Source organism: Nocardioides ginkgobilobae (assembly GCF_054781275.1).
In genome coordinates this window covers 109769-166621 of record NZ_BAAGUS010000005.1, presented here as the reverse complement: position 1 = coordinate 166621, position 56853 = coordinate 109769, and the positions used below count along the sequence as shown (strand labels likewise).

Genomic DNA, 56853 nt, shown 5'->3' with positions numbered 1-56853 from the left:
TGGCGTCGACGAGGTCGGCGGGGATCCAGTTCATGTAGTGGCGCAGGTGACGGTGGACCTGGGCCCGCGCCGACCCATCGCCGTCGTCGAGGGCGAACCAGAACGACGTGGCCAGGTGCGGTGCGGGCCTGCCTGCCTCGGCCCAGGCGGTGCGGGCGGTGTCGAAGAGGGCCGCGACCCCGGTCGGGTCGAGGTCGAGCGTGACCCCGGCCAGGCCCTGCGCCCAGGCGGCGGCGTGCCGGACGGTGCGCGGCCCCATGGTGCCGACGTGCACCGGCGGACCACCCGCCTGCAGCGGGGGCGGACCGACCGGCAGCGTCGCGCCCGTGACGTCCTCCCCCGCCCAGACCCGACGCATCACCGCGACCCGGTCGGCCATCTGCTGCATGGTCTGGGTGGCCGGGTCGGCGCCGGCCGCGCGGTAGTCCTCCTCGCGCCCACCGACCCCGACGCCGATGGTCAGCCGACCGCCGCTGAGCCGGTCGGCGGTCGCGAGCGCCTTGGCGAGGGTGACCGGGTCGTGCAGCTGCGGCACCAGGACCGTGGTGACGATCGGCACCCGCGAGGTCCACGCCGCGACGGCGCCGAGCAGCGTGAGCGAGTGCGGGTTGGCGAAGGCCATCCGCTCCCCGAAGCAGAGGCTGGAGAACGGCCCCTCGTCGATCGCCCGCGCCCAGCGCTCGAGGGTGTCGGGTGCGTCCCACAGGTCCGGCTCCATCACGGGGAGCGTCATGCCCAGCTGCATGGCCGGATGCTGCCACAGTCGACCGGGGTGGACCGGTGGTCGGCCGAGCGGGCAGGACTTTTGGGACGTCCTGCCCGCTCGGCGTTCCCGGGTCAGTCGACGGGGGCGGGGTCCGCCTCGAGGACGGGGCGGCGCAGGAGCGGGGCGAGGACGAGCAGGGCGAGCAGCGGGAGGGCGGCGAGGACGACCAGGGCCGTACCCATCCCCACGGTGTCGCCGAGACCGCCGACCACGGCGGAGCCGACCGAGCCGCCGGTGAGGAACACCAGCGTCGCGACGCCGAGCGCCACCCCGCGGACCTCCGCGGGGACGGCCTGGCCGACGGCAGCCGACAGGGCCGGCTGGCCGAGCAGGAAGGCGAAGGTGACCACGACGACAGCGGCGGCGATGACCGCGACCTGGGAGGTGCCGACGCCGATCGCGGAGACGGCGAGCGCGAACGAGGCGCTGCCGGCACTGATCGCCAGCGAGCGCGAGGGGCCGATCCGGCTCAGGAGCGGGCCGGTGACCCGCGGCACCACCAGCGCGACCAGCGCGCTGGGCACCAGCAGCATCCCGACCTGCCACGGCTCCCAGCCGTCGGCCACCAGCACCGCCGGGACGGCGATGAGCAGGCCGAACCACGCGGCCGGGACCGCCGCGGCCGCGGTCGCGCTACGCACGACCGCGGGGTCGGAGACGACCACGAGCGGGAGGAACCCCTCGGGTCGACGGCGCACCCGCCGGGCCGTGACGGGGGCACCCAGCACGAGCAGCACCGCGCCCACCAGGGCGACGACGACACCGGTCGAGGGCGACTGCACGAGGAGCACCAGCCCCGCGGCGGTGAGCCCGACCAGCACGGCGCCCGGGACGTCGAGGTCGGCGCCGCTGCCGGTGGCGCCCAGCGCGTGCCAGAGCAGTGGCAGCACCAGCAGACCGAGCGCCGGCAGCGCGAGGACGGCCCGCCAGCCGAAGGCGGCCTCGATCGCCCCGCCCATTAGCGGACCCAGGCTGGCGACCACCGCCGACCAGCCCGCGAGCCGACCCAGCGCGAGGTCGCGGACGGCGCCGTCGTACCGCGCGCTGAGGGCGGCGACGCCGAGCACGGGCACCGCGGCTGCACCGGCTCCTTGGAGCAGGCGGGCGAGCAGGAGGAGGGGGTACGTCGGCGCGAGGGCCGCCGCGACGGCGCCGCCGGCCATCATCGCGACGCCGACCAGCAGCGGGGTGCGCACCCCGACCAGGTCGGAGATCCGTCCGTGCACGGCGGTGGTGACGGCCAGCAGCAGCGCGTAGAGGCTGATCACCCACGCGGCCTGGCCGACCGAGACGTCGAACTCAGCCGCCACGTCGGACAGCACGATCGCCGCGGAGGCCGAGCCGGAGGCGGACAGGCCGAAGAGGAGACCGAGGACGGTGCTCACCCGGCGGGAGTCGTCGGATGACGCGTGCGGGCTCGCAGGAGGATTCGCGGCCGAGGTCACGACGGGGTGCAACAGCTCAGGACGGCGGAGCATTCCAACAGCGGCTGCTTCATCGGCCGGCCGCTGGAACGCACGCCGGGCCGATGAAGCTGCAGCGTCCCGCCGTCAGGTTCATCGGCCGGCCGATGAAATGGCCGCTCGGCCGGCCCGCTCAGCCGCGGAAGGCGGGCTTCTCCTTGGCCAGGAACGCGCGGACACCCTCGGCGAAGTCGGGTCCGGTGTAGACCTCGCGGAGCATCTCGGCGTCGCCCTCGGGCGAGGCCTCCAGCCGGCGGGCGCGGTCGAGCAGCTGGCCCTTGGTCGCGCGGATGGTGACCGGGCTGGCGGCGGCCAGGCCCTCGAGCAGCCGGGCGAGCTCGGCGTCGAGCTCCTCGGCGTCCGGGGCCACCGCCATCACCGCACCGACGGCGTGGGCGCGCGGGGCGTCGACCAGCCGGGAGGCGAGCAGCATCTCCCGGGTCAGCGACTCCCCGAAGACGCTCGCACAGCGGTAGACGATCGAGCCGGCCAGCGCGTTGCCGAGGGTGCGGGCGATCGGGTAGCCGAACCGGGAGCCGGCCGTGGCCAGGCGCAGGTCGCAGTGGGTGGCCACGGCCAGTCCCCCGCCGACGCAGACCCCGTCGACCACCGCGACGGTCACCTGCGGCAGGGCGAAGAGCGCCTCGAGCAGCTCGCGGATCCAGTCCTCGTAGGCCACCGGCTCCTGCTCCAGGAAGTCGGAGATCTCGTTGCCGGCGGCGAAGGCCCGGCCACCGGCCCCGCGCAGCACGAGCACCCGGGTGTCGGCGTCCTGGACCAGCTCCGCGCAGAGCGCGCGCATCGCGGCGTACATCTCGCGGGTGAAGGCGTTGTGCCGGTGCGGCCGGTCGAAGGTCACGGTCACGACGCCGGGGGTGCGCTCGATCCGGAGGTCGCTGGTCGCGGGGACCTGGGTCGCGGGGTCCTGGGCGGCGGGGTCCTGGCTCACGCGCGCCGACGGTACGGCGTCGGGGCAGCCTCGCGGGTCTCGTCCCGGCTCGCGAACCGCCGCGCCGCGACGAGCCCGCCGACCGCCCCGAAGAGGTGCCCCTGCCAGGAGATCCCGGGCTGTCCGGGCAGCATGCCCCACAGGATGCCGCCGTAGGCGAGGAAGAGCAGGGCCCCCAGCAGCACCTGGCCCAGGCTCTGGGCGAACCAGCCGCGCAGCACCAGGAAGACCAGCCAGCCGAAGACCAGCCCCGACGCCCCGACGTGCACGGTGTCCGAGGGCGCGACCAGCCAGGTCCCGATGCCGGCCACGAGCCAGATGACGGCCGTCACGGCGAGCCCGCGGCCGATGTTGCCCAGCAGGGTCAGGAACATCAGCAGCAGCACGAGCGGGGTGTTGGCCTCCAGGTGCCCCCAGCCGCCGTGCAGCAGCGGCGCGAGGAGCACGCCGAGGAGCCCCTCGGAGCTGCGCGGGCGGATGCCGTCGTCGTCGAGCACCGCGGGTGTCCACTGGTCCCAGGCCTCGAGGACCCACAGGAGTGCGGTGAACCCCAGAGTCAGCGCCGCGGCCGTCGGCCACGTGCGCGGTCGGCTACCGATGCGGGTGGAGGAGGCGGGTGCCATGCCCCCGAGCGTACGGGCCGCGACACGGGACCGAGCGAGTGATCGGTCCGGGACCACCGCTCCCCTACGATGCCCGCATGAGCACTCCGAGCACCGTGCCCGACATGTTCCGCCTCGACGGGAAGGTCGCGATCGTCACCGGCGCCTCCAGCGGCCTGGGCGTCGCCTTCGCCCAGGGCCTGGCCGAGGCCGGCGCCGACGTCGTGCTCGGCGCCCGCCGGGTCGACCGGCTCGCCGACACCGCGAAGCTGGTCGAGGCCGCCGGCCGCAAGGCCCTGTGCGTGGCGACCGACGTGGCGAGGCCGGAGGACTGCACGAACATCGTGGCGCTGGCGATGGAGGAGTTCGGCCACGTCGACGTGCTGGTCAACAACGCCGGCATCGGCACCGCCGTCCCAGCCACCCGCGAGAGCGTCGAGCAGTTCACGAACGTCATCGACGTCAACCTCAACGGCTGTTACTGGATGGCCCAGGCCTGCGGCCGCGTCATGGGTGAGGGCTCGAGCATCATCAACATCTCCTCGGTCCTCGGCATCACCACCGCGGGCCTCCCCCAGGCGGCGTACGCCGCCTCCAAGGCCGGCCTCAACGGGCTGACCCGCGACCTGGCGCAGCAGTGGACCGGGCGCAAGGGCATCCGGGTCAACTCCATCGCCCCGGGCTTCTTCGCCTCCGAGATGACCGAGCAGTACCCGCCCGGCTACCTGGAGTCCCAGCAGGGGCGCATCCCCGCCGGCCGCAAGGGCGACCCGCGCGAGCTGGCCGCCGCCGTGGTCTTCCTCGCCAGCCCGGCGGGCGGGTACGTCACGGGGCAGACCCTCGCCGTCGACGGCGGCATGACGATCACCTGACCACCCGGTCGCGTACGCCGGCACGCGCACGGCACACGCACCGCGCCCCCGGGACCTGCTCGGTCCCGGGGGCGCGGTCGTTGTACGACGCGGCGCTCGCCTGCGGCGTCAGCGGCGCCGGAACGCGACGACCACCGACGGGCGCGGGAAGTCGTCGGTGTGCGGCCACGTCGAGGCCTGGTTCTCGAAGGTCGCCCCGTCGACCTCGCCCGGGTGCTGGACGGCGAAGAAGAGCGACCGGTTGGCGTCGGTGATGAGCGGCCCGCAGGCCTCCGCGCCGCGCGGCATCGTGACGAACTGCTGGACGTTGCCGCGCTCGGGACCCTCGGTCGGCACCCGGAAGATGCCGTCGTTGGACCCCAGGACGTTGCCGTCGGTGGAGATCCACAGGTTGCCCTCGGAGTCGAAGGCGACGTTGTCCGGGCAGCTGATCGGGCTCACCTGCGCCTTGTCGAAGCCCGCGAAGTAGGTCTCGGGGGCCTCGGGGTCCCCGCAGACCAGCATCAGGTCCCAGGTGAAGGTGTCGGCGGTGTGGTCGTTGCCGGGCTGGGTCATCTCCAGCACGTAGCCGTTGCGGTTGCCCGAGGCCGGGGTCGGCGGGGCGCCCAGCGCCGGGCGGACCTGGGAGCTGGTGACGGGGTTGGCCTCGTCGGCGGCGAACCGGGTGCCGCGCTGGGAGTTGTTGGTCAGCGCGGCGTAGACCTTGCCGGTGGCCAGGTTGGGCTCGACGTCCTCGGGACGGTCCATCGCCGTGGCCGACACCGCGTCGGCCGCGAGCCGGGTGAAGATCAGCACGTCGGCGACCGACATGCCCGGCACGAAGGACTCGGTGTCGCTGCACAGCGGGATCCACTCGCCGGTGCCGTCGAAGGTGCCGTCCTCGGTGCCGTCGCCGACCAGCTTCGCGACGTACAGGGTGCCCTCGGTCAGCAGGCGCTTGTTGGCCTGGCGGGCCTTGCGCGAGGTGCCCTGGGCGACCTTGCGCTTGGAGACGAACTTGTAGAGGTAGTCCCCGCGCTCGTCGTCGCCCATGTAGGCCACGGCGTAGCCCTTCGACACGATGACGTTGGCGCCCTCGTGCTTGAAGCGTCCGAGCATGGTGTGCTTGACCGGCGCCTCGTCGGGCTCGTAGGGGTCGACCTCGACGATCCAGCCGTGGCGGTGCGGCTCGTGCGGCTCGGTGGTGAGGTCCCACTGCGGCTCGACGAGCGACCAGTTGCGGCCCGAGCCCGTGGCGTTGATGCCGTAGCGGGCGTACTCGTCGGTGTAGCGGGGATCCAGCTCGCCGCTGGCCTGGAAGTACTGGTTGAAGTTCTCCTCGCCCGAGAGCGAGGTGCCCCACGGGGTCATGCCGCCGGCGCAGTTGTTGAAGGTGCCCAGCACCCGGGTGCCGGTCGGGTCGTCGGCGGTCTTGAGCCGGTCGTCGCCGGCGGCCGGGCCGGTGACGACGAACTCGGTGCGGTGGTGGATGCGCCGGTTGTAGCGGGCCTTCTCGAGGTCGGTGACCGGGTACCACGAGCCGGGGACCAGGCCGCGGCGCAGCTCCACGATCGACATGCCGTGGTTGGCCAGGCCGATCTCGGCGACCTCCTCGGCGGAGTAGGTGTCGGCGGGGAACATCAGGTTCTCGTCGGTGTACTCGTGGTTGACCACGAGCAGCGCCCGGTCCTTCTTGTCGTTCCTGCTGGTCGTCAACGGGTGCACGCCCACGTAGTCGCAGTTGTAGCCGAACTGCATGCGGGCGGCCTCGCCGGACTGGTTGCGCACGTCGAAGTCGGGAGCGCCGGCGACGACCTTGTCGCCCCATCGGATGACGACCTCGTGGTCGAAGCCGGGGGCGGTGACCACGGCGTCGCGCTTGTTGGGGCGCACGGCGGTGAAGGCCGCGCGGGCCAGGTCGGCGGTCGGCGCGCCCGCACGGGCGGCGGCACCGCTGCCGGGGGCCGCGGCGGCAGGCGCCGCGACGGCGGCGGAGGCCAGGCCGCCGGGGACCAGGGTGCCCGAGCCGGCGGCCGCGCCCTTGAGCACCGAGCGCCGCGCCACGGCCTTGGCGATCTCGTCGCGCACGTGGCCGTTGCCCGAGGTGTTGGGCTCGGGGTGGTCGCAGGCGTTGCCGCAGCGGAAGAAGCAGGTCATCCGGCTGCGCGAGCCGTGCCGGTTCCCCTGCTCGTCGGCGAGCGGGGTGATGGAGAGCAGGGTGCGGCCCTCGGGCGCAGGAGTCATGGGGGACTCTCCCTTTCAGGGGATGGGCGTGGTCGGGAGCCGGGGTGCCGGCCGCGACGAAACCTAGGAAGCCCGCAGGTGCGGTTCGGCGGCCTCGACCTGTCCCCGGGACGACGGTTCGGTGAACGACCGGTGGTCTGGACCGCGCGCCGCCCGGCCGCGTCCCTCAGCGGGCCGCGCTCGGCGGGCGACCGGTCCAGCGCCGGTGCGCCCGGGTCAGCGGTGCGGTCTCGGCGTAGCCCAGCCGGGCCGCCACGTCGGCCACCGGGAGCCCCACGGCCAACAGCTCGGCGGCCAGGCCGGAGCGCACCTCCTCCACGAGCGCGCGGTAGCCCGTGCCCTCGGCCGCGAGCCGCCGGCGCAGGGTGCGCTCGGTGACACCGAGGGCTGCGGCCACCTCGGCCATCGGCGCCCCGTCGCGCAGCCGCTGGGCCACCAGCACCCGCACGTCGGCCACGACACCGGTGCGCTCGCGTCGCGGGAGGGCCAGCGCCTGGCAGGCGGCCTCGGCCGCCGCGTGGTCGGCGCCCCGCTCGCGCACGAGCGGCCGGTCCAGCTCACGGGCGGGGAAGGTCAGGGTCGCCCGGTCGCCTTCGACCACCTGCACCAGCCCGACCCCGCCGGGCACGAGCGAGGTCAGCACCGTGGCCACGGCCGTCGCGTCGCGCTCGAGCAGCCAGCGTCGTACGTCGCGGGGCAGGGCGGTCGCGTCGAGCTCGGCGACCACGCGCTCCTCCCCCGGCTCCCCCTCCAGCCGCGCCTGCGGGATGACGAAGGCGAAGCTGAGGTCGATGAAGCTCAGCGCGATGCCGACCGCCTCCCCCAGCGTGGCCGAGGCGCGCATCGCCCAGCCCATGACGCCGAAGGAGGCCGCGGTGTAGCGGCGCCCCACGTCGGCACCGCTGTCGGGCAGCAGCCGGGCCAGCGCCCGGACCACCCGCAGCTCCTGCGCGGCGGTGACGACCTGGACCCGGTCGAGGTCCTCGGCGCGCAGGCCCGAGCCCACGAGCAGCGGCGCCACCGGCAGGCCCGCGCGCTCGGCGTACCCGACGAGGTGCCGCACGCCCGCGGCCGAGCGCGGGAAGTCCCAGGCCGTGGCGCCGGGCGGCGGCAGCGTGCGGGACATGTCCGGAATGATCAACCAGATTCCCGTCGAAGTCTCCCCTGGCGCCGGGTCCGCTCCTAGCCTCGGAGCCGTGACCAGCACTCCCGCCCAGACCCCTGCCCCGCGCACCAGCCCGCGCGTGGTGATCGTCGGAGCCGGCTTCGGCGGCCTCGGCGCCGCACGCGCCCTGCTGCGCCGCGGCGTCACCGACGTGACCGTCCTCGAGCGCGGTGACTCCGTCGGTGGCGTGTGGCGCGACAACACCTACCCCAAGGCCGCCTGCGACGTGCCGTCCCCGCTCTACTCCTGGAGCTGGGCTCCCAACCCGCGCTGGGGCCGGCGCTACTCCGAGCAGCCGGAGATCCTCGACTACATCCAGCGCACCGCGCGGGAGGAGGGCCTGCTGCCCCTCGTCCGCACCGGCACCACCGTGCTCGGCGCCGAGCACGTCGACGGCGCCTGGCGCGTGCGCACCGCAGGCCCGGGCGGCTCCGCCGGCACGACGTACGACGCCGACGTGCTCGTCCTGGCCACCGGCCAGCTCTCGGAACCGGTCGTCCCGCGGCTCCCCGGCCTGACCACCTTCGAGGGCCCGGCCTTCCACTCCGCGCAGTGGCGCCACGACGTCGACCTGACCGGCAAGCGGGTCGCCGTCGTGGGCACCGGTGCGAGCGCGGTCCAGCTCGTCCCGGGCATCGTCGACCGGGTCGGCTCGATGACGGTCTTCCAGCGCTCGGCGCCCTACGTCGTGCCGAAGCCCGACCAGGCCTACGCCTCGTGGCACCACCGGCTCTTCGAGAAGCAGCCCGCCGTGCTCGCCGCCGAGCGCAACGTCGTCTACTGGCTCTCCGAGCGGCTCAACGGCGCCCTGGTGGGCAGCTCGCCGGTCAGCCGACCGTTCCTCGCCGCGCTCAAGACGGTCTGGCGCGCGCACCTGCGCCGCCAGGTCCCGGACGCCGAGCTGCGCCGCAAGCTCGTGCCCGACTACGACATCGGCTGCAAGCGGGTGCTGTTCTCCAACGAGTTCTACCCCGCGCTGGCCCGGCCCCACGTGGAGGTCGTCACCGAGCCGGTGACCTCGGTCGAGCCGACCGGCGTGGTCGACGCGACCGGTCGCCTGCACGAGGTCGACGTGATCGTGTGGGGCACCGGTTTCGCGGCCACCGACTTCCTGCGTGGCATGGAGGTCAGCGCGCCCGACGGTCGCAGGCTCGACGAGGTGTGGGCCGACGGCGCCCGCGCCCACCTGGGCCTCACCGTCCCGGGCTTCCCCAACTTCTTCACGATCTACGGGCCCAACACCAACCTCGGCGGCAGCTCGATCATCGGCATGCTCGAGGCGCAGGCCGACTACGTCGCGCAGGTCGCCGCCGCCATCCGCGAGGGCCGCCACCGCGCGGTCGCCCCGCGCGCGGCGGTGTGGGACGGCTTCGACCGCGAGGTCCAGGGCCGCCTGGCCACGTCCGCGTGGGCGGGCTGCGACAGCTGGTACACCGACGGTCGCCGGATCACGACGAACTGGCCCGGGCTGGTGCAGGAGTACAAGGACCGGTTGGCGGAGGTCGACTGGTCGGAGCTGGAGGAGGTCTCGTGAGCGAGCAGGTGACGGGTCGGCAGGAGTCGGCCGTGGACTACCCGCCGGAGCCGTGGGACCTGACCGGCACGGGCGCGATCACGACCTGGCGGGTGCCGGTCGTCGCGCTGCCGCCGCTGCCCAGCGGCGTACGTCCGGCCGTGTGGCGGGGCACCGCCCTGGTCACCACCGCCTTCGTCCGGTACGACGAGCGCGGGCTCATGGCCTACGACGAGCTGCTCGCCGCGGTGCTCGTGCGGCACGGCCGCGGCGTCGCGCTCTCGATCACCGACATCTGGGTGGACAGCCCCACCTCGGTCGCCGGCGGCCGCGGGCACTGGGGCATCCCCAAGGACCTCGCGACCTTCGGCGAGCGGTACGCCGAGACCTCGGACGGCCCGATCGCCGAGGCGTCGTTCTCCTCGCGTCGGGGCCCGGACCTGCGGCTGCCGCTGCCCCTGCGCGGGTCGGTCGTGCAGACCCTCGACGGGGCCACGAAGGCCAGCCCGATCCGGGCCAGCGGCACCGTCCGGCTCGCGACCGCCCGCTGGGACGTCGCCGACACCGGGCCGCTGGCCTGGCTGCGCGCCGGTCGCCCCGGGGTCAGCCTGCTGGCCCAGGACTTCTCGATGCGGTTCGGGTCCTGAGCAGCACCCCGGCCGCGACCACTAGTCTCCCGGCGTGACGTCACTGGGCAGGCGGGTCCTGAGCCCGCTGGTGCAGGCCGGCTGGGCCTGGTTGGACCGCGTGGGCGAGATCGTGCCGGGCACGCGCGCGGCCGCCCGCTTCGGCTCCTTCGGCGAGGGCTCGGCGATCGGCTTCCCGACCGCCACGATCATGAACCCGCGCGCCATCCACCTCGGCCGCGACACCCTCGTCGGGCGGCAGGTCACCCTGTCGGTGGGCTACGGCCCCGACGACCCCGGGATGCCCGAGCGCGGCCTCGTCATCGGTGACCGCTGCATCATCGGCGCCCGCTGCACCCTCACCGCCCACGAGTCGATCGTGGTGGGCGACGGCGTGTGGTTCGGGCAGGACGTCTTCGTCTCCGACGCCGGGCACGGCTACCAGGACCCCGACGTCCCGGTCGGCGAGCAGTTCGGCAGCCACGACCCGGTCGTCATCGGTCCCGGGTCCTGGATCGGGCACGGCGCGATCCTGCTCCAGGGCACCCGGCTGGGTCGCAACGTCGTGGTGGCCGCCGGTTCCGTGGTGCGCGGGGAGGTCCCGGACCACGCGGTCGTCGCGGGTGCCCCGGCCCGCGTCGTACGCCGCTACGAGCCGGGGCTCGGGTGGGTCGGGCGCACCGGTGACGTCCGTCCGGTGGTGCGCGCGGACTACCTCCAGGAGGCGCTGACCGAGCTGCGCGAGGCCTGACAGTACGGTGCGCGACCTCGGGCCGACCGGGCACGGCGCCCACGGGGTGCTGGCACCGGCGGCAGCCCGACGTAGGCTCGACCCGACCGTCCCTACGTCGGAGGAGAGAGTCCTTGATCTTCATCACCGCCCGCTTCCGCGTCAAGCCCGAGCACGCCGAGGCGTGGCCCGAGATCTCGCGCGAGTTCACCGAGGCGTGCCGGGCCGAGCCGGGCTGCCTGTGGTTCGACTGGGCGCGGGCGCTCGACGACCCGCACGAGTACTTCCTCACCGAGGCCTTCGCCGACGACGACGCCGCGGTCGCCCACGTGCGATCCGAGCACTTCAAGAAGGCCACGGCCGAGCTGCCGGCGTACCTCCTGGAGACCCCGCGCATCGTCAACGCGAAGGTCCCCGGCACGGACTGGTCCGAGCTCGGCGAGATGGCCGTCTCCTGACCGGGAGCCCGTTCGAGGCGCTCGGGCCCGACCTGGTGACCACCGACCCCGACCTGCTCGCCCCGGTCGCGGTGGACCAGGGCTGGGCCGGCGCCGGGAGTGGTGCGCAGCCGAGCACCGGGCCGGTGGCACTGGTCCGACCCCGCACCACGGCCGACGTCGCAGCGGCGCTGGCGATCGCCCACGAGCACCGCGTGCCCGTGGTGGTCCGCGGTGCCGGCTCCGGACTCGCGGGGGCGGCCACCGCTCCCCCGGGCTCGGTGGTCCTCTCCACCGCGCGGATGACCCGGATCCTCGAGCTCGACCCCGTCGAGCGGCTCGCGGTGGTGCAGCCGGGCGTCGTGACCGCCGAGCTGCGCGCGGCCGCCGCCCAGGCGGGACTCGCCTACCCGCCCGACCCCGGCTCGGTCGCCTACTCCACGATCGGCGGCAACGTCGCGACCAACGCGGGCGGCATGTGCTGCGTGAAGTACGGCGTCACCGGCGACTTCGTGCTCGGCCTGGAAGTCGTGTGGGCCGACGGCACCGTCTCCCGCACCGGGCGCCGCACCGTCAAGGGCGTCGCGGGCTACGACCTCACCTCGCTGCTCGTCGGCTCCGAGGGCACCCTTGGGGTGGTCACCGAGGTGACGCTGCGGCTGGTGCCGGCTCCCCCGCCGGCCCTGACGCTGGTCGCCACCTTCGGGACCCTCACCGCCGCCGGGGAGGCGGTCGGCGCCCTGGTCGGCGCCGGCCTGGACCTCTCTGCCCTCGAGGTCATGGACCGCACCACCCTGGCGGCCGTCGACGACCTCACCGGCATGGGGCTCGCCAGCGGGGCAGGACCGGACCGGCGTACGCCGGCAGCGATGCTGCTCGTGCAGTCCGACTCCCCCGCGGCCGCGGACGTGCTCGCCCGCGCCGCGGCGCTGTGCACGGGAGCAGACGACCTCGCCGTGGCCGAGGACCCCGCCGAGGGCGAGGCCCTGATGGAGGCCCGTCGTCAGGCGCTCCCGGCGCTGGAGCGGCTCGGGGACTGGATCCTCGACGACGTCTGCGTCCCCCGCGGCCGCACCGTGGCGCTGCTGCGGCGGGTCGAGGAGATCGCTGCGGCCGAGGGCCTGGTCATCGGTGTCTTCGGGCACGCCGGCGACGGCAACATGCATCCCACGATCGTCCACGACCGCAGCGACCCGGCCTCGGTCGCCGCCGCGCAGCGCGCCTTCGACGCCATCACCGCGGCCGCCCTGGACCTGGGCGGCACCATCACCGGCGAGCACGGCGTGGGCCGGCTCAAGCGCTCCTGGCTGGCCCGCGAGCTCGACCCGGGCACGCTGGCGGCCTCCCGCGCGGTCAAGGCCGCCCTGGACCCGCGCGGCATCCTCAACCCGGGCGCGGTGCTGTAGCCCGAGCCATGGAGGCCAGAGACGCAGAGAGGCGGCCCGCCGGGCCGCCTTCTCTGTCTTCCTGTGGAGGTGAGGGGACTCGAACCCCTGACCCTCTGCATGCCATGCAGATGCGCTACCAGCTGCGCCACACCCCCAGGTGGTGTGCCGGAACCGGCCTGCAGACCGTTCCAGCGACGACGGAACAGTAGCCGACGGGTGTCGACTACGCGAAATCGGGGTCCCCCGCGGTGCGGTTGTAGGCCAGCAGCCGCAGCCGTCCCGCCTCCGGCTGCTCGAGGAGCTCGACCCAGCCGCAGTTGTCGACCCCGCGCAGGGCGTGGATGGCCTCGGTGGGCCAGCCGAGCAGGGCGACGGTGGCGACCCGGATGGCCGCGCCGTGGGAGACGGCCAGCGCGGTGCGCCCCGGCTCCACGGTGTCGAGCAGCGTGCGGAGCGCCTCCACCATCCGGTGCCGGACCTGCTCGGTGGTCTCGGCCCCGGGGACGACGTCGAAGTCGCCCTGGTGGAAGCGCGCGAACTCCTCGGGCGCCAGCGCGCGGTACTCGTCGTGGGAGAGCCCCTGGCGCTCGCCGAGGTGGAACTCCCGCAACCGCTCGTCGTACGACGCCTGCAGCCCGCACGCGGCCAGGACCGGCTCCGCGGTGCGGCGGGTGCGGGCGAGGTCGCTGCACCACACGACGTCGGGTGCCAGGGCAGCCATCGCCGGGGCGACCGCGGCCGCCTGTGCGAGGCCGACGTCGTCGAGGTCGACGTCGAGCTGGCCCTGGATGCGGCGGGCGTGGTTGTGGGCGGTGCGGCCGTGCCGGAGCAGCACGAGCCGCCGGCCGTGCCCGCGCCCGTCCCGCATGTCGAGCGCGTCGCTCACGAGCGGGTGACGTCCTCGGGCAGGGCGATGGCCGGGCAGTCGCGCCACAGCCGCTCCAGGGCGTAGAACTGCCGCTCCTCCTCGTGCTGGACGTGCACGACGATCTCGCCGTAGTCGAGCAGCACCCAGCGCCCGTCGCGCTGGCCCTCGCGACGGATCGGCTTGACGCCGACCTCGCGCAGGGCGTCCTCGACGGCGTCCACGATGGCGCCCACCTGGCGCTCGTTCGAGGCCGAGACGAGCAGGAAGGCGTCGGTGATGGCCAGCTGCTCGGAGACGTCGAAGGCGATGATCTGCTCGCCCTTCTTGTCGCTCGCGGCGCGGGCGCCGGCGACGACGAGCTCGACGGCGTGGTCGGTGGCGGTCATGGTGCTCCCGGGAGGTCTGGGTGGGGCTCTGTCCGGTGCTCGGTCGCGGGGGCGGGCGCCCCCTCCGGCCCGGACGGGTAGAGGTCGTGCTTGACGAGGTACTGCACCACACCGTCGGGGACGAGGTACCACACGGGTTCCCCGCGCCGTCGGCGCTCGCGCACGTCGGAGGAGGAGATCGCCAGGGCGGGGATCTCCAGCATCGTCACGCGGTCGGCCGGGATGGCGGCCAGCACGGCCGGGTCCATCTCGTAGCCGGGCCGGGTGACGCCGACGAACCGCGCGAGCTCGAAGAGCTCCTCGTGGTCGCGCCAGGTGAAGATGTCGGCCAGCGCGTCGGCGCCGGTGATGAAGAACAGCTCGGCGTCGGGCAGCTGCCGCGCCAGGTCGCGCAGAGTGTCGACGGTATAGGTCTGCCCGGGTCGGTCGATGTCGACCCGGCTCACGGTGAAGCGCGGGTTCGAGGCGGTCGCGACGACCGTCATCAGGTAGCGGTGCTCCGCGGGCGCGACGTCGCGCCCGGCCTTCTGCCAGGGCTCGCCGGTCGGCACGAAGACGACCTCGTCGAGGTCGAGCTGGTGCTGGACCTCCGAGGCCGCCACGAGGTGGCCGTGGTGCACGGGGTCGAAGGTGCCCCCCATGACGCCGACACGACGTCGGGGCGGCTGCGTGCTCCCCGCGTGACCGGCCAGGTCGGTGGCCGGCGGGGGCTCAGCTGTGCTCGCGGCCGCCGCCGAAGGCGAGGAGCGCGAAGAGCAGGCCCATGAGGATGCCCAGCGTCAGGAAGCCGATGCCCCACGAGAGGGTCATGTTGAGGGAGTGCTCCTCGGCCTCCGTGGCCAGGATCGTGAGCGCGTGCATGCCCCGATCCTAGCGGGCTGCCGCACGGGACCGGTCAGTGGTCCGCGGCCCGCTCAGCGCACGTGGCCGTCCCCGGTGACGACGTACTTGGTCGAGGTCATCTCGGGCAGCCCCATCGGCCCGCGGGCGTGCAGCTTCTGGGTGCTGATCCCGATCTCGGCGCCGAAGCCGAACTCCCCGCCGTCGGTGAACCGGGTGCTGGCGTTGACCAGGACCGCGGCGGCGTCGACGGCCGCGACCCAGCGGCGTGCGGCTGCCTGGTCCTCGGTCACGATCGCCTCGCTGTGCTGGCTGGAGTGGCGGCGCACGTGCGCCAGGGCCTCGTCCAGCGAGGGCACGACGCGCGCGGCGAGGTCGAGGGAGAGGTACTCGGTGTCCCAGTCCTCCTCGGTCGCGGCCACCACCCCGTCGTACGCCGCGAACGACGCGTCGCCGTGGATCGTGACGCCCTCGCGCTGCAGCGCCTCGACCGCCCGCGGCAGGAACTGCTCGGCGACGTCGGCGTGCACCAGCAGCGACTCGGCGGCGTTGCACACGCTGGGGCGGTGGGTCTTGGCGTTGACCACGATGGCGAGCGCCTTGTCGAGGTCGGCCGCGGCGTCGACGTAGACGTGGCAGTTGCCGACGCCGGTCTCGATCACCGGCACCGTCGACTCCTCGACGACCGCACGGATCAGACCGGCGCCGCCGCGCGGGATGAGCACGTCGACCGCCCCGCGGGCACGCATCAGCGCCTTGACGGTGTCGTGGGAGTCCGCCGGCACCAGCTGCACCACGTCGGCCTCCAGGCCGGCGTCCTCGGCTGCACCCCGCAGCACCTCGACGATGGCGGCGTTGCTGGCCGCCGCGCTGGACGAGCCCCGCAGCAGCACGGCGTTGCCGGACTTCAGGCAGATCCCCGCAGCGTCCGCGGTCACGTTGGGCCGGGCCTCGTAAATCATCCCGACCACCCCGAACGGCACCCGCACCTGGCGCAGCTCCAAGCCGTTGGCCAGCGTCGAGCCCCGCACGACCTCGCCCACGGGGTCGGGCAGCGCCGCCACGTCGCGCAGCCCCTGGGCCATGCCCTCGAGCCGGGCCGGGGTCAGTCGCAGCCGGTCGACGATCCCCTCGGGCGTCCCGCCCGCCTCGGCCCGCGTGACGTCATCGGCGTTGGCGGCCAGCACCCGCTCCTCCGCTGCCAGCAGCGCCTCGGCCATCGCCAGCAGCGCCGCGTCCTTCTGCGCCCGCGTGGCCAGCGCCAGGCCCAGGCTCGCCGCCCGCGCCCGCTGCGCCAGCGCCAGCACGTCCTGCTCGGTGGTGGGGACCGTCGTCATGCGCAGAAGCGTAGGTCGGCGGGGACGACGAAGCCCCGCCGGTCCGAGGACCGACGGGGCTTCGAGGAACGGATCAGTTCTTGCGCTTCTCGATCTGCTCGGTGGCGGCGGGCAGCACGGTCTGCAGGTCGCCGACGACGCCGAAGTCGACGAGCTCGAAGATCGGCGCCTCCTCGTCCTTGTTGACCGCGACGATGGTCTTGGCGGTCTGCATGCCGGCGCGGTGCTGGATCGCACCGGAGATGCCGTTGGCGACGTAGAGCTGCGGCGAGACGACCTTGCCGGTCTGGCCGACCTGGAAGCTGTGCGGCATCCAGCCCGAGTCGACGGCGGCGCGCGAGGCGCCGACAGCGGCACCGAGCGCGTCGGCCAGGCCCTCGACGGCCGAGAAGTCGCCGCCCGTGCCACGGCCGCCGGAGACGACGATGGCGGCCTCGGTCAGCTCGGGACGACCGCTGGCCTTGCGCGGCTGCGAGGCGACGATCTGCGCCTTCTTGGCCGAGTCGGAGATGGTCGCGGAGAACTCCTCGACCTCACCGGCGCCGGCGGTCTCCTCCGGAGCGGCGGAGTTGGGCTTGACCGTGATGATCGGGGTGCCCTTGGTGACCTTGGACTTCACCGAGTAGTTGCCGGCGAAGACCGACTGCGTGGTCACGCCGCCGTCCTCGATGTCGACGGCGTCGGTGATGATCCCGGAGCCGGTCTTGACCGCGAGGCGACCGGCGATCTCCTTGCCCTCGTAGCCGGAGACGATGAGCACCGCGGCCGGGGAGGTCTTCTCCACCAGCTGCTGCAGCGCCTCGGCCTTGGGGGCCACCAGGTAGCCCTTGATCTCGCTGTCGTCGACGACGTAGATCTTCTCGGCGCCGAACGCCTTCAGCTTCTCCACGATCGCGCTGTCGGCGGAGCCGAAGTGGACCGCGGACGGGGTGCCGAGCCGCTTGGCCAGGGCCAGCAGCTCGAGGGTGGGCTTGCGGACTGCTCCGTCGACGTGGTCGACGACGACCAGGACCTCAGACATGTGTGTGTTCCTCTCCTATCCGAGCCCGGCTCAGATGAACTTCTTGGACGCGAGGAACTCGGTCAGCGCGGTGGCGCCGGAGCCGTCCTCGTCGGTGACGATCTCGCCGGCGGTGCGCGGCGGGCGCTCCGAGGCCTCCTCGACGGCGCTGGTCGCGGCGGTGAGGCCCACGAGCTCGGCGTCCACGCCCAGGTCGGCGAGGGTCCAGGTCTCCAGCGGCTTCTTCTTCGCGGCCATGATGCCCTTGAAGGAGGGGTAGCGCGCCTCGCCGGTCTGGTCGGTGACCGACATGACGATCGGCATGGTGGCACCGATGACCTCGGTCGCGGTGTCGCCGTCACGCTTGATCCGGACCTGGTCGCCCTGGGTCTCGATCACGGCGGCGAAGGTGACCTGCGGCAGGTCGAGGCGCTCGGCGAGCATCGCCGGGACGACGGAGCCGGAGGCGTCGGTCGAGGCCATGCCGCACATCACGATGTCCGGGGTCTTCCCGATGTCCTGACCGATCTTCTTGACGGCCTCGGCCAGCACCAGCGAGGTGCCGAGGTAGTCGGAGCCGGCGATGGCCTCGTCGGAGACGAGGATGCCCTTGTCGGCACCCATCTGCAGGGCCTTGCGGACGGCGTCGACCGCCTTCTCGGGACCGATGCAGAGCGCGGTGACCTCGGTGTCGTCGCCGGTCTTCTCCTTGAGCTGGAGCGCCTGCTCGACGGCGTACTCGTCGAGCTCCGACAGCAGGCCGTCGACGCCGACGCGGTCCACGGTGTTGTCCGACTCGAACCGCCGGTCGGCGGTGGCGTCGGGGACGTACTTCACACAGACGACAATGTTCATGGTGGGTCGGCCCGTCAGGGCCCCTCCTGTGCACTCGGGGTCGGTCGCGAGGCTACCCGCGCGATCCAGACGATGTAACTGGCGTTTACGGTTGGCTTTCTCACACCCGCGGGGGCCGGCCCTCACCGGGCCCGGCACCCGCGACGAGCGGGGACGCGCGGGTCAGCGACCCGGGCGCACGAGCCGCTCGACCAGGCGGCCGAGCAGCAGGTAGACGACGGCGCCGAGACCCCAGTTGAACAGGGCGTTCTTGGTCTCGGCGTTGTCGCCGGTGAACTCCCGCACGCCGTTCTCCCGGGAGAAGACCCCCAGGTCGACGGCGTCGGCGGCCCGGAGCACGAAGTCCACCAGGCCGTTGTCCTCGTTGGCGTCGATCGCGACCAGCAGGGCCGCCACCGCCAGCACCAGGGCGAGCAGCACGAAGACGGTCCAGAGCAGCTGCGAGACGCGGGTGCGCCACACGGTGAGGTCGGCGCGCTCCCGCGGCGCCTTGGCCGGCTTCTCGGCCTTCGCCGGCTTGGCCGGCTTGGCCGGCTTGGCGGCCTTCGGGGGTCGCGGGGTCTTCGCGGGCGTACCGGCCGTGGCGGGCGCACCAGCGGTCGCGGCGGTGGGCGCAGCGGCAGCAGCGGGCTCGCCCACCACCGGCTCCACGGCGGGCTCTGCCGCCGGCTCCACGTCCGAGGTCCCGCCCTCGCGTGCGGAGGAGAACCTGTCCCTGATGCCCATCCGTTGCCCCTACCGTCCCGTGAAGGTCGCCTTGCCCGGACCGCTCTCCACGAAGGATCGCATACCGGCCCCACGGTCCTCGGTGGCGAAGAGCGCCGCGAACTGCATGCGCTCGATCTCCAGACCGGTCTCGATGTCGGTCTCCAGGCCGCGGTCGATGCACTCCTTGGCCGCCCGCAGGGCGAGCGCGGCGGCGCCGCTGAACTGGGCGGCCCAGGCGACGGCCTCGGTGTAGACGTCGGCGTCGGGGACGACCCGGTCGACCAGGCCCATGGCCAGTGCCTCGTCGGCCTTGACGAAGCGGCCGGTGAAGATGAGGTCCTTGGCCTTGCTGGGGCCGACCAGACGCGCGAGGCGCTGGGTGCCGCCGGCGCCGGGGATGATCCCGAGCAGGGTCTCCGGCTGGCCGAGCACGGCCCTCTCCCCCGCGATCCGGACGTCCGCGGCGAGCGCCAGCTCGCAGCCCCCGCCCAGGGCGTAGCCGGTGACGGCCGCGACGACCGGCTTGGGGATCCGGGCGATGGCGGTGACGGCCGACTGCAGCGGGCCGGAGCGCGCGACCATGTCCTGGTAGGACATGTCGGCCATCTCCTTGACGTCGTTGCCGGCGGCGAAGACCCGCTCCCCGCCGTACACGACGACCGCGCGGACGTCCTCGCGCTCGGTGGCCTCGGCCGCGGCGGCGCGCAGCTCCTCCTGGACCGCGATCGAGATCGCGTTCATCTTCGGCCGGTCGAGCCGGATCGTGCCGACCCCGTCGGCGACCTCCAGCCGCACGAACTCACCCATGACACTCCACCTCTCGCCGCGTCCGTTGCCAGGTCCTGCGTCGGCATCGTGCCACCCCTGGGATGATCGCCCGCATGGCACCGGTGACGTGGACGCATCTCGGGCAGACCGCCCGGGTCTGGCCCGGCCGCAACTGGCCGCTCGGGGCGACCTGGACGCCGGAGTCGACCAACTTCGCGGTCTACGCACCGGCCGCGACCCAGGTGACGCTGTGCGTCTTCGAGGACGCCCCCGACGGCGGGGAGGAGGAGCACCGCTTCGTGCTCACCGAGCAGTCGCTGGGCATCTGGCACGGCGCCCTGCCCGACCTCGCGCCCGGCACCCGCTACGGCTACCGCGTCGACGGCCCGTGGGACCCCGCCCAGGGCCACCGGTTCAACCCGCACAAGCTGCTGCTGGACCCCTACGCGCAGGCGATCAGCGGCGACCTCGACCCGCAGCCGCCCGTGTTCGGCTACGTCTTCGGCTCCCCCGAGGAGCAGTCCACCGAGGACTCCGCGCCCTTCGTGCCGCGCAGCGTGGTCGTCGATCCCTCCCACGGCGGGGAGTTCGACTGGGAGGGCGACGCCCCGATGCGCCGCCGGTGGCGCGACACCGTCGTCTACGAGTGCCACGTCAAGGGCATGACCGCCCTGCACGACCGGGTGCCCGAGGAGCTGCGCGGCACGTACGCCGGGCTCGGCTCCCCCGCGGTCACCGACTACCTGCGTGACCTCGGGGTCACGGCCGTCGAGCTGCTCCCGGTCCACCAGTTCCTCACCGAGCCGGGTGTGAGCGAGCGCGGCCTGGTCAACTACTGGGGCTACAACTCCATCGGCTACTTCGCCCCGCACGGCGCCTACTCCGCCTCCGGCGACCGCGGCCAGCAGGTGCGCGAGTTCAAGGAGATGGTCAAGGCCCTGCACCGCGCGGGCCTCGAGGTGATCCTCGACGTCGTCTACAACCACACCGCCGAGGCCGGACCGCTCGGACCCACGCTGTGCTTCCGCGGCCTGGACGACCGCGGCTTCTACAAGCGGGTCATCCCCGTCCCGGACCCAGACACCGGGGCCGTGGAGTACGACGACACCTACTGGGACGTCACCGGCTGCGGCAACACCGTCGACTCCAACCACCCGCTGGCGCTGCGGCTGATCCTGGACTCGTTGCGCTACTGGGTCACCGAGATGCACGTCGACGGCTTCCGCTTCGACCTCATGTCGGCGCTGACCCGCACCGGCTACGACATCGACATGGGCTCGGACCTGCTCGTCGCGATCGGCCAGGACCCGGTCCTGCGCCACGTGAAGCTGATCGCCGAGCCGTGGGACGCCTCGATGGACGGCTACCTCGTGGGCCGGATGCCGCCGCCCTGGGTGGAGTGGAACGACCAGTACCGCGACGAGATCCGCGACTTCTGGCGCAACCACTCCCCCGGCCCGCGGACCGTCGCGACCCGCCTCGCCGGCTCCTCGGACCTGTACGCCGACGACGGCCGCTCGGCGTACAACTCCATCAACTTCGTCACCGCCCACGACGGCTTCACGCTCCGCGACGTCGTGACCTACGAGCGCAAGCACAACGAGGCCAACGGCGAGGAGAACCGCGACGGCACCGACAACAACCGCTCGTGGAACCACGGGGTGGAGGGCGAGACCGACGACCCCGCCATCCTGGCCGTGCGCCGTCGGCAGGCGGCCAACATGATGGCGACCCTGTGCCTGTCCAACGGCGTCCCGATGATCACCGCGGGCGACGAGCGCGGGCGCACCCAGCGGGGCAACAACAACGCCTACTGCCAGGACAACGAGACCTCGTGGGTCGACTGGCGCCCCGACGACGCGTGGCTCGACGTCTACGAGGTCACCAAGACCGCGTTGCGGCTGCGCCGCGACCACCCGGCGCTGCGCCAGCGGCACTGGTTCGAGGGGCGGCCCACGATCCGCGGCGGGCCCAAGGACCTGGCCTGGCTGCACCCCTCGGGCCGGGAGATGACCGACGAGGACTGGTTCGACCACGAGCAGCGCACCATCGGGATGTTCGTCTCCGGTGCCCCGCTGCGCGCCCCGGGCCCGCGCGGGGAGCAGCAGGTCGACCGCTCGTTCATGATGTGGTTCAACGCCGGCTGGCTGCCCCAGGCCGTCCACCTGCCCGAGAACGACTGGGTGCAGGCCGGCGAGGTCGTGCTCTCCACCGACGCGAAGCTCTCGGTGGGGGCCCGGGTCGACGCCGGCGGCCGGATCGCGATCGGGCGCCGCAGCGTCGTGGTGCTGCGCGAGCTCGCGCCGTAGGAGGGACCCCTACGGCGCCGGCAGCGCCACCACGCCGAGCTCGGCGTCGGAGGCCAGCAGGTCGTGCCGCGGTACGACCCGCACCGTGTAGCCGAACGCACCGGCGTGGTCGAGGTCGACCTCGCCGTCGAAGCGGTGCCGGCCGCCCTCGTAGCTCTCCGCGAGCGTGAGCAGGCAGGTGCGGGTGTCGAGCAGCTCGTCGTCGGCGCCGGCCCGGCCGTGCACCAGCTGCACCGCGACGTCCTCCGGCGACAGCGAGCCCAGGGCGACGAAGGCGCGCGTCGACATGACCGCCCCCACCTCGGGGGCGTCCCCGACGCCGCTGGACTCGACGTGCTCGACCCGCACACCCGACCAGGCCGCGCGGACCCGCTGCTTCCAGGCCGCGAGGTCGCGGGCGCCGGCGTAGTCGTCGTTGAGCGCGCGGGCCACCCCGGCGGCCGGGGCGTAGAGCCGGCGCACGTAGTCGCGCACCATCCGGGTCGCGAGCACCTTGGGACCCAGCGACTTCAGCGTGTGCCGCATCATCTCGACCCAGGCGGTGGGGACGCCGTCGGCGTCGACGTCGTAGAAGCGCGGGGCGACCTGGGTCTCGATCAGGTCGTAGAGCGCGGCGGCCTCGAGGTCGTCACGACGGTCCGGGTCGTCCAGCCCGTCCGCCGACGGGATGGCCCAGCCGTTGCCGCCGTCGTACCACTCGTCCCACCAGCCGTCGAGGATGGACAGGTTGAGGCCGCCGTTGAGGGCAGCCTTCATGCCCGAGGTGCCGCACGCCTCGTAGGGGCGCAGCGGGTTGTTGAGCCACACGTCGCAGCCGGGGTAGAGCGGCTGGGCCATGGCGATGTCGTAGTTGGGCAGGAAGACGATGCGGTGCCGGACCTCCGGGTCGTCGGCGAAGCGCACCATCTCCTGGATCAGCCGCTTGCCGCCGTCGTCGGCGGGGTGGGACTTGCCGGCGATGATGAGCTGCACCGGGCGCTCGGGGTCGAGCAGGAGACGCTTGAGCCGCTCGGGGTCGCGCAGCATCAGCGTGAGCCGCTTGTACGACGGCACCCGGCGGGCGAAGCCGATCGTCAGGACGTCGGGGTCGAGGGCCTCGTCGATCCAGGCCAGCTCGGCCGGGGCGCTGCCCCGCTTGGCCCACGACTTGCGCAGCCGGCGCCGCGCGTCCTGGACCAGCCGCTCGCGCAGCTCGCGCTTGACCGACCAGATGGCCCGGCCGTCGATCTGGTCCACCGCCGCCCAGAAGGCGTCGGTGTCGTCGGAGTCGCGGTCGGCGCCGCTGCCGACGCCCTCGGCCAGGTCGTAGACCTCGCGCGGCACCCAGGTCGGGGCGTGCACGCCGTTGGTGATCGAGGTGATCGGCACCTCGGCCTCGTCGAAGGCCGGCCAGAGGCCCTGGAACATCCCGCGGGAGACGTGGCCGTGCAGCAGCGAGACGCCGTTGGCGCGCTGGGCCAGCCGGAAGCCCATGACGGCCATGTTGAAGACGCCGGGGTCCCCGCCCTCGTAGTCCTCCGCACCCAGGGCCAGCACCCGGTCCAGCGGGACGCCGGGGACGGCGCCACCCTCGCCGAAGTACTGCTCGACCAGGGTCCGCGGGAAGCGGTCGATGCCGGCCGGGACCGGGGTGTGGGTGGTGAAGACGGTCGAGGCGCGACCGACCTCGAGCGCGGTGTCGAGGTCCAGCCCGGGGCCGGCGGGGTCGACGGTCAGCTCGCGCAGCCGCTCCAGGCCGAGGAAGCCGGCGTGGCCCTCGTTGGTGTGGAAGACCTCGGGCTCGGGGTGCTCGGCGATGCGGCAGTAGGCGCGCAGCGCCTTCACGCCACCCACGCCGAGCAGCAGCTCCTGGCGCAGCCGGTGCTCGGAGTTGCCGCCGTAGAGACGGTCGGTGACCTCGACGTACGCCGCAGGGTTCTCCTCGACGTCGGTGTCGAGCATCAGCAGCGGCACCCTGCCGACGCTGGCGACCCACACCTGGGCGACCAGGTCGGGCCCACCGGGCATGGTGATCGAGATCCGGGTGCGCTCGCCGGTCGGCTCGCGCAGCAGCGAGATCGGCAGCTCGTCGGGGTCGAGCAGCGGGTAGGTCTCCTGCTGCCAGCCGTCGCGGGAGAGCGACTGCTTGAAGTAGCCGTGGCGGTAGAGCAGGCCGACGCCGACGATCGGGACGCCCAGGTCGCTGGCGGCCTTGAGGTGGTCGCCGGCGAGGATGCCCAGCCCCCCGGAGTACTGCGGCAGCACCGCGGTGATGCCGAACTCCGGGGAGAAGTACCCGATCGCGCGCGGCAGGGACTCCCCGCCCTGGTCGCCGCGGGCCCGCTGGTACCACCGGTCCGCACCGAGGTACGCCGCCAGGTCGGTCGCCGCGGCGTCCAACCGCGCCCGGAAGTCGCCGTCCGCGGCGAGCTCGGCGAACCGGTCACGGTCCACGGCCCCCAGCAGGCGTACCGGGTCGTGACCCACGGCGTCCCACCGCTCGGGGTCGACGGCGGCGAAGACGTCCTGGGTCGGCGGGTGCCAGGACCAGCGCAGGTTCAGCGCCAGGTCGTGGAGCGGGGCCAGCTCGCGGGGCAGGACGGGGCGGACGGTGAAGCGTCGGATGGCACGCACGCGCGGGACTCTAGGGGTTTTGTTGGATCGATCCAAGACCTCAGCCGCAACTCGCACCCGATCCAGGTCACGGAACGATCTCGATCCGGTGTCACCCGCACGGGTGTGCCTCCGCGCCATAACCGGCCGGTGGGTGCGCCGTTGGAGGGCCATGCCCACCACACCGACGCGCTCGGGGCGCCGTGCTGCTGCCGCGCTCGCCCTCCTCACCACCGGCCTCCTCCCCGGCCTCGCCCAGCTGCCGGCCCTCGCCGAGGAGGGGGCGCCGAGCGAGCGGCCGGTGACCATCTCCGGCACGCTCGGCGACACCCTCGGCGTCCTCGCCGACCTCGACGTCCGCGAGGCCGTCCTGCCGAGCGCGGAGCAGGAGCGCGCCGCGTCCGCCCTGGACCTGCTCAGCCTCCGCTGGAACGACTACGGCACCCCGGCCTCGCTGCTGCCCCGCGGCGGAGCCCTGGCCCGTGCCGCCTTCCCGGGTGACCCCGTCCGGTCCGCTCGCGCGTGGCTGGAGGCCAACTCCGCGGTCTTCGGCCTGACCCCGGACGCGATGGCCGCCCTCGAGCTGGTCAGCGACCAGCAGCTCGCGGAGTACGACGGCGGCACCGACCCCGGGAGCGCGGTGCTGTTCCGCCAGCGCTTCGGCGACCTCGTCCCCGCGCTCGGCGGCCTCGTGACCGTCGGCGTGGCGCGCGGCGAGATCGTCTACGTCTCCTCCTCGCTCGCGCGCACCACCGCCGCGCCGGCCGAACCGACCCTCTCCCCGCGCGCCGCCTGGCTGCGGGCCGCCGCCGAGGTCGGCCGCCCCGTGACGGGTGCGGCCCTGGACGAGATCCTCACCACGGTCTCGGACGGCTGGACCCGGCTCACCGTGCCCGGTTTCGCGCAGCAGCAGCAGGTCCGCCTGCGTGCCCTCGCCTACCCCGACGGCACGGTCCGACCGGTCCTGGAGGCCAACGTGGTCGACAGCCAGGGCGGGCACGCGGAGGCCTACACCTCCCTGGTCGACGCCGTCACCGGCGAGGTCCTGGTGCGCCAGAGCCAGATCGACAACGACATGGTCAACGACGTCTACCAGGGCAGCTTCACGGCGACCGAGTGCGGTCCCCGCCACGAGTTCGAGCTGACCGACGACCTCACGCGCAGCATCAACGCCTCGGCGCTGGCGCTGCCGGTCGACGACACCGTGGTCAAGATCTTCGGCCCCGGCGACGAGCTGCTCTTCACCGGCGACCTGCTCACCAGCCCCGAGGTGGTGACGTACACCGCTCCCGAGCCGCTGCGGGCGGGGACCTACGCCCTGCAGGTCTGCCCCTTCGACGAGGCTTCGGCCGTGGTGGGCACCTACGCCCTGCTGCTCTCCACCAGCGACAGCGGAGCCCCCTCCCCCGGCGGCTCGACCTTCCAGCCGCGCTGGAGCTACTTCACGTCCAACCCGGCGATGAGCTCGATCGTGCCGGGCCGCACCCCGTCCAACGACGTGGTGGGGTGCTGGACCCCCGTCGAGGGCTGCACGGTCCGCACGGGCCCCTTCGTCAACGTCGGCTCGCCGTTCGCCTGGGACCAGGTCAACGCGGCCGGCGCCTCCTCGATGACGACGGTCGGCAACAACGCCAACACGCACGAGGCGTGGGCCAGCCCGCTGACGCCCGGCGGGCTCTTCCAGGCGCCCGTGTCACCGACGCGTGACTACACCGACGAGTTCACCGACGCGTGGAACGAGTCGAAGTGCGACCCCGCCAACCTCGTCCCCGGCGGCAACGACATCGAGTACTCCGTGGGCAACCTGTTCGTCTCCCACAACCGGATGCACGACTACAGCTACTACCTCGGCTTCACCGAGGACAACTACAACCTGCAGCTGGACAACTTCGGCCACGGCGGGGTCGACGGCGACCAGGAGACCGGCAACGCCCAGGCCGGCGCGCTGACCAGCGCGGTCTTCGACGAGACCGGCGTCGCCACCGGGCGCAACAACGCCAACCAGATCACGCTGCAGGACGGCATCCCCGGCATCACGAACCAGTACCTCTTCCAGCCGGCCGCCGGCGCGTTCTACGCCCCCTGCACCGACGGCGGGCTGGACATGGGCATCGTCGGGCACGAGTACACCCATGCCATCTCCAACCGGATGATCGCCGGGCCGGACGAGAACATCGGGTCCCACCAGGGCGGCGCCATGGGCGAGTCCTGGGGTGACCTGGTGGCGGCGGAGTACCAGTTCAGCCACGGCTATGACAACGGGGGCAACATCTTCGCCGTCGGGGTCTACGCCACCGGGAACAAGAAGACCGCGATCCGCAACTACGCCATCAACAAGAACCCGCTCAACTACTCCAACGTCGGCTACGACACGACCGGCCCCCAGGTCCACGCCGACGGCGAGATCTGGAGCGGCACCAACTGGACCGTGCGCCAGGCGCTGGTGCGCAAGTGGAACCGCCAGTTCCCCTACTCCGACCGTCGCCTGCAGCTGGACTGCGCCCAGGCCTCCCGCGACGCCAGCCCCCGCGACCCGGCGCTGTGCCCGGGCAACCGTCGTTGGATCCAGCTGGTCTTCGACGCCTTCCTCCTGCAGCAGGGCGCGACGTCGATGCTCGACGCCCGCGACGCCATGCTGGCGGCCGACCGGATGCGCTTCGGCGGCGAGGACCGCGCGGTGATGTGGAAGGCCTTCGCCCAGCGCGGCATGGGTGTGGACGCCCGGACCGACGGGGGCGACGCCACCTCGGTGAAGGGCGGCTTCTCCTCGCCGATGGAGCGCAACGCGACCATCACGTTCCAGGCCAGCAGGGGCGCCGGCAAGATCTACGTCGGCGACTTCCAGGCCCGCACCACGCCGGTGGCCGACACCTCCCCGAAGTCCAAGCGCGACGCGACCGCGCGGTTCGTCCCCGGCCGCTACCAGATGCTCTACACCTCCGGGAAGGGCGGCTTCAGCCGCTTCACCATGACCGTCCGCCCCGGTGAGGTGCGCACGATCCGCCTGGCGAAGGTCAAGAACCTCGCCGCACGGGCCAACGGCGCGAAGGTGATCGACGCGACCGAGGGCTCGCTCAAGGTCGAGGCGCTGATCGACGGCTCGGAGGACACCAACTGGGCCGCCACCACGGCCGAGAACGTCGACGAGTCCAAGCCGTTCGTCTCCGTCGACCTCGCCGGCGGCACGCACACGATCCGCCGGGTCCAGGTGAGCGCCCTGCTCAACCCGGTCGACGGCGAGGAGGACGTGGACCAGAGCTCCGGCTCGCGCTTCACCGCGCTGCGCCGCTTCGCGATCGAGGTCTGCACCGCGGGCTGCGCGAGCGACAAGGCGCGATGGACCCGGGTCTACACCTCCGCACCCGACGCCTTCCCGTCGGTGCGGCCCCGCCCCACCGCCCCCACCCAGGCCATGCGCTCCTTCCGGCTCCCGGAGCCGGCGCGCGCCGCCGCGGTGCGCCTGGTCGCCCTGGAGAACCAGTGCACCGGCTTCAAGGGGTACGCCGGGGAGCTGGACAACGACCCGATCACCACGACCGACTGCGCCACCGGGTCGGACCGCGGCACGATCGTCCACGCCGCGGAGCTGCAGGTCTTCAGCCGGTAGCGGGGAGACCTTGCCCACAGGCTGACATCGGCACGGGCGGGCAGCACCACCACGGTGGGCTGCCCACCCGTCGTCGTGGTCGGCCGTGGCGCTCCCTCACCCCGGGGGCCGCTTGCACCTGCTGGGACCAGCCGGTTGGGTAGGACGCATGGTCGGACGCATCCCCGTCATGAACGTGATGCCCCTGGTGGACCTGGGACGTCAGCCCGCCAAGGCGACCGTCGGCGAGCCCTTCCCCGTGACCGCGACGGTCTTCCGGGAGGGTCACGACGCGCTGGCGGCGGAGGTCGTGCTGGTGGACCCGGCGGGAGTGCGCCGTCCCCCGGTGCGCATGCACCTGCCCAGTCCCGAGCCCAACGAGTACCTCGCCTGGGTCACCCCCGACGTGGAGGGCGCGTGGACCTTCGAGGTGCACGCGTGGTCCGACCCGCTGGCGACCTGGCAGCACGACGCCGGCATCAAGATCCCGGCCGGGGTCGACGTGGAGCTGATGTTCACCGAGGGCCGGCTGCTCTTCGAGCGGGTCCTCGCCGGGCTGCCCGCGGAGGAGACGAAGGCGCGCGAGGTCCTCGAGGGCGCCGTCCTGGCGGCCTCCGACACCGGGCGCCCGGCCGGGGCCCGCCTGGCCGCCCTGCAGGACCCGGAGCTGGACGCCGTCCTGCTGGCCCACCCCCTGCGCGAGCTGCTGACCGTCGAGGGCCCCTACCCGGCGTACGCCGACCGCGAGCGCGCGCTCTTCGGCTCGTGGTACGAGTTCTTCCCCCGCTCGGAGGGCGCAACCAAGGACCCGGTCACGGGCAAGATCGCCAGCGGCACCTTCCGCACCGCCGTCACCGGCCTCGACCGCGCGAGGGCGATGGGGTTCGACGTGGTCTACCTGCCCCCGATCCACCCGATCGGCGAGGTCAACCGCAAGGGCCCCAACAACACCCTCACGCCGGGCCCCGACGACCCGGGCTCGCCGTGGGCGATCGGGTCCAAGGACGGCGGTCACGACGCGATCCACCCCGACCTCGGGACGATGGCCGACTTCGACGCCTTCGTCGCGCACGCCCGGAGCCTCGGCCTCGAGGTCGCGCTGGACCTCGCGCTGCAGGCGGCGCCCGACCACCCCTGGGTCACCGAGCACCCGGAGTTCTTCACCACCCGCGCCGACGGCTCGATCGCCTACGCGGAGAACCCGCCGAAGAAGTACCAGGACATCTACCCCATCAACTTCGACAACGACCCGACCGGCATCTGCCGCGAGGTCCTGCGCGTGGTGAAGCTGTGGATGTCGCACGGGGTGCGGATCTTCCGCGTCGACAACCCGCACACCAAGCCGGTGGCGTTCTGGGAATGGCTGCTCAAGGAGGTGCGCCGCACCGACCCCGACGTGCTCTTCCTCGCCGAGGCGTTCACCAAGCCGGCGATGATGCGCGGGCTCGGCGCGATCGGCTTCCACCAGAGCTACACCTACTTCACCTGGCGCACCGCGAAGTGGGAGATCGAGGACTACCTGCGCGAGCTCAGCCGCGAGACCGACCACCTCATGCGGCCGAACTTCTTCGTCAACACCCCCGACATCCTCCACGCCTACCTGCAGTACGGCGGACCGGCGGCGTTCAAGGTCCGGGCCGCGTTGGCCGCGACCAGCTCCCCGACGTGGGGGGTCTACTCCGGCTACGAGCTCTTTGAGCACGTCGCGGTCAAGCCCGGCTCCGAGGAGTACCTCGACACCGAGAAGTTCCAGGTGCGGGTCCGCGACTGGGAGGGCGCCGAGGCCGAGGGGCGGACGCTGGCGCCGTACCTCTCGATGCTCAACCGCGTCCGCCGCGAGCACCGCTCGCTGCAGTTGCTGCGCAACCTGACCGTCCACTCCAGCGACGACGAGAACGTGCTGGTCTACGCCAAGCAGGCCGTCGTCGGCGACCCCGACAGCGACACCGTCATCGTGGTCGTCAACCTCGACCCGCACGCCACCCGCGAGACCACCGTGCACATCGACCTGCCGGCCCTGGGCATGGAGTGGGGCGAGCGGTACGTCGTGCACGACGAGGTCACCGGGGCCGACTGGTCGTGGGGCCAGCACAACTACGTCCGGCTCGACCCGCACCACGAACCAGCCCACGTGCTGACCGTCAGGAGGGGCGCATGACCGAGGTGCACGAGACCACCGACTCGGGGGTGGACGTCACCGAGGCAGCGCACAGCACCCCCGACTGGTTCAAGACCGCCGTCTTCTACGAGGTCCTGGTCCGGTCCTTCCGCGACTCCAACGGCGACGGCACCGGCGACTTCAAGGGCCTGGTCGAGAAGCTCGACTACCTGCAGTGGCTGGGCGTGGACTGCCTGTGGGTGCCGCCGTTCTTCCCCTCCCCGCTGCGCGACGGCGGGTACGACGTCGCCGACTACGAGGGCGTCCTGCCCGCGGTCGGCACGATCGACGACTTCCACCACTTCCTCGACGAGGCGCACGCCCGCGGCATCCGCGTGATCATCGACTTCGTCATGAACCACACCAGCGACCAGCACCCGTGGTTCCAGGCCAGCCGCACCGACCCCGACGGCCCGTACGGCGACTTCTACGTGTGGTCCGACACCGACGAGCTCTACCAGGACGCCCGGGTCATCTTCGTCGACACCGAGCCGTCGAACTGGACCTGGGACCCGGTGCGCGGGCAGTACTTCTGGCACCGGTTCTTCCACCACCAGCCCGACCTCAACTTCGACAACCCGGCCGTGCACGACGCGATCCTCGACGCGCTGCGCTTCTGGCTCGACATGGGCCTGGACGGCTTCCGCCTCGACGCGGTGCCCTACCTCTACGAGCGGCCCGGCACCAACGGCGAGAACCTCCCCGAGACCCACGAGTTCCTCAAGAAGGTGCGCCGGGTCGTCGACGAGGAGTACCCCGGTCGGGTCCTGCTGTGCGAGGCCAACCAGTGGCCGCAGGACGTCGTGGAGTACTTCGGTGACTTCGACAAGGGCGGGGACGAGTGCCACATGGCCTTCCACTTCCCCGTCATGCCGCGCATCTTCATGGCGGTGCGCCGCGAGTCGCGCTACCCGATCTCCGAGATCCTCGAGCAGACCCCGCCCATCCCCGACACCTGCCAGTGGGGCATCTTCCTGCGCAACCACGACGAGCTGACCCTCGAGATGGTCACCGACGAGGACCGCGACTACATGTGGTCGGAGTACGCCAAGGACCCGCGGATGAAGGCCAACATCGGCATCCGCCGGCGACTGGCCCCGCTGCTGGACAACGACACCAACCAGATCGAGCTGTTCAACGCCCTGCTTCTCTCGCTCCCCGGGAGCCCGGTGCTCTACTACGGCGACGAGATCGGGATGGGCGACAACATCTGGCTCGGTGACCGCGACGGCGTGCGCACCCCGATGCAGTGGACCGGTGACCGCAACGCCGGCTTCTCCTCCGCCAACCCCGGCCGGCTCGACCTGCCGGTGGTGCAGGACGCGATCTACGGCTACGAGTCGGTCAACGTCGAGGCGCAGATGGAGAACCCCTCCTCGCTGCTGCACTGGACCCGCCGGATGCTCGCCGCCCGCCGCCACCACCCGGCGTTCGGCCTCGGCACCTTCCACGACCTGGGCGGCTCCAACTCCTGCGTGCTGTCCTACGTGCGGGAGTGGACCGACCCCGAGACCGGTGAGGAGGACGTGATCCTCTGCGTCAACAACCTCTCCCGCTTCCCGCAGCCCGTCGAGCTGGACCTGCGTCGCTTCGAGGGCCGCCGTCCCGTCGAGCTGCTCGGCAACGTGCCGTTCCCCCAGGTGGGCGAGCTGCCGTACCTCCTGACGCTGGCGGGGTACGGCTTCTACTGGTTCCGGCTCACCACGCCCGAGGGCCACCACGAGGAGGACCTGCTGCTGTGAGCGAGCCCGACGATGCCCGACCGGGGCTGAGCCCCGGGACCGACCACATCGACCGCCAGGTCCTGGCCGACTACCTCGCCCGCACCCGGTGGTTCGCCGGCAAGGGGCGCCCCTCCTCGGTCACCGGCGTACGCCGCCTCGGGGAGGTCCCCGGAGGCGCGAGCGGGCCCCGGGTGGCCCTGCACCTGGTCGAGGTGACCTACACCGACGTCGACGCGGACGCACCCGACGCCGTCGAGCAGTACCAGGTGCCCCTGGCCCTCTACACCGACGCCGAGGCGCGGCTCGAGCACGCCTTCGTCGGCTGGTGGGAGGAGCCCGGCCTCGGCTGGGTCCACGCCTACGACGCGCTCCACGACCGGGAGTCGATGGCGGCCTGGCAGCGGGCCTTCGCGGCCGCCGCGGAGCAGCCCGGCGGCAACCTGCACGACCCGGCCAGCTCGCTGGCCTTCCACCGGCTGCCCGGCCACGACCTCGACCTCTCCGCGCACTCGACGCTCTTCTCCGGGGAGCAGTCCAACTCCTCGGTGGCCTTCGGCGAGGACGCGCTGCTCAAGGTCTTCCGCAAGGTGACCCCCGGGATCAACCCCGACATCCAGGTGCACGAGGTGCTCTCGCGCGCCGACTCCCCCGACGTGGCCCACCTCTACGGCTGGGTCGACTGGGTCGAGCCGGGCTCGGTCGACGCCGCGGACCCGGACTCGGGTGAGGTCGTGCAGCTGGCGATGCTCCAGCAGTTCCTGCGCACCGCCTCCGACGGCTGGGACCTCGCGCTGGCCAGCGTCCGCACTCTCTTCTCCGAGCCCGACGTGCACGCCTCGGCCTCCGGCGGCGACTTCGCCGGCGAGGCCACCCGGCTCGGGCTGACCCTGCGTGCGGTGCACGACCTGCTGGTCGAGCACTTCGGCGCGGGCCGCGTGCCGGCCGGCGAGGTGGCCGCACGGATGCGCGAGCGGCTGCCCGCCGCGGTCGCGGCCGCTCCCGCCCTGGCCGAGCACGGCGAGGGGCTCGAGGCCCTCTTCGACCGCGTGGCCGCCCTCGGCGAGGTGACCGTGCACCGGGTCCACGGCGACCTGCACCTCGGCCAGACCCTGCGCACCTCGCGGGGCTGGAAGATCGTCGACTTCGAGGGCGAGCCGGCCAAGCCGCTGGCCGAGCGGCTGCTGCCCGACTGCCCCTGGCGCGACGTCGCCGGGATGCTGCGCTCCTTCGACTACGCCCCGCGCGTGGTCGAGCGCACCTGGGCCGAGGACGACCCCGACGGCGGCGAGGTCCGCGCCGCCCGCGCCCAGGAGTGGGCCAACCGCGCCAAGAACCACTTCCTCGTCGCCTACGCCGGTGGCGAGGTCACGCCCGAGCAGCGCACGCTGGTGGAGGCCTTCGTCGCCGACAAGGCCGTCTACGAGACCGTCTACGAGACCCGCAACCGGCCGACCTGGGTGGACATCCCGCTCCGGGCCGTGGCCGAGATCGGAGCCGCATGAGCCCCGCCAGCACGCCCGCCAGCACACCCGCCCCCGCGCCCGTCCCCACCGAGGAGCTCGACCAGCTCGTCCGCGGCGAGCACGGGCACCCGCACGCGGTGCTCGGCCCGCACGAGCACGACGGCGCGGTCACCGTGCGGGTGCTCAAGCCGCTGGCCTCGCGGGTCGCGGTCCTCGGCGACTTCGGCGAGGTCACCGAGGTCGCGCTCACCCACGAGCACGAGGGCGTGTGGGTCGGGGTGCTCCCGGTGGCCGAGGTCCCGGCGTACCGGCTCTCCGTGGCCTACGACGGCGAGCCGCTGCTCCTCGAGGACCCCTACCGGTTCCTGCCGACGCTGGGCGAGGTCGACCTGCACCTGGTCAACGAGGGCCGCCACGAGCAGCTGTGGACCGTCCTGGGCGCGCACGTGCACCACTACGACGCTCCCGGCCAGGAGCCGATCAGCGGCACCTCCTTCGCGGTCTGGGCCCCCTCGGCCCGGGGCGTGCGGCTGAAGTCCGAGGCCAACGGCTGGGACGGCCGCGAGCACCCGATGCGCCAGCTCGGCACGTCCGGGGTGTGGGAGCTCTTCGTGCCGGGGATCGGGTCCGGGACGACGTACAAGTTCGCCATCCTGGGCCAGGACGGCCACTGGCGGGAGAAGGCCGACCCGCTGGCGCAGTGGGCCGAGCAGCCCGCGAGCACCGCCTCGAAGGTCTTCGAGTCCTCCTACACCTGGGGCGACGAGGAGTGGATGGCGGCGCGCGCCGAGCGGCAGGCCGTGAGCGCGCCGATGAGCACCTACGAGGTGCACCTGGCGTCGTGGCGCAAGAACTACGACGACACCCACTGGTCGTGGGAGCAGCTGGCCACCGACCTGGTCGCGTACGTGTCCGACCTCGGGTTCACCCACGTCGAGCTGATGCCGGTGATGCAGCACCCCTTCGGCGGGTCGTGGGGCTACCACGTCACGTCGTACTTCGCCCCCGACAGCCGGTTCGGCGACCCCGACGGCTTCCGGCTGCTCGTCGACCGGCTGCACCAGGCCGGCATCGGCGTCATCCTCGACTGGGTGCCGGGCCACTTCGCCACCGACGAGTGGGCGCTGGCCCGCTTCGACGGCACCCCGCTCTACGAGGACCCCAACCCGCAGCGCGGCTGGCACCAGGAGTGGGGCAGCCACATCTTCAACTTCGGCCGCCCCGAGGTGCGCAACTTCCTGTTCGCCAACGCGGTCTACTGGTGCGAGGAGTTCCACGCCGACGGCCTGCGTGTCGACGGCGTCGCCTCCATGCTCTACCTCGACTACTCCCGCAAGGAGGGCGAGTGGTCGCCCAACATCCACGGGGGCCGCGAGAACCTCGAGGCGGTGCAGTTCCTCCAGGAGATGAACGCCACCGTCTACCGCCGGGTCCCCGGCGTGGTGACGATCGCCGAGGAGTCGACCTCGTGGCCGGGCGTCACGCGGCCGACCGACGTCGACGGCCTGGGCTTCGGCTTCAAGTGGAACATGGGCTGGATGCACGACTCGCTGGCCTACATGTCCCACGAGCCGGTGCACCGCGCCTACCACCACGGGGAGATGACGTTCTCGCTGGTCTACGCGTGGTCGGAGAACTTCGTGCTGCCGATCAGCCACGACGAGGTCGTGCACGGCAAGGGCTCGCTGCTGCGCAAGATGCCCGGCGACCGCTGGCAGCAGCTGGCCAACCTGCGCGCCTACCTCGCCTTCATGTGGGCCCACCCCGGCAAGCAGCTGCTCTTCATGGGCTGCGAGATCGGCCAGGAGTCGGAGTGGGCGGAGTCGCGCGAGCTCGACTGGTGGCTGCTGGACCACCCCGAGCACCGCGGCGTCCACGACCTCGTGCGCGACCTCAACACGGCGTACGCCGGCTCCGGGGCCCTCTGGGCGCTCGACCACTCCCCCGAGGGGTTCTCGTGGATCGACGCCAACGACGCCGGGCGCAACGTCTTCTCCTTCGTGCGGCGTGCCCCCGGGCACCCCGACGTCGTGTGCGTGGCCAACTTCTCGGCCGTGCCGCACCACGGGGTGCGGGTCGGCTTCCCCTCGACCGGGGAGTGGTCGGAGGTGCTCAACACCGACGCCGAGGCCTACACCGGCTCGGGAGTGGGCAACTTCGGCTCGGTCACCGCGGTCGAGGGCGGCCACCACGGGCAGCCCGCCCACGCCGACGTCTCCCTCCCGCCGCTGGGGACCGTGTGGTTCCGGGCGGAGGGCTGAGCGGGTCACCGGGCGGTTCCCGGCAGGTGTCTAGGGTGGGCGCGTGACCGCCCAGCCGACCCTGACCGACGGCACCGTCACCCTCGAGCCCGCCGCGGAGCCGCACACCTTCGTGGTGCTCGCCGGCGAGGAGCTGGTGGGCCGGGTCGCCGTCGTGCCCGTCGAGGGTCGCACCGGTGAGCGCGTCGGCGAGCTGTCCTGGGAGCTGGCCGAGACCCACCGGGGCCGCGGCTACGCCACGCGGGCCCTGCGGGTGCTGACCGACTGGTCGCTGGCCCCGGTCCGCGAGGACGGGCTCGGCCTGAGCCGGGTCGAGGCGCACGTGCCCACCGAGCTCGAGGCGGCCCTGCGCGTGGCGACCCGGGCCGGGCTGCGCCGCGAAGGAGTCCGCCGCGTCGTCCCCGGTGACGAGTCGACCACCAGGGGGTACGTCGTGCTGGCCCGCCTGGCCACCGACCCGCCGCTCTCCGAGCCCGGCGCGTTCCGCTCGCTGCTCAACTCCTTCCTCCCGCGCAAGCGCGCGATCGGCCAGATGCTGGTGCGCGACGGCGAGGGCCGGGTGCTGCTGTGCCAGCTGACCTACAAGCAGGACTGGGACCTGCCCGGCGGCGTGGTCGAGGTCGGCGAGTCGCCGCAGCTGGCGGTGGCCCGCGAGGTCGAGGAGGAGCTCGCCCTCCACATCGACGCCGGCGCGCTGCTGCTCACCGACTGGCTGCCGCCGTGGGGCGGGTGGGACGACGCGCTGTGCCTGGTCTTCGACGGCGGCACCCACGACGCAGCGATCCTCGAGAGCGTCGTCGAGCAGCCGCGCGAGATCCGCTCCGCGGAGTTCTGCACCGTCGAGCAGGTCCGCGAGCGCTGCGCAGACTTCACCGCGCGCCGGATCGAGTCGGCTCTGGCCAACGTGGGCCGCGGGGGTCCGGCGTACGTCGAGAGCGGCGGCTGAGCACACGTGCGGAGCTCGGCGCCCGCAGGGCGACGAGCACACCGACGACGAGGAGCGTTCCCCCGGCGAGCTCGCCGGCCGAGGGCACCTGGCCGAGCAGCAGCCACGCCGCGGTCATCGCCACGACCGGCGCCAGCAGCACCCACGGGACCACCGAGGCGGCGGGGTTGCGCGCCAGCAGCCCGTTGAAGAGCCCGTAGCCCAGCAGCGAGGCGATGCCCGCGGTGTAGAGCGTCGCGAGGACCGCTGCGGTGTCGAAGGCAGCCAGCCCGCGCGCCACCGCGGCGGGCCCGTCCAGCGCCACGGCCAGCGCCAGCACCGGGACGGGGACGACCAGCGCGGACCACACGGTGAGCGAGAGGCCCCCGGGCACGGCCGCGGCGCGCGAGACGACGTTGCCGATGCCCCAGGACAGGGCACCGAGCAGGCACAGCCCGAACCCGACCAGCGGCACGTCCCCACCCCGGCCGAGGGCGACGACGACCAGGCCCAGCACGCCCAGGGCGACACCGAGGGCCTGCGCCCGGCTCGGTCGCTCGCGCAGCACTCCCGCGGCGATCACGACTGTGAAGACCACCTGGGCCTGCAGCACCAGGGCGGCGATGCCCGGCGGCAGGCCGGCCGCCATGGCGGTGTAGAGGAACCCGAACTGCCCCACCGACATGAAGACCCCCACCGCGGCCAGGACCCGCCACGGCACGTCGGGCCGCGGCACCAGGAGCACCGCCGGCACCAGCACCACGACGAAGCGCGCGGCCAGGAAGACCAGCGGCGGCACGTCGCCCATGCCGGCGTCGATGGCGAGGAAGTTCAGGCCCCACAGCGTCGCCACCAGGGCGGCCAGGGCGTTGTCGCGGCTGCTCACGCACCCAGCCTCGGTCACCTTATTGTGAAGCACCAGCAACGGTTCATGGCCGACACCGTGTAGCGTCGCTGCATGATCGATCTCGACGCGCTGCTCTCCCTCCGCGCGGTCGCCACCCACGGGACCGTCGGCGCGGCCGCCGAGGCGCTCGGCTTCACCCCGAGCGCGGTGAGCCAGCAGGTCAAGCGGCTGGAGCGGCAGACCGGCGTACCCCTCCTCGAGCGCGTGGGCCGTGGGGTGATGCTGACCCGGCACGGACAGCACCTCGTGGAGGAGGGCGGCCGGCTGCTGCGCGACCTCGAGCAGCTCGAGTCGGGGCTGCACCGCCAGGCGGGCACCGTGGCCGGCCACCTGCGGCTGGCGGCCTTCTCGACCGCGACCCGCGGCCTGGTCGCGCCGGTCGTCGGCACCCTGCTCGCCGAGCACCCGGACCTGAGGATCACCCTCACCGACCGCGAGCCCTGGGACACCGTCGACCTGGTGGCCGCCGGGCAGGTCGACGTCGGCGTCGTCCACCGCTGGGGCGACGTGCCCCTCGACGTCCCGGACCACGTCGAGCGCCGGGTCCTGGCCACCGACGTCGCCGACGTGGTCGTGCACCGCGACCACCCGCTGGCCGGACGCAGCACGCTCACCCCCTCCGACCTGCTCGACGAGGGCTGGGTCGCCACCCCCGAAGGCACCATCTGCCGCCAGTGGCTGCGCCGGATGTACGACGGCACCGGCCGCCCTCCCCTCATCGCCCACGAGTCGATGGAGTTCGACTCCCACCTCGCCCTGGTCCGGGCCGGCCTGGGGATCGCCCTGGTCCCGCGCATGGGGCGGGGTCCGCTGGGCGCGGAGCTGGTCGCGGTGCCGGCCACGGAGCCGCGACCGGTCCGCGAGGTCATCGCCGTGCACCGGCGCAGCATGGGCGCCTCGCCCGCGGTCGTCGCGGTGCTGGACGCGCTCACCGGGGCAGGCGCACGGCTGGGGAGCGGCTAGGGAGCGGCTAGGCGGGCGGGCGCTCCAGCAGGTCGCGCGCCAGCATCGTGGCCCCCGCGACCGCCGCCGGCATCACGGCGACCGCACCCAGCGGCACGAGGAAGCACAGCTGGGTGGCGACACCGAACCCGAGGACCGTCGCGCGGTCACGGCGCAGCACCTCGGCCCGTGCGACGCGGTCCATCCCGCGGGCCTCGAGCGGACGGGAGAGCAGCTCCCGGGCCAGCAGCCGCCCGGACACCGTCACCCCCAGCACCAGCCCGACGACGGCACCGACCACCGGGAGCAGGCCCAGCACGAAGACCCCCAGGCCCAGCAGCAGACCGGTGCCGGCCAGCGCCGCGCCGTCCTTGACCGACGTCCAGAACCCCGGCCCCTGGTCGGGGACGTCACCGCCCAGCATCCGCTCGGTCTCGGCCCAGATCTTCTCGTAGAACGGGTCCCCCACCGTGAGCGTGATCGCGGTGAAGGTCAGCGACGACACGACGACGAACCCCAGGACCACCAGCACCGCCAGGCCCAGCCGCAGCAGGTCGCGCAGGCCCCCGGTCCAGTCGTCGGCGAAGGGCGTGGCCCACGCGACCAGGTCGCCCACGTGCAGCAGCAGCGCGACCAGGGCGGCGAGCACCGCGAGCAGCACCAGCAGCGCCGGCACCATCCCCAGCAGCATCAGCGCCGGGCGACGGCGCCACGTCCCAAGCCCGCGCACGAGGTAGGACGGGCCGCGCACGGGACCGCCGCCGCTCAGAACAGCGCCGAGGCGAGGGCGCGGCGACCGTTGAGCACCCGCGGGTCGTCGTTGCCGACGGCCGAGAACAGCCCCAGCAGGTGGTCGCGCGCGCGGTCGCGCTCCTTGTCCGACGTACGCCGCACCAGCTCGACCAGGCGGGCGAAGGCGTCCTCGACGTGCCCGCCGAGCATGTCCAGGTCGGCGACGAGCGTCTGGGCGTCGACGTCGTCGGGGTCGGCTGCGGCGGCCGCGCGCGCGGCGTGCAGGTCGACGCCCTGGGTGCGCTGGAGGACCTTCGCCATCGCGAGCCCGGCAGCGGCCTCGGTGTCGGCCGGGTTGGCCGACACCAGCTTCTGGTACTCCGCCACCGCCCGGTCCACGTCACCGGCCTCGAGCGCGTCCCGCGCCGGGGCGTAGCGCGGGTCCATCGCCGGCTCCTCGCCCTCGGCGGTGGGAGCGGCCGCGCGCGGCTGGTGCCGGCCCGTGATGCCCTGGGTGGTGAGCTGCTGGCCGACCTGCTGCAGCACGGTGCGCAGCTCGTCGATGCCCAGCACGTCCTGGAGCAGCGGCTGCGGACGGCCGTCGAGCACGGCCATCACGAACGGCACCGAGGGCAGCTGCACGGCCTGGGCGATCGCCGGGGTGGCGTCGACGTCGACCAGGCCGGCGAGGAAGCGGCCGTCGTACTCGTCGACGACGGTGGCGAGGTCGCGGGCCATCTGCTCGCTCTCCGGCAGCCGGCTGGCGGAGAAGAAGACCAGCAGCACCGGCGCGGTCATCGAGGACTCGACGACCTCCTGGAAGTTCTGCTCGGTGACGGTGACGGAGTACGCCGACCCGCCGCCGGCCCCCGAGGAGCCGCCCTGCGCGCCGGCGCCGGCCGCGCTACCCGCAGGAGCCTGCGGAGCGGGGCGCTTGAGCGCGGAGAGGTCGATCGCACCGGGTCGGGAGAACGGCTGCTGCGTCATGGCCGACATCCTAGGAAGCGTGCGCCCCGCCCGGTCAGGCGAGGCCCCTCGGGCCGGACCCCCAGGCCGGACCCCTCAGGCCAGACCCAGCGCGACCGCCTCCTCGCGCAGCTCCTCGCGGACCCGCGGGTGCGCCGCGTGCTCGACCAGGTGCCGCGCCTGGGACCGCTCGTCGTGGCCGGCCACCTCGGCGACGCCCTGCTCGGTGATGACCGCGGTGGGCTGGAAGGAGGTGACCGGCTCGTCCACGAGCGGCACGATCGTGGAGCAGTCCGCCTTGGGGTGCCAGGAGCGCAGCGCCATCAGCGCCTGCCCGCCGTCGCTGTGCAGCGCGCCGACGATGAAGTCGGTCTGGCCGCCGAAGCCGGAGTGGATCCGGGCGTCGATCCGCGAGGCGTTGGCCTGGCCGAAGAGGTCGACCTGGAGCGCGGTGTTGACGCTGGTCATGGCCGGGTTCCGCGCGATCAGCGCCGGGTCGTTGGCGGTCTCGGTGCGGATCATCCGCACCCGCGGGTTGCCGTCGACCCAGGCCAGCAGCTCGGGGGTGCCGAAGAGGAAGGAGGCGTGGATCGGCACGTCCGGGTCCAGCGCCCCGGCCAGCTCCAGCGCGAGGATCGAGTCGGAGAACATCTCGGTCCACACCCGCATCCCCCGGCGCTCGACCAGGCCGCGCAGCGCCGCGTCGGGCACGGCGCCGATCCCGGCCTGCAGCGTCGCGCCGTCGCCGACCCGCGCTGCCACCCGCTCGCCGATCAGGGCCGCCTCGTCGTCGATGCGTGCCGGCGCCGCCGGCACGGGCGGCTCGTCCGCCTCCACCAGCAGGTCGACGTGCTCGAGATCGAGCTCGGCGTCGCCGAAGGTCCAGGGCACCTGGTCGCCGACCTGCGCCACGACCCGGCCGCCTCGCGCGCGGGTCGCCTCGATCGCGGCCGGCAGGATGTTCACCTCGGTGCCGAGGGACACCTTGCCGCCGCGGGGGCGGGTGGTGTGGAGCAGCACCAGGTCCGGCGGCTGGGTGGTGCGGAAGAGCCGCGGCACCAGCGAGAGCCGCGAGGGCGTGTAGCGCAGCCGCGGGCTGCGCCGCATCCCCGGCCCGACGAAGGGTGTCTCGAAGACCACCCCGTCGCGGTCCGGGATGCCGCGCTGGGCGTTGAGCATCCACAGCCGGTACGCCGGCAGCAGCCCGTCGACCAGGCCGAGCAGCTGCCCGGGGCTGGCGTGGTTGCCCGTGACCACGACCCGCGGGTCGTCCGGGAGGTCGGCCAGCAACGTCGCGAGGTCCACTCCCCCATCAGAGCAGACCCGGGACCCGCACCCACCCGCCCGGTCGGGCCCGGTCCGCAGCGGGCCGGGGCGCGTCAGTCCCCGAGGAGCCGGTCGGCGGCGGCGTACGGGTCGGTCTCGCCGGCCGCGACCGCCTCGGCGAGCGCGTCGAGGGAGGACCGGTCACCGATCTCCCAGCGCTTGCGGAGCGCGGCGACCGCGACCGCCTCGACCTCGGCGCGGGCGCGGCGGGCGCGGCGCACGGCCAGCTGGCCGGTCTCACCCAGCCACTCCCGGTGCGACGACAGCGCCTCGACGACCTCCTCGACCCCCTGCCCGGACTGCGCCACGGTGAGCACGATCGGCGGCTTCCAGGAGCCCTCGGCGCGCTCGGTGAGCGAGAGCCCGTTGCGCAGGTCGCGGCGCAGCCGCTCGGCTCCGTCGCGGTCGGCCTTGTTGACGACGTAGACGTCCCCGACCTCGAGGATGCCGGCCTTGGCGGCCTGGATGCCGTCGCCCATGCCGGGAGCGAGGAGCACCATCGTGGTGTCGGCGAGCCCGGCGACCTCGACCTCGCTCTGGCCCACGCCGACGGTCTCGACCAGCACGACGTCGAAGCCCGCGGCGTCGAGGACCCGCACGGCCTGCGGGGTCGTGAAGGAGAGTCCGCCGAGGTGGCCGCGCGAGGCCATCGAGCGGATGAAGACGCCCTCGTCGGAGGCGTGGTCCTGCATCCGGATCCGGTCGCCCAACAGGGCGCCGCCGGAGAAGGGCGAGGAGGGGTCGACGGCGAGCACGCCGACCCGCTTGCCCGCGGCGCGCAGCGCGCCGATGAGGGCGTTGGTCGAGGTCGACTTCCCGACACCGGGGGCGCCGGTCAGGCCGACCACGTGCGCACGACCGGTGTGCGGCGCGAGCGCCGCCATCACCGGCCGCAGCAGGGGCGACTCGTCCTCGACCAGCGAGACGAGCCGGGCGACGGCCCGGGCCTGGCCGGCGCGTGCGCGCTCGACCAGGTCCGGGACCGCCGAGGCGTCAGCTCTTCGGGACACGCACGATCAGGGCGTCGCCCTGGCCGCCGCCGCCGCACAGCGCGGCCGCACCGGTGCCGCCACCGCGGCGCTTGAGCTCCAGGGCCAGGTGCAGCACCACGCGGGCGCCGGACATGCCGACCGGGTGGCCCAGGGCGATCGCGCCGCCGTTGACGTTGACCTTCTCGTCGGGGATGTCGAGGGCGCGGGCCGAGGCGATGCCGACCGCGGCGAAGGCCTCGTTGAACTCGACGAGGTCGAGGTCGGCGGGCGAGATGCCCTCCTTGTCGCAGGCCTTCTTGGTGGCGTTGGCCGGCTGCAGCTGGAGGGTGGAGTCGGGGCCGGCGACCATGCCGTGCGCACCGATCTCGGCCAGCCACTCCAGGCCCAGCTCCTCGGCCTTGGCCTTGCTCATGACGACCACGGCGCACGCGCCGTCGGAGATCTGCGAGGCCGAGCCGGCCGTGATGGTGCCGTCCTTGGCGAAGGCGGGGCGCAGGTTGCCCAGCGACTCCACGGTGGTGTCGCCGCGCACGCCCTCGTCGGCGGAGACGACGACCGGGTCACCCTTGCGCTGCGGGATCGAGACCGGGACGACCTCCTCGTCGAAGACACCGTTCTTCCACGCCAGCGCGGCCTTCTGGTGCGAGGCCGCGGCGAAGGCGTCCTGCTCCTCGCGGGTGAACTTGTCGGTCGCAGCGTTGCAGGACTCGGTCAGCCCGCCCATGGCCTGCTGGGTGGCCTGGTCGAAGAGCGCGTCGTAGGCCATCGAGTCGACCAGCGCGGTGTCGCCGTACTTGAAGCCCTCGCGGGACTTCGGCAGCAGGTGCGGGGCGTTGGTCATCGACTCCATGCCGCCGGCCACGATGATGTCGGCCTCGCCGGCGCGGATCATCTGGTCGGCGGTGGCGATGGCGTTCAGGCCCGAGAGACACACCTTGTTGATGGTGATCGAGGGCACCGAGGCGGGCAGGCCGCCGGCGATGCCGGCCGCGCGGGCGGGGTTCTGGCCCGCGCCGGCGAGGATCACCTGGCCCATGATCAGGTAGTCGACCTGGTCGCCGGACACGCCGGCCTTCTCCAGGGCGCCCTTGATCGCGAAGCCACCGAGGTCGGCGGCCGAGAAGCTCTTGAGCCCGCCGAGCAGGCGGCCGATCGGGGTGCGCGCCCCGGCGACGATGACGGTTCCGGACATGGGGTTCTCCTCCAGTGCTGGCGTGGGCCCGACCCCCGGGCACGCCGACGTTCGCGGCGCGCCGGGCCGGGACCGGCTCAGGCTACCCACGAGTCACCTCGGCGGCGAGAGGCGTCCGTCGGACGTCCGGTGAGTCGCTCGTCACAACCTCCGCAGGTGCGTTGTCGCGCCCGCCCCCGTCGTACGACGATGCGGCCATGAGCGCACCCCTGGACATCCCCGCCCACCTCTTCACCGCCATCGACCACGTCGGCATGGCCGTGCCGGACCTCGACGAGGCGATCGCGTTCTACCGCGACACCTTCGGGATGACGCTGGCCCACGAGGAGACCAACGAGGAGCAGGGCGTGCGCGAGGCGATGATGGCCGTCGGCGACTCCGGCTCCTGCGTGCAGCTGCTCGCTCCGCTCTCGGAGTCCTCCACGATCGCCAAGTTCATCGACCGCAACGGCCCCGGCTGCCAGCAGATCGCCTACCGCGTCACTGACGTCGAGCAGGTCGCCGCGATCCTGCGGGAGCGCGGCCTGCGGATGCTGTACGACGCGCCCAAGCGCGGCACCTCCGACAGCCGGATCAACTTCGTCCACCCCAAGGACGCCGGCGGCATCCTCGTCGAGATCGTCGAGCCCGCCGCCCACGCGGCGCACTGACCCGCCGCCGGACCGGACCGGCACGGACCGGGCCCATGGCGTGCATCACAGGCACTGGCCCGCGAGACGCCCTTCCCGGCACTGTTACCGATCGGTAATCTCAGCCCGCCGTCGCGGGCACCCGCCCCGACCGACTCCCGACGACACAGGAGCCACCCCGTGCAGCACATCCTCGACGCGATCCAGGCCCTCGACTCCGGCGACGTGGCATCGGAGGACTTCGCGAACCTCGCCCTGCCCGAGTCCTACCGCGCCGTGACCGTCCACAAGGACGAGGTCGACATGTTCGAGGGGGTCGCCACCCGCGACAAGGACCCGCGCAAGTCCCTCCACGTCGAGGACGTCGCGCTGCCCGAGCTCGGTCCCGGTGAGGCCTTCGTCGCGGTCATGGCCTCGGCGATCAACTACAACACCGTGTGGACCTCGATCTTCGAGCCCGTCTCCACCTTCGGCTTCCTCGAGCGCTACGGCCGGCTCTCCGAGCTCACCAAGCGCCACGACCTGCCCTACCACGTGGTCGGCTCCGACCTCGCGGGCGTCGTGCTCAAGACCGGCCCCGGCGTCACCCAGTGGAAGCCGGGCGCCGAGGTCGTGGCCCACTGCCTCAGCGTCGAGCTCGAGGACCCGGCCGGCCACGACGACACGATGATGGACCCGCAGCAGCGGATCTGGGGGTTCGAGACCAACTTCGGCGGTCTCGCGCACATCGCGCTGGTCAAGTCCAACCAGCTGCTCCCGAAGCCGGCCCACCTGACGTGGGAGGAGGCGGCCAGCCCGGGTCTGGTCAACGCGACGGCGTACCGCCAGCTGGTCTCCAAGAACGCCGGTCAGATGAAGCAGGGCGACAACGTCCTGATCTGGGGCGCCTCGGGCGGCCTGGGCGGCTTCGCGACGCAGTACGCCCTCAACGGCGGCGCCAACCCGATCTGCGTGGTCTCCAACGAGGAGAAGGCCAAGATCTGCCGCTCCATGGGCGCGGAGATGATCATCAACCGCTCCGAGGAGAACTGGAAGTTCTGGAACGAGGACGGCACCGAGCAGAACCCCAAGGAGTGGCAGCGCCTGGGCAAGAAGATCCGCGAGCTCACCGGCGGCGAGGACATCGACATCGTCTTCGAGCACCCCGGTCGCGAGACCTTCGGCGCCTCGGTCTACGTCACCCGCAAGGGCGGCACCATCACGACCTGTGCCTCGACCACGGGCTACATGCACGAGTACGACAACCGCTACCTGTGGATGAACCTCAAGCGGATCGTCTCCAGCCACTTCGCCAACTACCGCGAGGCCTACGAGGCCAACCGCCTCATCGACCAGGGCAAGATCCACCCGACCCTGTCGAAGACCTACACCCTGGACGAGGTCGGCCAGGCCTCCCTCGACGTCCACCACAACAAGCACCAGGGCAAGGTCGGCGTCCTGTGCCTGGCCCCCGAGGAGGGCCTGGGCGTGCGCGACCACGAGAAGCGCGCCAAGCACCTGGAGGCCATCAACCGCTTCCGCGGCGTCTGAGCAGCCCGCACCGGCAGCACTGACACGAGGGCCGTCCCGCAGGGGGCGGCCCTCGTGGCGTACGGGGCCGAAGCACGGCAACTTCTCAGGTCCGCCGCGCGTCCTCGAGGTGTGTCCAGCGGTGGCGCCGGGCCATGATGGGGCCAGCCACCGCACTCCCACGACTGGAAGTAGGTTGTCCTCCATGAGCGACCAGGGCCTGTCCATCTTCGACGAGGAGCCCGGCTCCTCCGACGACAAGACCCAGGTGATCCCGGTTCAGGGCGCCTCGGCGAGCAAGCCGAGCACCCCCGACGCGCAGGCGGGCCCCGGATCCGCCGCCGGTCCCAGCCGTGCCGCGGGCGGGTCCGCGACCGGTCAGCCCACGGCCCAGCGTCCCGTCGTGCCGCCGGCACCCGCCCCGGCCCGCGGCGGCGCGCCCGTGCCCCCGCCGAGCGGCAGCGCCTTCCCCGTCGTGCGCCGCGGCGGGTACGACGTCGCCGCGGTCGACACCCGGCTGCGCCAGCTGCTCGCGGAGAAGTCCGAGGACGCCTCCCGCGTGGTCGCCACCGAGCGCCGCGTCGCCGAGCTCGAGAGCGAGCTGGAGCGCGTCCGCACCGAGCTGGCGGAGATGGAGCGACCGTCGTACGCCGGGCTGGGCGGGCGCGCCAGCGCGATGCTGCGCCTGGCCGAGGAGGAGGCCGCCGACGTGCGCGCCACCGCCCAGCGCGACGCCGCCGAGATCCTCACCCAGGCCGAGCGCGACGCGAAGGCGATCCGCGCCGACGCCGCCCGCGAGGCCGAGGACATGCGCCTGGTCCAGCTCGCCGAGCTGGAGGAGCACCGCACCCGCCTGCTGACCGACGCCGAGCAGGAGCGCTCGCTGGCCCGCAGCGAGGCCGACGACCTGCGTGCCTCCGCCCAGCGCGAGGCCGAGCAGCTGCGGCTGGCCGCCCAGCAGGAGTCCACCGAGATGCGCACCGCCGCGCAGCGCGAGGTCGAGAAGGCCCGCGCGGCCGCCGACCGCGAGGTGACCGAGGCGCGCCGCACCCTGGCTGTGGAGAAGGAGCGGCTGGCCCGCGAGGCGGCCGACCACCACGAGAGCGCGATGGCCGAGACCCAGCGTCTGGTCCAGGAGGCCGAGCAGCGCGCGACCGCCGCCGAGGAGCGCGGCCGCCAGGCCACGACCCAGGCCACGCAGTACCGCGAGCAGTCCCAGGCCGAGGCCGACGCCCTGCTGCAGCGGGCCCGCCGCGAGGCCGAGCAGATCGTCGCCTCCGCGCAGAAGCAGGCCGAGTCGATCTCCTCCTCCGGCACCGCCGAGGCCGAGCGCGAGCTCTCCGCGGTGCGCGCCGAGGTCGAGCGGCTGCAGAAGCGCCGCGACGGCATCACCGCCCAGCTGGCCTCGCTGGCCGACATCGTCTCCGGCTTCGGCCGCGACGACGACGCGCCCGCCGCCGCGGCCGGGAGCACCTCGGACTCCGAGGCGGGCTCGAAGTGAGCAGCGGGTCGGGCGGGCCGGAGGACGAGCGGCCCGACCCGGCCCCCTCGCGCCACCCGGAGCCGGCGCGGGAGCACGACCACTCCCGGCTGGCCGACGACGAGACCGTCGCGATGGTCGAGGAGCACGATCGCGAGGCCGCCGACGGGGACGGTGACGAGGACGCCCACGTCGGCCTGGTCGGCGGCCCCGACCACCTCGGGCACCCCGGTCCCCCGCTGGACCGCCGGGCGCCGTTCTACCTCGGCTTCTTCGGCGGGCTCGGGGCCCTCACCGCCTGGTGGCTCGGCACGACCCTCCTGGCCATCGGCAGCACGCTGCTGCTCATCGTGGTCTCGCTGTTCCTCGCGGCGGGGCTGCACCCGGCCGTCCTCTTCCTGGAGCGGCACGGCCTGCGCCGCGGCTTCGCGGTCCTCGCCGTCACGGTCGTGTTCCTCTCGGGCGTGACGCTGTTCGTCTTCGCGATCGTGCCGGTCATCGCCGACCAGGTCAGCGCGCTGACCGACCGGGCGCCCGGCTGGTTCGACCAGCTGCAGTCCAACGAGCGGATCCGCGACCTCGAGGCGGAGTACCAGGTCCTCGAGCGGGCCAAGGAGTACGTCGCCAGCGGCGACTTCATCAGCGGGCTCTTCGGTGGGGTGCTGGGGCTGGGCCTGGCGCTGCTGGGCGCGCTCTTCAACGCCTTCATCATCTTGGTGCTGACGCTCTACTTCCTGGCCTCGATGGAGACCACCAAGGCCGCCGTCTACCGCCTCGCCCCGGCGTCGCGGCGCGACCGCGTGAGCCGGCTCGGCGACCGGGTGCTCGCCGGCATCGGCGGCTACGTCTCCGGCGCGTTCGTGGTCGCGATGGTCGCCGGGCTGTCCTCGCTGGTCTTCCTCTTCGCCGTCGGCCTCGGGGAGTACGCCGTCGCGCTGGCCACCGTGGTGGCGCTGCTGGGCGTGATCCCGATGATCGGGGCCACCCTCGGCGCGGTCGTCGTCGTCGCGATCGGCTTCGCCACCGACGTGCGGACCGGGATCATCTGCATCGTCTTCTACGTCATCTACCAGCAGGTGGAGAACTACCTCATCTACCCGCGCGTGATGTCCCGCTCGGTCGACCTGCCCGGCGCGGTCATCGTCATCAGCGCCCTGGTCGGCGCGGCCGTCCTCGGCGTCGTCGGCGCGCTCCTCGCCATCCCCACCGCCGCGGGGATCCTCATGCTGCTGCGCGAGGTCTACGTCCGGCGGCAGGACGCCAGCTAGTCCCGCTCCTCCACACCCACCGGCACGGGGGCGTCGACCAGCGGCACCGGGGCGTCGGCCACGGGCCGGCGTCGCAGCTGCACCAGCAGGACCGAGGACAGCACCAGGGCCGCACCGAGCGCCTGGAGGCCCGTGAGCCGCTCCCCCAGCACCAGCGCGGCGAGCGTCACGGTGGCGACGGGCTCGAACGTCGAGAGGATCGAGGCGGCCGACGGCCCGGTGCGGCGCAGGCCGGCGAAGAACGTCGTGGACGCCACGACGGTCGAGACCAAGGCGATGCAGGCGATCCAGCCCCAGCCCTCCGCCCCGAGGTCCAGGTCGATCCCGCCCGTCAGGGCGGCCCGGCAGCCGAGGGTGACGGTCGCGCCGAGCATCACCAGGGCGGTCAGGGTCAGGGCGGGCACCCGCTGGACCGTCGTCTCCCCGACCAGGATGTAGACGGTGTAGGTCAGGGCCGCCCCGAAGGCGAGCGCCACCCCGGCGGCGTCGAAGGACACCGCGCCCGCGCCGACCAGCACTAGGGCCGTCCCTCCGGTCGCCGCCAGCAGGGCCGCGACCCGGGCCGGCGTGAGCCGGTCACGCCCTAGCAGCACCGACGCCACGGTCACCATCACCGGGAAGGTGTAGAGCACCAGCGCCACCAGCGCGGCGTCGATCCGCTCGAGGGCGGCGAAGTAGAGCGAGGCCTGGGCGGCGTACCCGATCCCACCCAGCGCGAGCGCGGTGAGCACCAGCCGCCGCCGGTCGGTTCCCTCGGCGGGCAGCGCCGGTCGGCCGCTCCGCGCCCGCATCGCGAGCACGGCGACCGCGAGGACGAGCGAGGCCAGCGCGAAGCGCAGCAGCACCAGCGTCGGCGCCGGCACGCCGGCGGCGTACGCGAGCTTCCCGAAGACCGCCATCGCGCCGAAGCACGTGGCGGAGACCAGGATCAGGAGGGGTCCCACCCGCACAGCGTGGAGGCCCGCCCGGGCGGCAGCCAGCGAGTTCCGCGTCGTCTCGCGGCTCGGACGCGCGCGGCCAGGCGCTCTCAGTCGCGGGCCGGCAGACCCATGGAGCGCAGTCCCAGACGGACGCCCTCGGCCACGAGCGCGACGAGCAGCAGCGCCGATCCCAGCAGGAAGCCCAGGGCCGCGACGAGGACGAGGAAGCCCAACTCAGCTCCCTGGCCCGAGAACGCGAGCGCCATCAGGACGGAACAGACCACGACGAGCCCACCGCCGATCCACCCGCACGACGTGATGACCGACCGGGCGTCCCGGGCATCGGCGTCAGCCGGGCGATGCGGGTAGAGCGGCCCGGAGGCGGCGTACGACGGCGCGTCGCAGTCCAGGCAGCGGGTCACTTCCCGGCTGGGGTTGCGGTGCCCGTTCTCGCAGGTCCAGGAGCTGTCGGCCATGGAGTCAAGGTAAGGCCCGACGGCATGTCACTCGCGGAGGCGCTGGGTGCGTTCGAGCTGTTGGTGGATGCGGTGGTGGTGGCGGGAGCAGTAGAGGCGGCCTTGGTCGGTGGTGGTGGGGCCGCCGTGGGACCAGGGGGTGGTGTGGTGGACGTGGCAGCGGGAGGGTGGGGCGTCGCAGCCGGTCCACTGGCAGTGCTGGTCGCGGTGGGCGATGGCGATGCGTTGGGCGCGGGAGTGGTAGCGGCGGCGTCGTCCGAGGTCGAGGACCTCGCTGTGGCCGCCGAGGACCAGGGGGATGATGCCGGCCTCGCAGGCCAGTCGGCGGGCGGTGGCGGCGGAGAGGCGGTCGCCGTTGTCGAGGGATGCGCTGGCGAGGCCGCCCTGGAGGGTCTCCAGCGTCATGGTGACCACGACGGTGGCGCCGGTGCCGCCGACGGTGGGGACGTCCTTGTCGCTCACACGCTCGAGGAGGTCGCAGAACGCGTACCCGGCCTGCTGCGGGGTGGTGAGGTCGCGGCGGGCGGGGTCGTGGTCGGCCCAGGTGAGTGCTTGGAGGGCCTTGTCGAGCATGGCGCCGTGGAGCTCGGGGATGGTGAACCGGCCGTGGACCAGACCCTGGCCGTCGCGGGTGGTGGTGAGCCGGGTGCGTTCGTGGGCGCGGCGTTCCTCGGCCTCCAGCAGTCGCGCTTCGTGGGCCTCGCCGATCTCGGGGGCGATGACGGCCAGGACGTGGCGGCCCAGGACGCGCAGGGCCTTGGCGTCGAAGTCGGCGCACAGACCGACGAGGTGCTGCTCCGCGCGGCGGGCCAGGTCGGGGTCGAGGTCGTCGGGGAGGTCGTCGAGGGCACGGACCACCACGCCTGCCTGCTCGGTATTCGCCTGCCCGGTGGCGAGTGCGTCGCGCAGCAGGTCGTAGCGGCCGAGTGCCTCCGCGAGCGCCATCTGGCGGTGCGCTGCAGCCCGGGTGGTGTGGGTGTGGTGGGCCCACCAGATCGCGGTCGAGGTGGAGCCGTCGCTCTCCTCGACCTGGACCTCGGCGCCGTGGCGCAGCACCGTGGCGGTCAGCTCGGCCAGCCGCGAGGCCATCGCGTCCAGCTCCCGCAGCACCTGCGCGGTCGCGGCCCGGTCGAGCCCGATCAGCGACGCCGCCCGCGCCTGGTCCAGGGCACCGGACAGCGTCTCGACCACGTGGTCGAGAGGGTGCTGCTGCCCGAGAACTGCCATACCTCAGTGAAGCCGTGACCACCGACATTCCTGACCCGGCAGCGGACTTTCCGAGCCGGCCCTGACGGTCGTTACCAGACCGTGACATCGGTAGCGCAGGGCGCCACTAGTCGCATCACTCCGCCCACAAAGACGCCACTGTGGAGGAGGATCTCGACAAGAACGGGCGCTGGAACGACTACCTCGCCAAGTCCTTCCGCGGCCTTGGCGTCGGTCTGGTCGAGCAGTGCCGTGCCGCGCTCGCCGAGTACGACGCCGCCCAGGCCGCCGAGTCCGCGCCGGACCGGGCCGTCCGCGAGACGGTGGCGGCGATGCCTCCGATCCCAAATGACGTGCGTGACGAGATCGCCCGGCTCCTTACTCGCGCCTGGGCTGAGGGGCAGACGCCCGCATGACCTCACCCGACGCACGAGTCGACCCGACGCCCGACCCACCGCTGGGCTGGTGCGGCTCCGACATGCACGCCCGCCGCGGCAAACAGCGGGTCCCCGCCACGCACGTCGGCACGTTCGATTGCTCGGCACTGAACGGCCGCGCCCCGGAGCCACGTCGCGCGCACTGCCTCACATGCACCGCGCTCCTCGTCGACGTCGGCTGCTTCACCCCCGACCCCGGCCAGTCGCCTACGCCGAACCCGCGCGATCTAGTCAGCGGCGCCTGAACGGTTCCGCTTCGCGGCGCGCCGGGCTGCGGCACCATGTCCCAGTGTCTCTTTACCTTCGCCCCGTCGCTGGCGCCGACCGCCGTCTTGGCCCGTCAGCTGGCCGCGTCATGGCGCTGACCGTGACCGTCGCACTCACCGCCACTTTCGTGACCGGGTGCGGTGAGAGATCCCGGATCGACAACGCCGCGCGTGCGCTGTGCGACGACTGGTCGTGGAACGAGGACGCGGACCTCGCCGAGAACGCCGCTGCCATGGACGCGGTCCTCGCCAAGGAGGAGGTCACCGTCGAGTACGGGCACATGGGTCGCGGCGCACGCGAGGTGTCATTCGTGACCGAGCGGGCCGCCAAGTACTGCGACACCGACTTCGGCCCGTACCTCGCAGCCCTTGACGAGCTGGACGCCTCCGCGGACGCTGAACTCGACGAGGGTGAACCGAAGTCCTACATAGCGCCGGGCCGCTCCACACCGAAGCCGTCCCCGAAGCCGACACCGCGCCCCGAATCGAACAACGGCTCCGGGTCCAGTGGGGGCGACGGGTCGGTCGCCACGGAACTGGCAGAGTTCGGCTACACCCGCAGCGACGTCGTGGCGCTCGGCCTGATCGCCGATGACACCGGCTACGGCCTCTCGCCGGGTACGCCGCTGCCGTACGACATGGCCGAGAACTTCGCCTACGTGATCGCGCTCAGCTGCCGCGACCTCGACCGGGGCCGCACCACGGTGGGCGCGCTCATCGACGACGACGTCAGCATGGGCGCCCCGCCGTCGCAGGCGCAGCGGTTCTGGTCTTACGTCACCTCGCGCTTCTGCCGCTGAGCAGCGCCGCTGAGCACCGACACTAGACGTCGCCCGCGAAGCCAGCCGGTGACGCATCGGGCCCGCCCCGACCACGAAGCGCACATGCCCGCGGAGAATTCGACTGCCCGGCTGCACCAGCGGCGACCGGACGCTGGTTGAGACGTTGACCGACCTTTCCAAGGACAGCCTCGTCTTCGCCGACGAGGAGTTGCCGTTCTCGCCCGCGGTCCGTCCAGGCGAGCCGCGCCATGGTCGTGGTTACCGCCGAGAACGCCTCGGGCAAAAGCCTGCTCGTGCGCTCGCTCGGGGTCCGTATGCGCCAGCCCCTCACCGGCACCGACGCCGATCGGCCTGGCACCAACAACGGCGACGAGACGAGGCGCCCGACGGTCATCTCGCCGTCTATCCGCGAGCGAACGGAGTTCAGCATCAAGCGCGCCTTCATGTACGGCGGCGAGCGCGACCGTTCCACCGGCGCGACCTCGGCCTGCACCGTCCGGGCCGCGATCGAGCACAACCTCGACCGGCCCGAGGGGGCCCTGACCGCGGCCGCGAGCAGCCACGGGGCTACCTCGTCGCCGGTGCAGTGACCGACGGTGAGCGCCTAGAAGTCGCGTCATTCCGCCGCGAACGGGCCGCCGCCCGGCGACAGGTGCCCTCCCTCACCGTCTACCGTGACCGCGTGCCCGGAGCGAGCAACGCCCACCTCGAGCGCTGGGGCGCTCTGGCCCTGCTGGTCCGTCCGGCGTACGTCGCGACGGAGGTCGTGGTCGCGGCGGCGACGACCGGCGGCTACGACTTTGCGCGGGACACGGTGAGCCGGCTCGGTGAGGTCGGCTGCTCGGCGGCGTACTGCTCGCCCCGGCACGAGCTGATGAACGGCTCGTTCGTGGTCTTCGGCGTGCTGCTGGCCGCAGGAGCAACGCTGCTGCACCGAAGGCTCGGACCGCTGGTGACCGCGCTGCTCGTGGTCTCCGGGCTCAGCTCGGTGGCCACGGGCCTGGCGCCGCAGGACCAGGGAGCGACCCTGCACCTGCTGGCGGCCACTCCCCTGTTCGTCGCCCAGCCCTTGGCACTGCTGCTCCTCGGGGCACGCGTGCGGCAGGCGCAGCCGAGGACGGCACGAGCGCTCACCACCACCGGGGTCGTGACCGCCGCGGCGGCAGTCGCCTTCATCGCCCTCGGTGACACCGGGGTCACCGGCGCGCTCGAACGGCTGGCCCTGTGGCCGGTGCTGGTCGCGTTGGCCTGGTGGGCGTGGCAGACGAGAAGGGAACCGCGGGTCAGTTCTGGATGACCGGCTCCGGCCGCTCGGCGAGGTGCGCCCCGCGGCCCTCGCCCAGCTTGACCGTGACGACACCGGCCAGCACGACCAGGCCGCCGACCAGCTGGATGCCGCGCGGCAGCTCGCCCAGCAGCAGCCAGGCGGCGACGACCGCGGCCAGCACCTCGGTGAGCGCCACGAACGAGGCCAGGCGCGAGCCCAGCCGGCGCCCGGCGGCGATGCCGGAGGTGTAGGCCAGCGCGGCGGTGACGAGCCCGAGCACCAGCACGGGGACCCACCAGGCGACGGTGCCGCCGGCTGCCCCGGCGTACGACACGTCCGCGGTGCCGGCCTCCATCGGCAGCAGCCCCACCAGCCCGAGCAGGCCGAGGGCCACCGCGCCGACCACGAGGCCGCCGGCAGCCAACGAGAGCGGCGGCAGGCCGTTGTCCTCGTCGGCGGAGATGAGGAAGTACGCCGTCGCGCCGATCATCGCGCCCAGCGCCCACAGCACGCCCGGCACGCTCAGGTCGGCCCCGGAGACCACGTCGAGCACCAGCACCAGGCCGGCCGCGGCCAGCGCGGCGCCCACCAGCGTGACCGGGCCGGGACGCTGCCCGTGGCGCAGCCACAGCCAGACCACGACCGCGGCGGGCGCGGTGTACTCGATGAGCAGCGCCGGGGCGACCTGCATGTGCTGGACCGCGGAGAAGTAGCAGAACTGCGCGCCGGCGACCGCCAGCACGCCGTAGGTGAGGACGAGCGAGGCGTTGCGTCGCAGCAGCTCCCACTGGCCGCGCAGCGCGACCAGCCCGAGAGGCAGGACGACGAGCGCGGCGACCGAGACGCGGATCAGCGTCGTCGCCCCCGGCGACCACCCCGTGTCCAGCAGCCCGCGTGCCACGGCACCGGACAGGCCGAAGGACAGCGCGGAGACGAGGGCGAAGGCGAGCCCCGCCGGCACCCGCGACACGGAGGCGCCCCGCGAGGCGTCATGGGTCAACGTCGTCATGACACATGACATTACGGTCGACGTAGTAATCTGTCAAAATGGTATTCGCCCATGACACCGCGATGTCGCTCCAGGCGGCCGTCGAGCTGGTCAACACCGCCTCGGAGCCCGACACCCTGCAGACCGTCGCCGACCTGGACGAGTTCTACGCGCGCTTCCAGTACACCGGTCGCCACCAGCGCACCCGGGCCGAGCTCGACGAGGTCCGTGCCCTGCGCGGCGAGCTCCGCACCCTCTTCACGGCCTCCCGCGAGGACGCCGTCGGCATGGTCAACCGGATGCTCGCCGAGGCCGGCGCCGTGCCCCAGCTGGTGCGCCACGAGCCCTACGACTGGCACGTCCACGCGGTCTCCCCCGACGCCTCGCTGGCGACGCGGATGAGTGTCGAGACCGCGATGGCGATGATCGACGTCATCCGCGCCGACGAGATGTCGCGGCTCGGCACCTGCGACGACGAGGACTGCGACGGCATCGTCCTGGACCTCTCCCGCAACCGGTCCAAGCGCTTCTGCTCCACCACCTGCGGCAACCGCAACGCCGTCGCGGCCTACCGCGCCCGCCAGGCCGGCGGGGACTGATCCAGGCCGGGAGCCGCGCTCAGCACCACTCCCGCAGCCCGTCGGCGACCAGGTCGCGGTCGCGCAGCAGCACCGGCAGCTGGCGTACGCCCCACCCGCTCGTCCCACCTGCCGGGACGTGAGCGAGGCCGCCCCCGGTTCCCCGGCGCGGCGTGGAGCGCTGTGACACCCTTGTCCCCAGCGGGACTTCCCCACAGCCGTCCCAGGAGACCATCCATGCGCATCCTCGTCGTCGACGACGACCCCGACCTGTCGCTGCTGATGTCGCTGTTCCTGCGCAAGGCCGGTCACGACGTCACCACGGCCGGGGACGGCATCGAGGCGCTCGGGTCCATCCGCGAGCGGGTCCCGGACATCGTCGTGCTCGACTGGAACATGCCGCGCCTGGACGGCCTCGGCCTGACCGCTGAGGTGCGCGGCGAGCTGGGGCTCACCTCGCTGCCGCTGCTCATGGTCACCGCGCTGCCCGACCACGCCAAGGCGCTGGCGGCCGGCGTGGACCGCGTGCTGGTGAAACCCTTCACCGCCGCAGGGCTGGTCGAGGCCGTCGAGCAGCTGGCCGGCGCCGAGCGCCCCACCTGAGGGCGCCGCCGACCCCGGAGCGGGTCAGAAGTCGAACAGGTCGCCGAAGCCCTCGCCGATGCCGCCGAGCAGGTCGCCGAAGCCCTCACCGACCCCGGCGATCCCCTCGCCGATGCCCTCCCCGATCCCGCCGAGGGCGTCGAAGCCGCCCATGCCGCTGAAGAGCAGGCCGGCGAACATCCAGTCCATCGGGCTGAACGCGCCGAAGTAGCCGGCGGCGTAGGGCCGGTAGGCCCGCCCGCCCTGCCAGTAGGGCACCCGCTGGGTGCCGACCATCACCTTGCGGATGTCCGGCTCCGCGCCGGCACGCACCCGCTCCACGTCCAGCGCGCAGGCCGGCACCTCGCGCTCGGCGCCGCCCGGCGGCGTCCACGGCACGTCGTACACCGAGGGCCCGTGGCGGGGGTCGAAGAAGCACGGCGGACGCCGGGTCGGGAGCGGCCGGCCCGCCACCCGTGCACGCACGCAGTTGATGGCGTAGCGGCCGTCCTCGATGATCTCGGTGACGCCCTTGACGTCCTCGGGGGACTTCATGGCGTCCGCGGCGGCCTTGGCCGACTCGTAGTCGTCGAGCGCCCGCTGGTAGTCGGCGTTGGCGCCGGCGTCCAGCGGGTGCCCGGCGAGCTCCAGGTCGAGGTCCTGCAGCTCGGTGCCGAGCGCCGTGACGTCCTCGAAGGCCAGCTTGCGCACCGGCGCCATCTCGGCCTCGCGGCGTGCCTCGACCTGGCGGCGGTTGACCCTGGTCACGACCACGCCGAGCACCACCATGCCGAGCACGACCACCAGCAGCATCAGGAGCAGGCCCATGTCCCGATGCTACGGGGGTGGTCGAAGGGGGTGGCGAGCGCTCAGCGCACGCTGTAGTCGCGGAAG

53 protein-coding genes and 1 tRNA gene (2 of these 54 only partly in view) are annotated in these 56853 nt (G+C 73.2%); 25 read left to right on the top strand and 29 right to left on the bottom strand.

What is annotated here, in order from left to right; all coding sequences use genetic code 11:
- From ACYVID_RS07140 to ACYVID_RS07125, 4 genes are all read right to left on the bottom strand, one after another.
- Positions 1 to 745: the 5' portion of an LLM class flavin-dependent oxidoreductase gene (locus tag ACYVID_RS07140; protein WP_460735802.1), read on the bottom strand. It extends 155 nt beyond the left edge of the window; only the first 745 of its 900 coding nucleotides appear in the window; it begins with the start codon at positions 743 to 745; the stop codon falls past the left edge of the window.
- A gap of 92 nt (positions 746 to 837) precedes the next feature.
- Positions 838 to 2151: an MFS transporter gene (locus ACYVID_RS07135; protein WP_460735800.1), complete on the bottom strand. Its 1314-nt coding sequence runs from the start codon at positions 2149 to 2151 to the stop codon at positions 838 to 840.
- Positions 2152 to 2362: 211 nt separating this feature from the next.
- On the bottom strand, positions 2363 to 3178 hold the full coding sequence (locus tag ACYVID_RS07130; protein WP_460735798.1) for an enoyl-CoA hydratase-related protein: 816 nt from the start codon (positions 3176 to 3178) through the stop codon (positions 2363 to 2365).
- A complete protein-coding gene (locus ACYVID_RS07125) occupies positions 3175 to 3801 on the bottom strand; it encodes a rhomboid family intramembrane serine protease (RefSeq protein ID WP_460735796.1) in 627 nt (208 codons plus the stop codon). Before ACYVID_RS07125 ends, ACYVID_RS07130 begins: the two co-directional genes overlap by 4 nt.
- A gap of 77 nt (positions 3802 to 3878) precedes the next feature.
- Here ACYVID_RS07125 and ACYVID_RS07120 point away from each other — a divergent pair, with 77 nt between their 5' ends.
- Positions 3879 to 4652: an SDR family NAD(P)-dependent oxidoreductase gene (locus ACYVID_RS07120; RefSeq protein WP_300645777.1), complete on the top strand. Its 774-nt coding sequence runs from the start codon at positions 3879 to 3881 to the stop codon at positions 4650 to 4652.
- 108 nt (positions 4653 to 4760) lie between these two features.
- Here ACYVID_RS07120 and ACYVID_RS07115 read toward each other — a convergent pair whose 3' ends face one another.
- Positions 4761 to 6875: a PhoX family protein gene (locus tag ACYVID_RS07115; protein ID WP_460735794.1), complete on the bottom strand. Its 2115-nt coding sequence runs from the start codon at positions 6873 to 6875 to the stop codon at positions 4761 to 4763.
- 166 nt (positions 6876 to 7041) lie between these two features.
- Positions 7042 to 8001 (bottom strand): AraC family transcriptional regulator, encoded by a 960-nt coding sequence (locus ACYVID_RS07110; RefSeq protein WP_460735792.1) that lies wholly within the window; start codon positions 7999 to 8001, stop codon positions 7042 to 7044.
- Between the two features lie 70 nt (positions 8002 to 8071).
- Here ACYVID_RS07110 and ACYVID_RS07105 point away from each other — a divergent pair, with 70 nt between their 5' ends.
- From ACYVID_RS07105 to ACYVID_RS07085, 5 genes are all read left to right on the top strand, one after another.
- Positions 8072 to 9574 (top strand): flavin-containing monooxygenase, encoded by a 1503-nt coding sequence (locus tag ACYVID_RS07105; protein ID WP_460735790.1) that lies wholly within the window; start codon positions 8072 to 8074, stop codon positions 9572 to 9574.
- On the top strand, positions 9571 to 10200 hold the full coding sequence (locus ACYVID_RS07100; protein ID WP_460735788.1) for an acetoacetate decarboxylase family protein: 630 nt from the start codon (positions 9571 to 9573) through the stop codon (positions 10198 to 10200). The genes ACYVID_RS07105 and ACYVID_RS07100 overlap by 4 nt, the downstream gene beginning before the upstream one ends.
- Before the next feature lie 34 nt (positions 10201 to 10234).
- Positions 10235 to 10930 carry an acyltransferase gene (locus tag ACYVID_RS07095; protein WP_460735786.1) on the top strand — a complete coding sequence of 232 codons (696 nt, stop codon included), beginning with the start codon at positions 10235 to 10237 and terminating at the stop codon, positions 10928 to 10930.
- 113 nt (positions 10931 to 11043) lie between these two features.
- Positions 11044 to 11367 (top strand): putative quinol monooxygenase, encoded by a 324-nt coding sequence (locus ACYVID_RS07090; RefSeq protein WP_460735784.1) that lies wholly within the window; start codon positions 11044 to 11046, stop codon positions 11365 to 11367.
- Between the two features lie 35 nt (positions 11368 to 11402).
- A complete protein-coding gene (locus ACYVID_RS07085) occupies positions 11403 to 12752 on the top strand; it encodes an FAD-binding oxidoreductase (protein ID WP_460735782.1) in 1350 nt (449 codons plus the stop codon).
- A gap of 64 nt (positions 12753 to 12816) precedes the next feature.
- On the opposite strand, the gene ACYVID_RS07080 is transcribed toward ACYVID_RS07085, so the two are convergent.
- From ACYVID_RS07080 to ACYVID_RS07035, 10 genes are all read right to left on the bottom strand, one after another.
- A tRNA-Ala gene (locus ACYVID_RS07080) sits at positions 12817 to 12889 on the bottom strand.
- Between the two features lie 68 nt (positions 12890 to 12957).
- Positions 12958 to 13620 (bottom strand): histidine phosphatase family protein, encoded by a 663-nt coding sequence (locus ACYVID_RS07075; protein WP_460735780.1) that lies wholly within the window; start codon positions 13618 to 13620, stop codon positions 12958 to 12960.
- On the bottom strand, positions 13617 to 13988 hold the full coding sequence (rsfS, locus tag ACYVID_RS07070) for a ribosome silencing factor (protein WP_460735778.1): 372 nt from the start codon (positions 13986 to 13988) through the stop codon (positions 13617 to 13619). Before rsfS ends, ACYVID_RS07075 begins: the two co-directional genes overlap by 4 nt.
- Positions 13985 to 14680 carry a nicotinate-nucleotide adenylyltransferase gene (gene nadD, locus ACYVID_RS07065; protein ID WP_460735931.1) on the bottom strand — a complete coding sequence of 232 codons (696 nt, stop codon included), beginning with the start codon at positions 14678 to 14680 and terminating at the stop codon, positions 13985 to 13987. Before nadD ends, rsfS begins: the two co-directional genes overlap by 4 nt.
- Before the next feature lie 19 nt (positions 14681 to 14699).
- Positions 14700 to 14849, bottom strand: coding sequence for a hypothetical protein (locus ACYVID_RS07060; protein ID WP_460735776.1), 150 nt, complete (start codon positions 14847 to 14849; stop codon positions 14700 to 14702).
- 53 nt (positions 14850 to 14902) lie between these two features.
- Positions 14903 to 16165 (bottom strand): glutamate-5-semialdehyde dehydrogenase, encoded by a 1263-nt coding sequence (locus ACYVID_RS07055; protein WP_460735774.1) that lies wholly within the window; start codon positions 16163 to 16165, stop codon positions 14903 to 14905.
- Positions 16166 to 16238: 73 nt separating this feature from the next.
- The gene (locus tag ACYVID_RS07050) at positions 16239 to 17186 is read right to left on the bottom strand and encodes an electron transfer flavoprotein subunit alpha/FixB family protein (RefSeq protein WP_460735772.1); all 948 of its coding nucleotides are present in this window, start codon (positions 17184 to 17186) and stop codon (positions 16239 to 16241) included.
- A 30-nt stretch (positions 17187 to 17216) separates the two neighbouring features.
- Positions 17217 to 18020: an electron transfer flavoprotein subunit beta/FixA family protein gene (locus tag ACYVID_RS07045; protein ID WP_460735770.1), complete on the bottom strand. Its 804-nt coding sequence runs from the start codon at positions 18018 to 18020 to the stop codon at positions 17217 to 17219.
- Positions 18021 to 18182: 162 nt separating this feature from the next.
- Positions 18183 to 18746 (bottom strand): hypothetical protein, encoded by a 564-nt coding sequence (locus ACYVID_RS07040; RefSeq protein WP_460735768.1) that lies wholly within the window; start codon positions 18744 to 18746, stop codon positions 18183 to 18185.
- 9 nt (positions 18747 to 18755) lie between these two features.
- The gene (locus ACYVID_RS07035; protein ID WP_460735766.1) at positions 18756 to 19535 is read right to left on the bottom strand and encodes an enoyl-CoA hydratase/isomerase family protein; all 780 of its coding nucleotides are present in this window, start codon (positions 19533 to 19535) and stop codon (positions 18756 to 18758) included.
- A gap of 74 nt (positions 19536 to 19609) precedes the next feature.
- Here ACYVID_RS07035 and glgX point away from each other — a divergent pair, with 74 nt between their 5' ends.
- Positions 19610 to 21805, top strand: coding sequence for a glycogen debranching protein GlgX (gene glgX / locus ACYVID_RS07030; protein WP_460735764.1), 2196 nt, complete (start codon positions 19610 to 19612; stop codon positions 21803 to 21805).
- 9 nt (positions 21806 to 21814) lie between these two features.
- Here the strand turns inward: glgX and glgP are convergent, their stop codons facing one another.
- Positions 21815 to 24418 (bottom strand): alpha-glucan family phosphorylase, encoded by a 2604-nt coding sequence (glgP, locus tag ACYVID_RS07025; protein ID WP_460735762.1) that lies wholly within the window; start codon positions 24416 to 24418, stop codon positions 21815 to 21817.
- Positions 24419 to 24569: 151 nt separating this feature from the next.
- Between glgP and ACYVID_RS07020 the strand changes: the two genes are divergently transcribed.
- From ACYVID_RS07020 to ACYVID_RS06995, 6 genes are all read left to right on the top strand, one after another.
- Entirely contained in the window at positions 24570 to 28004 is a 3435-nt protein-coding gene (locus tag ACYVID_RS07020; RefSeq protein ID WP_460735760.1) for a M36 family metallopeptidase, read from the top strand.
- A gap of 148 nt (positions 28005 to 28152) precedes the next feature.
- Entirely contained in the window at positions 28153 to 30141 is a 1989-nt protein-coding gene (locus ACYVID_RS07015) for an alpha-1,4-glucan--maltose-1-phosphate maltosyltransferase (RefSeq protein ID WP_460735758.1), read from the top strand.
- Entirely contained in the window at positions 30138 to 31883 is a 1746-nt protein-coding gene (treS, locus tag ACYVID_RS07010; RefSeq protein WP_460735756.1) for a maltose alpha-D-glucosyltransferase, read from the top strand. The genes ACYVID_RS07015 and treS overlap by 4 nt, the downstream gene beginning before the upstream one ends.
- Complete coding sequence (locus ACYVID_RS07005) at positions 31880 to 33367, top strand: maltokinase N-terminal cap-like domain-containing protein (protein ID WP_460735754.1); 1488 nt, start codon at positions 31880 to 31882, stop codon at positions 33365 to 33367. The genes treS and ACYVID_RS07005 overlap by 4 nt, the downstream gene beginning before the upstream one ends.
- Positions 33364 to 35589 (top strand): 1,4-alpha-glucan branching protein GlgB, encoded by a 2226-nt coding sequence (gene glgB / locus ACYVID_RS07000; protein ID WP_460735752.1) that lies wholly within the window; start codon positions 33364 to 33366, stop codon positions 35587 to 35589. The genes ACYVID_RS07005 and glgB overlap by 4 nt, the downstream gene beginning before the upstream one ends.
- Positions 35590 to 35632: 43 nt before the next feature.
- The gene (locus ACYVID_RS06995; protein WP_460735750.1) at positions 35633 to 36535 is read left to right on the top strand and encodes an NUDIX hydrolase; all 903 of its coding nucleotides are present in this window, start codon (positions 35633 to 35635) and stop codon (positions 36533 to 36535) included.
- Here ACYVID_RS06995 and ACYVID_RS06990 read toward each other — a convergent pair.
- Entirely contained in the window at positions 36459 to 37400 is a 942-nt protein-coding gene (locus ACYVID_RS06990) for an EamA family transporter (RefSeq protein ID WP_460735748.1), read from the bottom strand. The genes ACYVID_RS06995 and ACYVID_RS06990 overlap by 77 nt on opposite strands.
- 72 nt (positions 37401 to 37472) lie before the next feature.
- Here ACYVID_RS06990 and ACYVID_RS06985 point away from each other — a divergent pair, with 72 nt between their 5' ends.
- Positions 37473 to 38384 carry a LysR family transcriptional regulator gene (locus ACYVID_RS06985; RefSeq protein WP_460735746.1) on the top strand — a complete coding sequence of 304 codons (912 nt, stop codon included), beginning with the start codon at positions 37473 to 37475 and terminating at the stop codon, positions 38382 to 38384.
- A 7-nt stretch (positions 38385 to 38391) separates the two neighbouring features.
- On the opposite strand, the gene ACYVID_RS06980 is transcribed toward ACYVID_RS06985, so the two are convergent.
- The 5 genes from ACYVID_RS06980 to ACYVID_RS06960 all read right to left on the bottom strand — a co-directional run bounded on the left by ACYVID_RS06980 (position 38392) and on the right by ACYVID_RS06960 (position 43571).
- A complete protein-coding gene (locus ACYVID_RS06980) occupies positions 38392 to 39114 on the bottom strand; it encodes an EI24 domain-containing protein (protein ID WP_460735744.1) in 723 nt (240 codons plus the stop codon).
- Positions 39115 to 39128: 14 nt separating this feature from the next.
- Positions 39129 to 40082, bottom strand: coding sequence for a co-chaperone YbbN (locus ACYVID_RS06975; RefSeq protein ID WP_460735742.1), 954 nt, complete (start codon positions 40080 to 40082; stop codon positions 39129 to 39131).
- A 75-nt stretch (positions 40083 to 40157) separates the two neighbouring features.
- Positions 40158 to 41366 (bottom strand): acetyl-CoA hydrolase/transferase family protein, encoded by a 1209-nt coding sequence (locus ACYVID_RS06970; protein ID WP_460735740.1) that lies wholly within the window; start codon positions 41364 to 41366, stop codon positions 40158 to 40160.
- Between the two features lie 74 nt (positions 41367 to 41440).
- Entirely contained in the window at positions 41441 to 42397 is a 957-nt protein-coding gene (gene meaB / locus ACYVID_RS06965) for a methylmalonyl Co-A mutase-associated GTPase MeaB (protein ID WP_460735738.1), read from the bottom strand.
- On the bottom strand, positions 42381 to 43571 hold the full coding sequence (locus ACYVID_RS06960; protein ID WP_460735736.1) for an acetyl-CoA C-acetyltransferase: 1191 nt from the start codon (positions 43569 to 43571) through the stop codon (positions 42381 to 42383). Before ACYVID_RS06960 ends, meaB begins: the two co-directional genes overlap by 17 nt.
- A gap of 197 nt (positions 43572 to 43768) precedes the next feature.
- Between ACYVID_RS06960 and mce the strand changes: the two genes are divergently transcribed.
- The 4 genes from mce (at position 43769) to ACYVID_RS06940 (ending at position 48457) form a co-directional block, all read left to right on the top strand.
- Entirely contained in the window at positions 43769 to 44221 is a 453-nt protein-coding gene (gene mce, locus ACYVID_RS06955) for a methylmalonyl-CoA epimerase (RefSeq protein WP_300644627.1), read from the top strand.
- Positions 44222 to 44380: 159 nt separating this feature from the next.
- Positions 44381 to 45730 (top strand): crotonyl-CoA carboxylase/reductase, encoded by a 1350-nt coding sequence (gene ccrA, locus ACYVID_RS06950; protein WP_460735733.1) that lies wholly within the window; start codon positions 44381 to 44383, stop codon positions 45728 to 45730.
- Positions 45731 to 45914: 184 nt separating this feature from the next.
- Positions 45915 to 47210, top strand: a complete 1296-nt coding sequence (locus ACYVID_RS06945) for a hypothetical protein (protein ID WP_460735731.1) — start codon at positions 45915 to 45917, stop codon at positions 47208 to 47210.
- Complete coding sequence (locus ACYVID_RS06940) at positions 47207 to 48457, top strand: AI-2E family transporter (protein ID WP_460735729.1); 1251 nt, start codon at positions 47207 to 47209, stop codon at positions 48455 to 48457. Before ACYVID_RS06945 ends, ACYVID_RS06940 begins: the two co-directional genes overlap by 4 nt.
- On the opposite strand, the gene ACYVID_RS06935 is transcribed toward ACYVID_RS06940, so the two are convergent.
- From ACYVID_RS06935 to ACYVID_RS06925, 3 genes are all read right to left on the bottom strand, one after another.
- The gene (locus tag ACYVID_RS06935; RefSeq protein ID WP_460735727.1) at positions 48454 to 49401 is read right to left on the bottom strand and encodes a DMT family transporter; all 948 of its coding nucleotides are present in this window, start codon (positions 49399 to 49401) and stop codon (positions 48454 to 48456) included. The genes ACYVID_RS06940 and ACYVID_RS06935 overlap by 4 nt on opposite strands.
- Positions 49402 to 49484: 83 nt before the next feature.
- A complete protein-coding gene (locus tag ACYVID_RS06930) occupies positions 49485 to 49853 on the bottom strand; it encodes a hypothetical protein (protein WP_460735725.1) in 369 nt (122 codons plus the stop codon).
- Positions 49854 to 49880: 27 nt separating this feature from the next.
- On the bottom strand, positions 49881 to 51044 hold the full coding sequence (locus ACYVID_RS06925) for an HNH endonuclease signature motif containing protein (protein WP_460735723.1): 1164 nt from the start codon (positions 51042 to 51044) through the stop codon (positions 49881 to 49883).
- Between the two features lie 176 nt (positions 51045 to 51220).
- Here ACYVID_RS06925 and ACYVID_RS06920 point away from each other — a divergent pair, with 176 nt between their 5' ends.
- The 5 genes from ACYVID_RS06920 (at position 51221) to ACYVID_RS06900 (ending at position 53841) form a co-directional block, all read left to right on the top strand.
- A complete protein-coding gene (locus ACYVID_RS06920) occupies positions 51221 to 51475 on the top strand; it encodes a hypothetical protein (protein WP_460735721.1) in 255 nt (84 codons plus the stop codon).
- Entirely contained in the window at positions 51472 to 51741 is a 270-nt protein-coding gene (locus ACYVID_RS06915) for a hypothetical protein (RefSeq protein ID WP_460735719.1), read from the top strand. Before ACYVID_RS06920 ends, ACYVID_RS06915 begins: the two co-directional genes overlap by 4 nt.
- A 122-nt stretch (positions 51742 to 51863) precedes the next feature.
- Positions 51864 to 52562 (top strand): hypothetical protein, encoded by a 699-nt coding sequence (locus ACYVID_RS06910; protein ID WP_460735717.1) that lies wholly within the window; start codon positions 51864 to 51866, stop codon positions 52560 to 52562.
- 230 nt (positions 52563 to 52792) lie between these two features.
- A complete protein-coding gene (locus tag ACYVID_RS06905) occupies positions 52793 to 53134 on the top strand; it encodes a hypothetical protein (protein WP_460735715.1) in 342 nt (113 codons plus the stop codon).
- 92 nt (positions 53135 to 53226) lie between these two features.
- The gene (locus ACYVID_RS06900) at positions 53227 to 53841 is read left to right on the top strand and encodes a DUF998 domain-containing protein (protein ID WP_460735713.1); all 615 of its coding nucleotides are present in this window, start codon (positions 53227 to 53229) and stop codon (positions 53839 to 53841) included.
- Here the strand turns inward: ACYVID_RS06900 and ACYVID_RS06895 are convergent.
- Positions 53828 to 54820, bottom strand: coding sequence for an EamA family transporter (locus tag ACYVID_RS06895; RefSeq protein WP_460735711.1), 993 nt, complete (start codon positions 54818 to 54820; stop codon positions 53828 to 53830). The genes ACYVID_RS06900 and ACYVID_RS06895 overlap by 14 nt on opposite strands.
- A 38-nt stretch (positions 54821 to 54858) precedes the next feature.
- Here ACYVID_RS06895 and ACYVID_RS06890 point away from each other — a divergent pair, with 38 nt between their 5' ends.
- The gene (locus ACYVID_RS06890; protein ID WP_460735709.1) at positions 54859 to 55398 is read left to right on the top strand and encodes a CGNR zinc finger domain-containing protein; all 540 of its coding nucleotides are present in this window, start codon (positions 54859 to 54861) and stop codon (positions 55396 to 55398) included.
- Between the two features lie 216 nt (positions 55399 to 55614).
- The gene (locus tag ACYVID_RS06885) at positions 55615 to 55980 is read left to right on the top strand and encodes a response regulator (RefSeq protein ID WP_460735707.1); all 366 of its coding nucleotides are present in this window, start codon (positions 55615 to 55617) and stop codon (positions 55978 to 55980) included.
- A 24-nt stretch (positions 55981 to 56004) separates the two neighbouring features.
- Here ACYVID_RS06885 and ACYVID_RS06880 read toward each other — a convergent pair whose 3' ends face one another.
- Together ACYVID_RS06880 and ACYVID_RS06875 are read right to left on the bottom strand one after the other, a co-directional pair.
- Positions 56005 to 56787: a hypothetical protein gene (locus tag ACYVID_RS06880; protein ID WP_460735705.1), complete on the bottom strand. Its 783-nt coding sequence runs from the start codon at positions 56785 to 56787 to the stop codon at positions 56005 to 56007.
- 41 nt (positions 56788 to 56828) lie between these two features.
- On the bottom strand, positions 56829 to 56853 hold the 3' portion of the coding sequence (locus tag ACYVID_RS06875; protein WP_460735703.1) for a 3-hydroxyacyl-CoA dehydrogenase family protein. It continues 1787 nt past the right edge of the window; only the last 25 of its 1812 coding nucleotides appear in the window; its start codon lies beyond the right edge, outside the window; the stop codon is at positions 56829 to 56831.

What these genes read in the sequence shown, in the direction of transcription:
- ACYVID_RS06895 (WP_460735711.1), bottom strand. Translation starts at nt 54,820, where the DNA reads ATGACGACGTTGACCCATGACGCCTCGCGGGGCGCCTCCGTGTCGCGG.
- ACYVID_RS06960 (WP_460735736.1), bottom strand. Translation starts at nt 43,571, where the DNA reads ATGTCCGGAACCGTCATCGTCGCCGGGGCGCGCACCCCGATCGGCCGC.
- ACYVID_RS07060 (WP_460735776.1), bottom strand. Translation starts at nt 14,849, where the DNA reads ATGCACGCGCTCACGATCCTGGCCACGGAGGCCGAGGAGCACTCCCTC.
- glgB (WP_460735752.1), top strand. Translation starts at nt 33,364, where the DNA reads ATGAGCCCCGCCAGCACGCCCGCCAGCACACCCGCCCCCGCGCCCGTC.
- ACYVID_RS06880 (WP_460735705.1), bottom strand. Translation starts at nt 56,787, where the DNA reads ATGGGCCTGCTCCTGATGCTGCTGGTGGTCGTGCTCGGCATGGTGGTG.
- ACYVID_RS06985 (WP_460735746.1), top strand. Translation starts at nt 37,473, where the DNA reads ATGATCGATCTCGACGCGCTGCTCTCCCTCCGCGCGGTCGCCACCCAC.
- ACYVID_RS07015 (WP_460735758.1), top strand. Translation starts at nt 28,153, where the DNA reads ATGGTCGGACGCATCCCCGTCATGAACGTGATGCCCCTGGTGGACCTG.
- ACYVID_RS06945 (WP_460735731.1), top strand. Translation starts at nt 45,915, where the DNA reads ATGAGCGACCAGGGCCTGTCCATCTTCGACGAGGAGCCCGGCTCCTCC.
- ACYVID_RS06915 (WP_460735719.1), top strand. Translation starts at nt 51,472, where the DNA reads ATGACCTCACCCGACGCACGAGTCGACCCGACGCCCGACCCACCGCTG.
- ACYVID_RS07050 (WP_460735772.1), bottom strand. Translation starts at nt 17,186, where the DNA reads ATGTCTGAGGTCCTGGTCGTCGTCGACCACGTCGACGGAGCAGTCCGC.
- ACYVID_RS06885 (WP_460735707.1), top strand. Translation starts at nt 55,615, where the DNA reads ATGCGCATCCTCGTCGTCGACGACGACCCCGACCTGTCGCTGCTGATG.
- ACYVID_RS06905 (WP_460735715.1), top strand. Translation starts at nt 52,793, where the DNA reads ATGGTCGTGGTTACCGCCGAGAACGCCTCGGGCAAAAGCCTGCTCGTG.
- ACYVID_RS07110 (WP_460735792.1), bottom strand. Translation starts at nt 8,001, where the DNA reads ATGTCCCGCACGCTGCCGCCGCCCGGCGCCACGGCCTGGGACTTCCCG.
- ACYVID_RS06890 (WP_460735709.1), top strand. Translation starts at nt 54,859, where the DNA reads ATGGTATTCGCCCATGACACCGCGATGTCGCTCCAGGCGGCCGTCGAG.
- mce (WP_300644627.1), top strand. Translation starts at nt 43,769, where the DNA reads ATGAGCGCACCCCTGGACATCCCCGCCCACCTCTTCACCGCCATCGAC.
- ACYVID_RS07115 (WP_460735794.1), bottom strand. Translation starts at nt 6,875, where the DNA reads ATGACTCCTGCGCCCGAGGGCCGCACCCTGCTCTCCATCACCCCGCTC.
- ACYVID_RS07020 (WP_460735760.1), top strand. Translation starts at nt 24,570, where the DNA reads ATGCCCACCACACCGACGCGCTCGGGGCGCCGTGCTGCTGCCGCGCTC.
- ACYVID_RS07125 (WP_460735796.1), bottom strand. Translation starts at nt 3,801, where the DNA reads ATGGCACCCGCCTCCTCCACCCGCATCGGTAGCCGACCGCGCACGTGG.
- ACYVID_RS07045 (WP_460735770.1), bottom strand. Translation starts at nt 18,020, where the DNA reads ATGAACATTGTCGTCTGTGTGAAGTACGTCCCCGACGCCACCGCCGAC.
- glgX (WP_460735764.1), top strand. Translation starts at nt 19,610, where the DNA reads ATGGCACCGGTGACGTGGACGCATCTCGGGCAGACCGCCCGGGTCTGG.
- ACYVID_RS06975 (WP_460735742.1), bottom strand. Translation starts at nt 40,082, where the DNA reads ATGACGCAGCAGCCGTTCTCCCGACCCGGTGCGATCGACCTCTCCGCG.
- ACYVID_RS07120 (WP_300645777.1), top strand. Translation starts at nt 3,879, where the DNA reads ATGAGCACTCCGAGCACCGTGCCCGACATGTTCCGCCTCGACGGGAAG.
- ACYVID_RS07055 (WP_460735774.1), bottom strand. Translation starts at nt 16,165, where the DNA reads ATGACGACGGTCCCCACCACCGAGCAGGACGTGCTGGCGCTGGCGCAG.
- treS (WP_460735756.1), top strand. Translation starts at nt 30,138, where the DNA reads ATGACCGAGGTGCACGAGACCACCGACTCGGGGGTGGACGTCACCGAG.
- rsfS (WP_460735778.1), bottom strand. Translation starts at nt 13,988, where the DNA reads ATGACCGCCACCGACCACGCCGTCGAGCTCGTCGTCGCCGGCGCCCGC.
- ACYVID_RS07035 (WP_460735766.1), bottom strand. Translation starts at nt 19,535, where the DNA reads ATGGGTGAGTTCGTGCGGCTGGAGGTCGCCGACGGGGTCGGCACGATC.
- ACYVID_RS07040 (WP_460735768.1), bottom strand. Translation starts at nt 18,746, where the DNA reads ATGGGCATCAGGGACAGGTTCTCCTCCGCACGCGAGGGCGGGACCTCG.
- ACYVID_RS06930 (WP_460735725.1), bottom strand. Translation starts at nt 49,853, where the DNA reads ATGGCCGACAGCTCCTGGACCTGCGAGAACGGGCACCGCAACCCCAGC.